The 57,671-nt window shown below is 38.5% G+C and carries 59 protein-coding genes (1 of these 59 running past the window's edge); 51 read left to right on the top strand and 8 right to left on the bottom strand.

Annotation, left to right across the window (positions count from 1 at the left end; genetic code table 11):
* Positions 1 to 553: the 5' portion of a Na+/H+ antiporter subunit A gene (locus BALCAV_RS04160; RefSeq protein ID WP_040323558.1), read on the bottom strand. 1,859 nt of this gene lie to the left of the window's left edge; the window shows 553 of its 2,412 coding nt (coding positions 1-553); the start codon lies at positions 551 to 553; the stop codon falls past the left edge of the window.
* 354 nt (positions 554 to 907) lie between these two features.
* Between BALCAV_RS04160 and BALCAV_RS04155 the strand changes: the two genes are divergently transcribed.
* Positions 908 to 1,135, top strand: a complete 228-nt coding sequence (locus BALCAV_RS04155; RefSeq protein WP_136445938.1) for a hypothetical protein — start codon at positions 908 to 910, stop codon at positions 1,133 to 1,135.
* A 48-nt stretch (positions 1,136 to 1,183) separates the two neighbouring features.
* On the opposite strand, the gene sda is transcribed toward BALCAV_RS04155, so the two are convergent.
* Positions 1,184 to 1,324, bottom strand: a complete 141-nt coding sequence (gene sda / locus BALCAV_RS04150) for a sporulation histidine kinase inhibitor Sda (RefSeq protein WP_003324007.1) — start codon at positions 1,322 to 1,324, stop codon at positions 1,184 to 1,186.
* Between the two features lie 1,472 nt (positions 1,325 to 2,796).
* Here sda and BALCAV_RS04145 point away from each other — a divergent pair.
* Genes BALCAV_RS04145 through BALCAV_RS04105 form a run of 9 tightly spaced genes read left to right on the top strand, consistent with a single transcriptional unit; the run spans position 2,797 to position 8,650 of the window.
* The gene (locus BALCAV_RS04145) at positions 2,797 to 3,315 is read left to right on the top strand and encodes a YqeG family HAD IIIA-type phosphatase (protein ID WP_003323274.1); all 519 of its coding nucleotides are present in this window, start codon (positions 2,797 to 2,799) and stop codon (positions 3,313 to 3,315) included.
* The gene (yqeH, locus tag BALCAV_RS04140; protein ID WP_003323275.1) at positions 3,315 to 4,430 is read left to right on the top strand and encodes a ribosome biogenesis GTPase YqeH; all 1,116 of its coding nucleotides are present in this window, start codon (positions 3,315 to 3,317) and stop codon (positions 4,428 to 4,430) included. Before BALCAV_RS04145 ends, yqeH begins: the two co-directional genes overlap by 1 nt.
* A gap of 18 nt (positions 4,431 to 4,448) precedes the next feature.
* Positions 4,449 to 5,297: a shikimate dehydrogenase gene (aroE, locus tag BALCAV_RS04135; RefSeq protein WP_003323276.1), complete on the top strand. Its 849-nt coding sequence runs from the start codon at positions 4,449 to 4,451 to the stop codon at positions 5,295 to 5,297.
* On the top strand, positions 5,284 to 5,574 hold the full coding sequence (yhbY, locus tag BALCAV_RS04130) for a ribosome assembly RNA-binding protein YhbY (protein ID WP_003323278.1): 291 nt from the start codon (positions 5,284 to 5,286) through the stop codon (positions 5,572 to 5,574). Before aroE ends, yhbY begins: the two co-directional genes overlap by 14 nt.
* Before the next feature lie 36 nt (positions 5,575 to 5,610).
* Positions 5,611 to 6,204 (top strand): nicotinate-nucleotide adenylyltransferase, encoded by a 594-nt coding sequence (locus tag BALCAV_RS04125; RefSeq protein WP_003323279.1) that lies wholly within the window; start codon positions 5,611 to 5,613, stop codon positions 6,202 to 6,204.
* A complete protein-coding gene (yqeK, locus tag BALCAV_RS04120) occupies positions 6,182 to 6,760 on the top strand; it encodes a bis(5'-nucleosyl)-tetraphosphatase (symmetrical) YqeK (RefSeq protein ID WP_003323280.1) in 579 nt (192 codons plus the stop codon). The genes BALCAV_RS04125 and yqeK overlap by 23 nt, the downstream gene beginning before the upstream one ends.
* 14 nt (positions 6,761 to 6,774) lie before the next feature.
* On the top strand, positions 6,775 to 7,113 hold the full coding sequence (gene rsfS / locus BALCAV_RS04115; RefSeq protein WP_407920858.1) for a ribosome silencing factor: 339 nt from the start codon (positions 6,775 to 6,777) through the stop codon (positions 7,111 to 7,113).
* On the top strand, positions 7,113 to 7,973 hold the full coding sequence (locus BALCAV_RS04110; RefSeq protein WP_003323282.1) for a CvfB family protein: 861 nt from the start codon (positions 7,113 to 7,115) through the stop codon (positions 7,971 to 7,973). Before rsfS ends, BALCAV_RS04110 begins: the two co-directional genes overlap by 1 nt.
* On the top strand, positions 7,970 to 8,650 hold the full coding sequence (locus BALCAV_RS04105) for a class I SAM-dependent DNA methyltransferase (RefSeq protein ID WP_326938286.1): 681 nt from the start codon (positions 7,970 to 7,972) through the stop codon (positions 8,648 to 8,650). The genes BALCAV_RS04110 and BALCAV_RS04105 overlap by 4 nt, the downstream gene beginning before the upstream one ends.
* A gap of 163 nt (positions 8,651 to 8,813) precedes the next feature.
* Here the strand turns inward: BALCAV_RS04105 and comER are convergent, their stop codons facing one another.
* On the bottom strand, positions 8,814 to 9,635 hold the full coding sequence (gene comER / locus BALCAV_RS04100; protein WP_003323284.1) for a late competence protein ComER: 822 nt from the start codon (positions 9,633 to 9,635) through the stop codon (positions 8,814 to 8,816).
* 290 nt (positions 9,636 to 9,925) lie between these two features.
* Here comER and BALCAV_RS04095 point away from each other — a divergent pair, with 290 nt between their 5' ends.
* From BALCAV_RS04095 to BALCAV_RS04080, 4 genes are all read left to right on the top strand, one after another.
* A complete protein-coding gene (locus tag BALCAV_RS04095) occupies positions 9,926 to 10,552 on the top strand; it encodes a helix-hairpin-helix domain-containing protein (protein WP_003323285.1) in 627 nt (208 codons plus the stop codon).
* Between the two features lie 99 nt (positions 10,553 to 10,651).
* Positions 10,652 to 11,224, top strand: a complete 573-nt coding sequence (locus tag BALCAV_RS04090; RefSeq protein WP_003323286.1) for a ComE operon protein 2 — start codon at positions 10,652 to 10,654, stop codon at positions 11,222 to 11,224.
* Between the two features lie 21 nt (positions 11,225 to 11,245).
* Complete coding sequence (locus tag BALCAV_RS04085) at positions 11,246 to 13,549, top strand: DNA internalization-related competence protein ComEC/Rec2 (RefSeq protein WP_235213069.1); 2,304 nt, start codon at positions 11,246 to 11,248, stop codon at positions 13,547 to 13,549.
* 76 nt (positions 13,550 to 13,625) lie between these two features.
* A complete protein-coding gene (locus BALCAV_RS04080; protein WP_003323289.1) occupies positions 13,626 to 14,042 on the top strand; it encodes a ClpX C4-type zinc finger protein in 417 nt (138 codons plus the stop codon).
* Positions 14,043 to 14,139: 97 nt separating this feature from the next.
* Here BALCAV_RS04080 and BALCAV_RS21500 read toward each other — a convergent pair whose 3' ends face one another.
* Entirely contained in the window at positions 14,140 to 14,277 is a 138-nt protein-coding gene (locus BALCAV_RS21500) for a YqzM family protein (RefSeq protein WP_003323290.1), read from the bottom strand.
* Between the two features lie 480 nt (positions 14,278 to 14,757).
* Between BALCAV_RS21500 and holA the strand changes: the two genes are divergently transcribed.
* Together holA and BALCAV_RS04065 are read left to right on the top strand one after the other, a co-directional pair.
* Complete coding sequence (gene holA / locus BALCAV_RS04070) at positions 14,758 to 15,786, top strand: DNA polymerase III subunit delta (RefSeq protein WP_003323291.1); 1,029 nt, start codon at positions 14,758 to 14,760, stop codon at positions 15,784 to 15,786.
* Positions 15,787 to 15,962: 176 nt separating this feature from the next.
* Complete coding sequence (locus tag BALCAV_RS04065; RefSeq protein WP_152563030.1) at positions 15,963 to 16,229, top strand: hypothetical protein; 267 nt, start codon at positions 15,963 to 15,965, stop codon at positions 16,227 to 16,229.
* A 164-nt stretch (positions 16,230 to 16,393) separates the two neighbouring features.
* On the opposite strand, the gene rpsT is transcribed toward BALCAV_RS04065, so the two are convergent.
* Positions 16,394 to 16,660 (bottom strand): 30S ribosomal protein S20, encoded by a 267-nt coding sequence (gene rpsT / locus BALCAV_RS04060; RefSeq protein WP_003323292.1) that lies wholly within the window; start codon positions 16,658 to 16,660, stop codon positions 16,394 to 16,396.
* Between the two features lie 225 nt (positions 16,661 to 16,885).
* Here rpsT and gpr point away from each other — a divergent pair, with 225 nt between their 5' ends.
* From gpr to BALCAV_RS03990, 14 genes are all read left to right on the top strand, one after another.
* Positions 16,886 to 18,016 (top strand): GPR endopeptidase, encoded by a 1,131-nt coding sequence (gene gpr / locus BALCAV_RS04055; RefSeq protein ID WP_003323293.1) that lies wholly within the window; start codon positions 16,886 to 16,888, stop codon positions 18,014 to 18,016.
* A gap of 244 nt (positions 18,017 to 18,260) precedes the next feature.
* Positions 18,261 to 19,424: a stage II sporulation protein P gene (locus BALCAV_RS04050; RefSeq protein ID WP_003323294.1), complete on the top strand. Its 1,164-nt coding sequence runs from the start codon at positions 18,261 to 18,263 to the stop codon at positions 19,422 to 19,424.
* A 15-nt stretch (positions 19,425 to 19,439) separates the two neighbouring features.
* Positions 19,440 to 19,814: a hypothetical protein gene (locus BALCAV_RS04045; RefSeq protein WP_003323295.1), complete on the top strand. Its 375-nt coding sequence runs from the start codon at positions 19,440 to 19,442 to the stop codon at positions 19,812 to 19,814.
* Positions 19,815 to 20,048: 234 nt separating this feature from the next.
* Positions 20,049 to 21,869 (top strand): translation elongation factor 4, encoded by a 1,821-nt coding sequence (lepA, locus tag BALCAV_RS04040; protein ID WP_003323296.1) that lies wholly within the window; start codon positions 20,049 to 20,051, stop codon positions 21,867 to 21,869.
* Positions 21,870 to 21,936: 67 nt separating this feature from the next.
* The gene (hemW, locus tag BALCAV_RS04035) at positions 21,937 to 23,091 is read left to right on the top strand and encodes a radical SAM family heme chaperone HemW (RefSeq protein ID WP_003323297.1); all 1,155 of its coding nucleotides are present in this window, start codon (positions 21,937 to 21,939) and stop codon (positions 23,089 to 23,091) included.
* A gap of 197 nt (positions 23,092 to 23,288) precedes the next feature.
* Positions 23,289 to 24,314, top strand: coding sequence for a heat-inducible transcriptional repressor HrcA (hrcA, locus tag BALCAV_RS04030; protein ID WP_003323298.1), 1,026 nt, complete (start codon positions 23,289 to 23,291; stop codon positions 24,312 to 24,314).
* Between the two features lie 165 nt (positions 24,315 to 24,479).
* Positions 24,480 to 25,061 carry a nucleotide exchange factor GrpE gene (gene grpE / locus BALCAV_RS04025; RefSeq protein WP_003323299.1) on the top strand — a complete coding sequence of 194 codons (582 nt, stop codon included), beginning with the start codon at positions 24,480 to 24,482 and terminating at the stop codon, positions 25,059 to 25,061.
* A gap of 36 nt (positions 25,062 to 25,097) precedes the next feature.
* The gene (dnaK, locus tag BALCAV_RS04020; protein ID WP_003323301.1) at positions 25,098 to 26,936 is read left to right on the top strand and encodes a molecular chaperone DnaK; all 1,839 of its coding nucleotides are present in this window, start codon (positions 25,098 to 25,100) and stop codon (positions 26,934 to 26,936) included.
* 369 nt (positions 26,937 to 27,305) lie between these two features.
* Positions 27,306 to 28,424, top strand: coding sequence for a molecular chaperone DnaJ (dnaJ, locus tag BALCAV_RS04015; protein ID WP_003323302.1), 1,119 nt, complete (start codon positions 27,306 to 27,308; stop codon positions 28,422 to 28,424).
* 131 nt (positions 28,425 to 28,555) lie between these two features.
* Positions 28,556 to 29,488 carry a 50S ribosomal protein L11 methyltransferase gene (gene prmA / locus BALCAV_RS04010; protein WP_003323303.1) on the top strand — a complete coding sequence of 311 codons (933 nt, stop codon included), beginning with the start codon at positions 28,556 to 28,558 and terminating at the stop codon, positions 29,486 to 29,488.
* A gap of 23 nt (positions 29,489 to 29,511) precedes the next feature.
* Entirely contained in the window at positions 29,512 to 30,258 is a 747-nt protein-coding gene (locus tag BALCAV_RS04005; protein WP_003323304.1) for a 16S rRNA (uracil(1498)-N(3))-methyltransferase, read from the top strand.
* Positions 30,259 to 30,263: 5 nt separating this feature from the next.
* Positions 30,264 to 31,616, top strand: coding sequence for a tRNA (N(6)-L-threonylcarbamoyladenosine(37)-C(2))-methylthiotransferase MtaB (gene mtaB, locus BALCAV_RS04000; RefSeq protein ID WP_003323305.1), 1,353 nt, complete (start codon positions 30,264 to 30,266; stop codon positions 31,614 to 31,616).
* A 158-nt stretch (positions 31,617 to 31,774) separates the two neighbouring features.
* The gene (gene deoC, locus BALCAV_RS03995) at positions 31,775 to 32,452 is read left to right on the top strand and encodes a deoxyribose-phosphate aldolase (protein ID WP_040323549.1); all 678 of its coding nucleotides are present in this window, start codon (positions 31,775 to 31,777) and stop codon (positions 32,450 to 32,452) included.
* A gap of 163 nt (positions 32,453 to 32,615) precedes the next feature.
* On the top strand, positions 32,616 to 33,590 hold the full coding sequence (locus BALCAV_RS03990) for a DMT family transporter (protein ID WP_003323307.1): 975 nt from the start codon (positions 32,616 to 32,618) through the stop codon (positions 33,588 to 33,590).
* Here the strand turns inward: BALCAV_RS03990 and BALCAV_RS03985 are convergent.
* Complete coding sequence (locus BALCAV_RS03985; RefSeq protein ID WP_003323308.1) at positions 33,583 to 34,524, bottom strand: Na/Pi symporter; 942 nt, start codon at positions 34,522 to 34,524, stop codon at positions 33,583 to 33,585. The two genes, BALCAV_RS03990 and BALCAV_RS03985, sit on opposite strands and share 8 nt — an antisense overlap.
* 226 nt (positions 34,525 to 34,750) lie before the next feature.
* Between BALCAV_RS03985 and rpsU the strand changes: the two genes are divergently transcribed.
* From rpsU to recO, 15 genes are all read left to right on the top strand, one after another.
* Positions 34,751 to 34,924: a 30S ribosomal protein S21 gene (rpsU, locus tag BALCAV_RS03980; protein WP_003323311.1), complete on the top strand. Its 174-nt coding sequence runs from the start codon at positions 34,751 to 34,753 to the stop codon at positions 34,922 to 34,924.
* A 17-nt stretch (positions 34,925 to 34,941) separates the two neighbouring features.
* Positions 34,942 to 35,385 (top strand): GatB/YqeY domain-containing protein, encoded by a 444-nt coding sequence (locus BALCAV_RS03975; RefSeq protein ID WP_003323312.1) that lies wholly within the window; start codon positions 34,942 to 34,944, stop codon positions 35,383 to 35,385.
* 148 nt (positions 35,386 to 35,533) lie between these two features.
* Entirely contained in the window at positions 35,534 to 36,874 is a 1,341-nt protein-coding gene (locus BALCAV_RS03970) for an NfeD family protein (RefSeq protein ID WP_081939209.1), read from the top strand.
* A 14-nt stretch (positions 36,875 to 36,888) separates the two neighbouring features.
* On the top strand, positions 36,889 to 37,893 hold the full coding sequence (gene floA, locus BALCAV_RS03965; RefSeq protein ID WP_003323314.1) for a flotillin-like protein FloA: 1,005 nt from the start codon (positions 36,889 to 36,891) through the stop codon (positions 37,891 to 37,893).
* Positions 37,894 to 37,938: 45 nt separating this feature from the next.
* On the top strand, positions 37,939 to 38,562 hold the full coding sequence (locus BALCAV_RS03960; protein ID WP_003323315.1) for a hypothetical protein: 624 nt from the start codon (positions 37,939 to 37,941) through the stop codon (positions 38,560 to 38,562).
* A 247-nt stretch (positions 38,563 to 38,809) separates the two neighbouring features.
* On the top strand, positions 38,810 to 39,091 hold the full coding sequence (yqfC, locus tag BALCAV_RS03955) for a sporulation protein YqfC (protein WP_003323316.1): 282 nt from the start codon (positions 38,810 to 38,812) through the stop codon (positions 39,089 to 39,091).
* 26 nt (positions 39,092 to 39,117) lie between these two features.
* Positions 39,118 to 40,305 (top strand): sporulation protein YqfD, encoded by a 1,188-nt coding sequence (gene yqfD / locus BALCAV_RS03950; RefSeq protein WP_003323317.1) that lies wholly within the window; start codon positions 39,118 to 39,120, stop codon positions 40,303 to 40,305.
* A gap of 5 nt (positions 40,306 to 40,310) precedes the next feature.
* Positions 40,311 to 41,297 carry a PhoH family protein gene (locus tag BALCAV_RS03945; protein WP_003323319.1) on the top strand — a complete coding sequence of 329 codons (987 nt, stop codon included), beginning with the start codon at positions 40,311 to 40,313 and terminating at the stop codon, positions 41,295 to 41,297.
* Between the two features lie 122 nt (positions 41,298 to 41,419).
* On the top strand, positions 41,420 to 43,612 hold the full coding sequence (locus tag BALCAV_RS03940; RefSeq protein ID WP_003323320.1) for an HD family phosphohydrolase: 2,193 nt from the start codon (positions 41,420 to 41,422) through the stop codon (positions 43,610 to 43,612).
* A gap of 6 nt (positions 43,613 to 43,618) precedes the next feature.
* Positions 43,619 to 44,089, top strand: coding sequence for an rRNA maturation RNase YbeY (gene ybeY / locus BALCAV_RS03935; RefSeq protein WP_003323321.1), 471 nt, complete (start codon positions 43,619 to 43,621; stop codon positions 44,087 to 44,089).
* Positions 44,067 to 44,468: a diacylglycerol kinase family protein gene (locus tag BALCAV_RS03930; RefSeq protein ID WP_003323322.1), complete on the top strand. Its 402-nt coding sequence runs from the start codon at positions 44,067 to 44,069 to the stop codon at positions 44,466 to 44,468. Before ybeY ends, BALCAV_RS03930 begins: the two co-directional genes overlap by 23 nt.
* Positions 44,469 to 44,558: 90 nt before the next feature.
* Positions 44,559 to 44,957, top strand: a complete 399-nt coding sequence (locus BALCAV_RS03925) for a cytidine deaminase (protein ID WP_003323323.1) — start codon at positions 44,559 to 44,561, stop codon at positions 44,955 to 44,957.
* Positions 44,950 to 45,864, top strand: a complete 915-nt coding sequence (gene era / locus BALCAV_RS03920; protein WP_003323324.1) for a GTPase Era — start codon at positions 44,950 to 44,952, stop codon at positions 45,862 to 45,864. Before BALCAV_RS03925 ends, era begins: the two co-directional genes overlap by 8 nt.
* A 278-nt stretch (positions 45,865 to 46,142) precedes the next feature.
* Complete coding sequence (locus BALCAV_RS21495; RefSeq protein ID WP_003323325.1) at positions 46,143 to 46,292, top strand: YqzL family protein; 150 nt, start codon at positions 46,143 to 46,145, stop codon at positions 46,290 to 46,292.
* 40 nt (positions 46,293 to 46,332) lie between these two features.
* A complete protein-coding gene (gene recO, locus BALCAV_RS03915) occupies positions 46,333 to 47,109 on the top strand; it encodes a DNA repair protein RecO (protein WP_003323326.1) in 777 nt (258 codons plus the stop codon).
* 58 nt (positions 47,110 to 47,167) lie between these two features.
* On the opposite strand, the gene BALCAV_RS03910 is transcribed toward recO, so the two are convergent.
* Both BALCAV_RS03910 and BALCAV_RS03905 read right to left on the bottom strand, forming a co-directional pair.
* A complete protein-coding gene (locus BALCAV_RS03910) occupies positions 47,168 to 48,058 on the bottom strand; it encodes a manganese catalase family protein (RefSeq protein ID WP_003323327.1) in 891 nt (296 codons plus the stop codon).
* A 60-nt stretch (positions 48,059 to 48,118) separates the two neighbouring features.
* The gene (locus BALCAV_RS03905; RefSeq protein WP_003323328.1) at positions 48,119 to 48,343 is read right to left on the bottom strand and encodes a YuzF family protein; all 225 of its coding nucleotides are present in this window, start codon (positions 48,341 to 48,343) and stop codon (positions 48,119 to 48,121) included.
* A gap of 483 nt (positions 48,344 to 48,826) precedes the next feature.
* Here BALCAV_RS03905 and glyQ point away from each other — a divergent pair, with 483 nt between their 5' ends.
* From glyQ to rpoD, 6 genes are all read left to right on the top strand, one after another.
* On the top strand, positions 48,827 to 49,708 hold the full coding sequence (glyQ, locus tag BALCAV_RS03900) for a glycine--tRNA ligase subunit alpha (protein WP_003323329.1): 882 nt from the start codon (positions 48,827 to 48,829) through the stop codon (positions 49,706 to 49,708).
* On the top strand, positions 49,708 to 51,789 hold the full coding sequence (glyS, locus tag BALCAV_RS03895; protein ID WP_003323330.1) for a glycine--tRNA ligase subunit beta: 2,082 nt from the start codon (positions 49,708 to 49,710) through the stop codon (positions 51,787 to 51,789). The genes glyQ and glyS overlap by 1 nt, the downstream gene beginning before the upstream one ends.
* Positions 51,790 to 52,409: 620 nt before the next feature.
* A complete protein-coding gene (locus tag BALCAV_RS03890; protein WP_040323546.1) occupies positions 52,410 to 53,234 on the top strand; it encodes a pyruvate, water dikinase regulatory protein in 825 nt (274 codons plus the stop codon).
* Positions 53,235 to 53,536: 302 nt separating this feature from the next.
* Entirely contained in the window at positions 53,537 to 54,004 is a 468-nt protein-coding gene (locus BALCAV_RS03885) for a YaiI/YqxD family protein (RefSeq protein WP_003323533.1), read from the top strand.
* Between the two features lie 72 nt (positions 54,005 to 54,076).
* Positions 54,077 to 55,888 (top strand): DNA primase, encoded by a 1,812-nt coding sequence (dnaG, locus tag BALCAV_RS03880; protein WP_003323532.1) that lies wholly within the window; start codon positions 54,077 to 54,079, stop codon positions 55,886 to 55,888.
* 39 nt (positions 55,889 to 55,927) lie between these two features.
* Positions 55,928 to 57,046 carry an RNA polymerase sigma factor RpoD gene (gene rpoD, locus BALCAV_RS03875; protein WP_003323531.1) on the top strand — a complete coding sequence of 373 codons (1,119 nt, stop codon included), beginning with the start codon at positions 55,928 to 55,930 and terminating at the stop codon, positions 57,044 to 57,046.
* The last annotated feature ends 625 nt before the right edge of the window (positions 57,047 to 57,671 follow it).

Genomic DNA, 57,671 nt, shown 5'->3' with positions numbered 1-57,671 from the left:
CGATACCTGCTAACATGGAGAATCCGCCCAAAACGGTAATAAGCATTGATTTTTGGGCTCCGTAACGAGATTTTTCTCGCGTATACCAATAACTAATTAACAAGGCAGAAGCCAAGCTTGTTAACTCCCAAAAAGCATACAAAACAATTAAGTTATCGGAGAGGACAACTCCAAGCATAGCCCCCATAAACATCAGTAAATATACATAGAAGTTGTGTAGCTGTTCTTTCTTTTTGGATAAATAAAAAATCGAATAAAGAACAACAAGTGCACCAATCCCTGTGATTAGTAAGGCAAATAGTAAGCTCAAACCATCCACATAAACATTAAAATGAATCCCAAGAGAAGGAACCCATGGAACTGATTGTTCTATCACTTCACCATTCGATACAGTTGGTAAGAAACGAATGAAATAAACGAATAAAACAACTGGTAGGACTAATACAAACCAACCCGTATGTATTTGACGAGCATATTTGTAAATAAACGGAATAATGATGGCTAACAATAAGGGTGAAATCGTAGCCCAGTGTAAAGCAGTAAACACATACATACCTCCTTAAAAAATTTATTGATAGTAAAATTGGGCCCTTTAGTAATACTCCCCTTTACGATTTTAAGAGAAACCTCTTTTCGCACTAGTGTAAATTATAACCTAAATTGTGTGATGACGCATTAAACATGCTTACTGTAGTGTTTCCAACAACTTCTGATTTTATTAATATAGGTAGAAAGACAATTGTAAATGAATGGATTCATAAATGATAAAGAGCCACAATTGCTTAAATAAAGGGGTTTAGATGCTCTTCATCCAAAAATGTGTATATTTATTGACGATTTGGGAAAGTTTAAGAAGAATATTTATTTTTTCAAAGTGAATCCTGATTTAAGAAAAGGTAGTGGCGGAATGAAAACGCAAATGAAATTCCTTATATGCCTCCTCGTGTTTTCGATCATGTTTATCGGGGCTTGGTATATGGACAATGAAAATCGTTATTTGGATGAAGCGGATGGTCGCTTTCAAATCCAGCAATTAAATGGTGAAAGGGTTAAAAAAGAACGTCTTCCACCTCGTCAATATATTAAAGTAGTGCCAAAGCAAGTGGAAGAATTAGAAAAAGAGAGTCGCGATTAAATCGGACTCTCTTTTTCTCCATACCGAGATGAGCTATAACGGTCAAAATTAAGAACTTAATTTAATCTTGTCCATTAAGGAACGATTAAGTAGCTCAAGTTTAATTAATTCAATGAAATCGTGATTCAAGTTCAGTTCAACTGCTTTATAATACGTTTCAATCAACAGTTCATCGGAAAGGTTATGCATGATCTCCTGTCAAGGGGGGTGACAGGTCACCTCCTTTAAGATGTTTATTTTAATCTACGTTCTCAGTTTCAGTTTTTATTTCAGAAAGTAAAAACTGAATTTATTTGTTAAAATAATCCTAACATGCAAATAAGGATAGAACAACCGTTCGTTTTATCCACAAATGACAGTGGATAACTTGTTAGTTAATTGTTGTTAATAGTTAGAAAGTGAGTTGTGTTAAAGGTTTAAGTCGTTAATAACTTTATCCACAGTTGTGAAAGGTGAGGATTTTGTCGAAAAATTTTTGGAATATACGGGAAAAAAAGCTTGTAAATCTCTACTAGCATTTAAGAACCAGGTTATAAAAAGGGAATAAAAAGGATATGCGAAAAAAGAAAAAATCTGACGTAAGAGCTAGAAAAGGAATGAAGAGATGGTGCGAACAGTTAGACAGGAATGTGCTTTCAGTTTTTTTCTATTATAAATAACTCAAATTTCGCAGAGTATGATTGACTCTTAACCGTTGATTGAGATTGATTTTAGGACGATACAATACTCAAATTGACTTTACATGATCGGTTCAATCGTTGACAGTCTGAACACATCTCTTCGTAGGCTGTTGAAGGAATCTGTTCACTAAAATGAAGCACTTCGGCTGTCGCTACCAAAACCATACTCCGCGTCCTGCGGGAACCTGGCGAGCCTCCTCGGCAAGCCTTGCGGGGTCTCGCTCCACGGTTTATTCCCGCGGGAGTCTCCGTATGGTTTTGTCCGCTAAGTGTCGTGGAGAGGCTTGATGATATGGCCATTCTCAATCAGCTATTTCTAACGCAGAAAAACCTTCTTCTTCACTTTGTTAGTTATGGAACTAAATAGGTCGTTGCCACCTATTTTTTTCCTAAGTCTGCAGACATGAAAAGACATGATTCAAATCGAAACCAGCTCAATAATCTAGCTAACGTACAAAGCATCAACACTAATTTGATTACAACTGTAACGGATTTAGTCATGGAAGGAGAAAAATCATTCTCAAGCTAATGTACTTTGAAGTAATGATTGTTTTTTATTTAATGAGAAAACCGAACCTAGATTCGATTCCATTATCTAGCGGACAAACAGACACGGAGACTCCCGCAGGAATAAACCGTCCAATGAGACCCCGCAAGCGTGAAACGCTGAGGAGGCTCATGAGGTTCTCGGCAAGGACGCGGAGTGTCTGTTTGGGGCGACCGCCGGAGGGCCTATTATTTTCTTCTTGATGAGTAGTTTATCCGTTTGGTGTAGATAGTGATAATACGTTCTCGCTTTTCAAACGTGTCAAGGGCATTTGTTTAAGAGCTTCTATTCGCTCTGCCAACTCGTTGAACGGATTTTCTCGATGCGAAAGTTGAGTAAATAAGTGATAATACATAGTTTTTGATTGAAATCTATAATAAACAACGGTATAGTTAAAGATTGGTTATAGATGAACGTGATAAGAGGTGCGTAAATTGTTTAAAAAGCTATTTCCTAATCAATATGTCAAAAGTATTTTTGAAATTAACTTAACAGAATTAAAAGAGTTAGGTATTAAAGGAATCATTACTGATTTGGATAATACATTAGTCGAATGGGATCGAGCATTAGCTACACCTGAAGTGAAGGAGTGGTTTAAGACGATCCAACAATTAGATATGAAAGTCACAATTGTATCTAATAATACGGAAAAGCGAGTGAAGGCCTTTTCGAACCCAGAAGAGGTTGTCTATATCCACAATGCGAAAAAGCCGATGCGTCGTGCTTTTCTAAAGGCGTTTCAAGATATGGGACTAGCTCCAGAGGAAGTTGTCGTTGTCGGCGACCAAATTTTTACCGATGTGTTAGGCGGAAATCGAGCTGGGTTACAAACGATCCTTGTGGTTCCGGTGACGAAAACAGACGGATTTTTTACTCGCTTTAATCGTCGAATGGAACGAATCGTTTTAAAGAAAATGCGTCAAAAAGGGTTAATTCAGTGGGAGGAAGATTGATGGATACGGAGCAAATTATTTGTGCTGGTTGTGGTGTCAAAGTACAGACAGAGGATAGGGAAGGTTTAGGGTATGCCCCTCCCTCTGCTTTAGAGCGCGATGTGGTTATTTGTCAACGTTGTTTTCGGCTAAAGCATTATAATGAGGTCCAAGACGTTTCATTAACGGATGATGATTTTTTGAAAATCCTTAATACGTTAGGGGAAAAAGATGCTTTAATCGTGAAAATTGTCGATGTTTTTGATTTTAATGGTAGTTGGCTCCAAGGCTTGCACCGTTTTGTCGGCAAAAACGATGTCTTATTAGTAGCAAATAAAGTTGATCTCTTACCAAAGTCGTTTAAACGTAATAAATTAATCAATTGGTTGAAAAAGTCAGCGAAAGAACTTGGTTTACGTCCTGTTGATGTCTGTTTGATGAGTGCTGCTAAAGGGGAAAGCGTCATTGAAATAGCGGCTACGATTGATAAGTTGCGTCAGGGGAAAGATGTTTATATTGTTGGGGCTACAAATGTTGGGAAGTCTACCTTTATTAATAAAATGATCCAAGCTTTTGATGGGGATGAAGAACAGCTAATCACAACTTCGCATTTCCCAGGAACAACACTTGATATGATTGATATTCCTTTAGATGATGGAAGAACACTTTATGATACGCCTGGAATAATAAATCATCATCAAATGGCTCATTATATTGATAAAAAGGAATTAAAATTGATTACTCCCAAAAAAGAGATTAAACCAATTGTGAATCAATTAAACGAAGGGCAAGCACTATTCTTTGGTGGGTTAGCCCGCTTGGATTTTAAGCAAGGTGAAAGAAGTTCATTTGTTTCTTACTTTTCAAATGAGCTACAAATCCATCGGACAAAGGTCGAAAAAGCGGATCAACTTTATGCAAACCATCTAGGTGAGCTTTTAGCACCGCCAGGACCAAAATCTAAAGAAGACTTCCCACCACTTGTCAAAAAAGATTTTCGCATTAAAGATAAAAAAGTCGATCTTGTTTTTTCTGGACTAGGTTTTGTTACAATCAATGGAACAAACTTGGATATCGCAGCACATGTTCCAAAAGGAGTAACGGTGTCAATTCGCGATTCAATTATTTCGTCATAAGAGGGGGAAAAACGATTTATGGGGAAAGTTTATGGATTATTTGGCTATCCAGTCGGTCATTCCATGTCACCAATTATGCATGAAGCGGCTTTTAAAGAGCTTGGTCAAAAGGCTAATTATCACGCCTTTAATGTGAAACCAGATAAAATTGAAGAAGCGGTTATGGCGATTCGAGCTCTTGAGCTTGGCGGATGTAATGTTACGATTCCTCATAAAGTGAATGTCATGAACTATCTGGATGAGATTGACCCAGAGGCCGCTGAAATCGGGGCGGTTAACACGATTGTGAATCAAGGTGGTAAGCTCAAAGGGTTTAATACAGATGGAAGAGGGTATTTACAATCATTGCTCGAAATTGCACACACACTTGAAGGAAAAAGCGTTGCGATTATTGGTGCTGGTGGAGCGGCGAGAGCGATAGTGACTGTTCTTGTTCATGAATCAGTTTCACGTTTAGTTGTGGCGAACCGGACGAAAATAAAGGCAGAACAATTAATTGAACGCCACAAATCAAAAGCAACAGAACTCGGGGTTATGGATATGAGGGAGCTTGAGTATGAGCTCGCTTCATTTGATATTATTATTAATACAACCTCAGTTGGGATGAGTCCAAATACAGACGAGTGCCCACTATCTTTAAATAACTTAAAAAAAGAAACGATTGTCAGCGATTTGATCTATAATCCGTTGAAGACAAAATTATTAATCGAAGCCGAATCACGCGGAGCCAAAGTGCTAAATGGTGTTGGAATGTTTGTGAATCAAGGCGCTTTATCATTCGAATATTGGACTGGATTGAAGCCGGATCGAAAAGTGATGACAAAAATCGTTTTAGAACAACTTGGAGGTACACATGTTAACAGGTAAACAAAAAAGATTTTTACGTTCAAAAGCCCATCATTTAAACCCTATTTTTCAAGTAGGTAAAGGTGGCGTCAACGAAAATATGGTGCAACAAATCTCAGAAGCTCTTGAAGTTCGTGAATTAATTAAAGTGAGCGTCTTGCAAAACTGTGAATATGATAAACAGGAAGTAGCAGACGACATCGCAACAGGAACAAAAGCAGATATTGTTCAAATTATTGGAAATACGATTGTTCTCTATCGTGAATCGGTCGAACAAAAACAGTTAGTCCTACCGTAAAAGCAGGTAGTGAACTCAAAAAGGGGTTCTTTTTTAATGAAACGAATCGGGTTGTTCGGTGGTAGCTTTGATCCACCACATCTTGGTCATATGTTAATGGCACAGTATGTATTAGAAGAATGCGAACTAGATGAAATTTGGTTTGTACCTGTGCATACACCTCCTCATAAGAAAAGGGAGTCGATGTCAACGAATGAAGAGAGACTCGAGATGCTTGAGCAAAGCACGGCATTGGAAGAAAAGTTTTTTATTTCAACAATTGAATTTGAAAGAAAAGGGATTTCTTATACGATTGATACAGTCAAGCAACTAAAAAAGCAACATCCAAATACTCATTTTTATTTTATCATCGGTGGCGATATGATTGAATCTTTGCATACGTGGAAAGATATAGAAGAGTTACTGGAGGACACGACATTTATTGGTGTTCAACGTCCGGGCGCCTCCTCTCAAGCGATCTATTCTGATCGGGTCATTCAAGTCGAAGCCATTCAAGTGGATTTATCCTCGACCTTAATTAGGGAAAGAGTGAAGCTGGGGAAATCGATTGCTTATATGGTGCCAAATGGCGTGGAATCGATTATAAGAAAGCGAGGATTATATGGAGATGGAGAGAGAGAAAGCACTTGAATTAGTTGAGCCACATTTGACAGAGCATCGTTATAAGCATACTTTAGGCGTTATGCATACAGCGATTGCCTTAGCGAAAAAGTATGGAGTCGACCAAAAAAAAGCCGAAATCGCTGCTATTTTTCACGATTATGCGAAGTTTCGTGATAAAAATGAAATGCGTGATTTGGTCAAAGAAAAACTCCATTGGCCGAGTCTCCTTCATTATGGGGATGAGCTTTTACATGCTCCATGTGGGGCTTATTATGTAAAGAGTGAAGTCGGGATCTGTGATCAAGAAATTCTTGATGCGATTGCCTACCATACAACTGGAAAACCTGAAATGACGGATTTAGAAAAAGTTGTTTTTTTAGCTGATTATATTGAACCAGGGCGACAATTTAAAGGGGTAGATGAAGTCCGGAAGATAGCGGAAACGGATTTGGATGAGGCGATTATTCAATCACTTGAAAACACTATCACTTTTTTGATGAAGCGAAGACAGCTAATTTTTCCAGATACATTGGCAACATATAATGATTTTATTTTAAAAAGAAAAAGGAGAAGTGATTGTTAGTGCTAGAAGATAAAATGCTTGAATTAGCAGTAAAGACAGTAGATGACAAAAAGGCGGAGAATATTGTTGCCTTAAATATGAAGGGGATTTCATTAATTGCCGATTATTTTTTGATTTGTCACGGTAATTCTGAAAAGCAAGTACAGGCGATTGCCCATGAGTTGAAAAAAGTAGCTCAAGAAAATGGTGTCGATATTAAACGTTTAGAAGGTTATGATACAGCTCGTTGGGTTTTAATTGATTTAGGCAATGTGGTCGTTCATATTTTCCATAAAGACGAACGTGTGTATTACAATTTAGAGAAGCTATGGGGCGATGCGTCAACCATTGAGCTTGAAGGGGTTTTAAGGTAATGGAATTAAAACCAGGTTATATGGTCGAACTGAAAGTGGACCGGAAAACGAATTTTGGTTATTTCCTTGAAGCTGGAGAAAAAGACATTTTACTCCATAACAACGATGTAGTAGGAGCAGTTCAAATTGGTAAAAATATCCATGTGTTTTTATATTTGGATCATCAGGAGCGTCTTGCAGCAACGATGAAAGAGCCGATTATATCGGTTGGAGAGTTTGCGTGGTTGGAAGCTGTATCTGTTAGAACAGGTCATGGTGTCTTTTTATATAATGGAATTTCAAGGGACTTATTTTTATCGATGGATGAATTACCAGAAGACCGTGGGTATTGGCCGCAAAAGGGCGATAAAGTTCCAGTGACGATTACGTGGGATAAACGGGGTCGAATGATGGCCAAACTTCTTAAGGGGAAGCCGATTGAAGAAACGGCTGAAAAAGCGCCAGAATCACTGAAAAATGAAGAAGTGTCTGGTCATGTCTATCATTATTTAGATGAAGGGGCTTTGTTTTTAACTGAACAAGGGTATTTAGCTTTTATTCACAATGATGAAATGGTGAGAGAACCTCGTTATGGAGAGTTTGTTACGGCTCGGGTTCAATTTGTTAGGCCGGATGGAAGAGTAAATGTCACGATGAAGGGGTCTCGAACAGAACAGCAATCCGAAGATTCCGAACGGATTTTTGCTTATTTAGTCGAACGTGGTGGAGCGATGCCTTATACGGATAAAACTGCACCAGATGACATTAAAGCAAGGTTTCAATTAAGTAAGGCCGCCTTTAAACGTGCTCTTGGCAAACTGATGAAAGAAGGCAAAATTGAACAACGTGATGGTTGGACTTATGAGAAGGGGAAAAAATGAATTATTTAGCTTTTTCCACTCTTTATGATGAGTTAATGGCAGATGCCCCTTATGAAAAGTGGTTTCAATTTGTATGTCGTTCTCTTGGACAAGAATCATTAAAAGATATGTCTATTTTAGATGTTGGCTGTGGAACAGGTGAGTTATTAATTCGCTTCTTAAAAGCAGGTGCTGTCGCAACGGGTGTGGATTTATCCACAGAAATGCTCATGGTCGCGAAAGAAAAAGCCGAAAAAATGAATTTGAACCCACTCTTAATTGAACAAGATATGTCAACAATGGATAAATTAGGAGAGTATCATGTCGTGACCGTTTTTTGTGACTCCCTTAACTATTTACAAGAGGAAGAAGAGGTCAAAAAAACGTTCGCTTCAATTTATCGGCAATTAAAAGCGGACGGGCTCTTCCTCTTTGATGTTCATTCTCCTTATAAAGTGAATCATGTTTATTTACAGCAAACTTTTGCTGATGCGGGTGAGGATATATCTTATATTTGGAACTCGTTTTCAGGTGAGGTTCAAAATAGTGTGGAGCATGAACTAACCTTTTTTGTATTGACGGAGGATGGGAAATACGACCGTTTTGAAGAATTACATAAACAAAGGACGTATGATTGGCAGACATATCAAAAAATGGCTCGTGCAAACAGGCTTTGTTGTCGAGCAAATAACTGCTGATTTTGACGAAAGTGCGCCAACCGATAAAAGCGAACGAATTTTTTTTAAAGCACGAAAAAAGTAGCAGGATTTTTGACAAATAACGCGTATTAATTGTTATGGACAAAAAAAGGAGCTGTCTCAAAAGGTTAAATAACCCTTAAATTCAGCTCCTTTTAATCTCTTAAGCTTTGAATAAAAATTTCAGTTTACTGCGTTCATCATCGTATTTTTTGTGAGTTTTTTGAAACAAATGGTCAAAAATAGGTCCTAACTCATTATCTAAAACCTTTAAACCTTCCCCTGTAATCCCACCTGGAACACAAACTCTCTCTTGTAAAGTAGATAAGGAATAATGTCTTTTTTCAAGTAACTTTCCCATTCCAACAAGCATATTTGTGGCTAAAATTGTCGCTTCTTCTTCACTTATTTCCGTCTGTCTTACCGAAGCATTAATAAATTCTTGTAATAAATAACTAAAAAAGGCAGGCCCACAACTGACAATGTCAGACGATACACGTGTAATATTTTCATCGATTAATAAAGGCTCTGAAATAGTCTTCATTAAATCGGTTAATGTCTTTTTGTCGGTTTCTGTACATCTTGTTCCGAAACTTAATAAAGTAGAACCAGCATGAACCCGATTAAGAATACTTGGAATGACCCTCGCGACTTTACAATTTAATTGTTCCTCTAATTGTATGACGCTAATTGGGCTCGTAATTGAGACAAAAAGGTCATTTCGGGCAACAACTGGTTGAATCTCATGAATGACATTCGGAAACTGAGGTGGTTTGACACATAAAAAAGTGATATCTGCTTGTTGAACGACTTGTGTCGGATTCTCGGCCAAATGGATTGAGGGAAATTGACGTTGGATCCGTTCTGCCTTTTCGCTCGTACGGTTGTAAATGATTAATTGTTCCGGACAAATGATTTCTGTATCAAGCCATGATTCAATTAAGATGGTCCCCATACTGCCAGTGCCTATGACTCCAATTTTCATTATACTCCCCCCTTTTCATCCTTGATCCTGAAAATTTCGTTCAACGTTATAAATAAATGTATGAAAGCATGAACGCACTTATGAATCAATTAAGTGAAATTTGAATTTTTTTCAAAAAAAAGCCAGCTTTTTTGGAGGGATATAGGAAAAGAAGAGTAGATGATTAGTGGAAGGGACTCAAGAAAAAAGTGTTCATTACTAGTCGAAAAAAATTGGGTAATTAAAAGAAGTAAATTTATAATAGAAAAAAGAGAATGGTCTGTTCGTCTTTTGTCGATGGAGGGGTAAAAATGAAGAAATTATCTTTAAGGGAATGGTTGGTGCTAATTGCTTCTAGTTTAATGGTTTTGTTTAGTTTAGGGTTGTTTGCTTTTGTATTCAACCGCGATAAGTCCACCACTACAGTTGAACAAAGTGAATGGGCCTTTTTGGAAGGACAGGATGAAGAGGAAACTACAGAGGAAGAGAGTTCTGTTGAGGAAATGGAGCTAGTTGTTGACATAAAGGGTGCTATTAAAAGACCTGGGATATACGTGATGGAAGAAGGTGAGCGTATTCATGATGTGATTAATAAAGCGGGGGGGCTTATAGATGAAGCAGATGATTTGCAAGTGAATTTAGCCTCGCTTGTTACCGATGAAATGGTCATTTATATCCCCTCGATTCATGATGAAGAAGCATATAGTGGTCCACTGCAGGTGTCAGCAACGAGTGAGGCAGATGGGTTAATCAATTTAAATACTGCTACTCAAGCTGAGTTGGAACAGCTTCCAGGTGTCGGTCCTTCAAAAGCAGCTCAAATTATCGCTTATCGTGAAGAACATGGTTCTTTTGTGGATATAGAAGATTTAAAAAAAGTATCTGGATTTGGGGAGAAGTCGTTTGAACAATTAAAAGCTTTAATTATAACAAAATGATCTTGTACTTGACGAAAAGGTTTTTTTTTCACTAAACTATCTAAGAGGACAAGCTAAAGGTTGAATGAGAGCTTGTTTCAGCTAGAGAGGTGGAACATAATGGAACGTATTTCATGGAATCAATATTTTATGGCACAAAGTCAGTTGTTGTCATTACGAAGCACATGCACACGTTTAATGGTCGGTGCGACAATTGTGCGAGATAAACGAATTATTGCTGGTGGATATAATGGCTCTGTTTCTGGTAGTGACCATTGTATCGATAAAGGCTGTTATGTCGTCGATAACCATTGTATTCGGACGATTCATGCTGAAGTGAATGCTTTATTACAATGTGCTAAATTTGGTGTACCAACAGAAGGAGCGGAAATTTATGTGACACATTTTCCTTGTGTGCATTGTTCCAAAGCGGTTATTCAAGCAGGGATTAAAAAGGTCTATTATGATGCAGATTATAAAAACCATCCGTATGCCTTAGAGTTGTTTGAACAAGCGGGTATTGAGGTGGAGCAAGTAGAACTTGATGAAGTTGTTTTAGACAGAAGGTATCAAGATAAGTTGCAATTAACGACCGATCTCCTTCACAAACTTGAAGAAACGGATATTGATAAAGAAGAATTAATGAAACTTATTGATCAAACACGTACACTTTATTCACCAACAAAATCATAGGGGGCTGATGCCTTGAATCATATGATTTTCATTTGTATTTTATCTACAATACTCGGTTTAACTTTTGTTATTAAAGGGCCGAGTCCTTTTTTATTTATGCTCCTCTTTTTTTACCTCCTCTATCTTTTTTGTTTAAAAGAACGTTGGACGAAAACGTATCTTCCTGCCTTTCTTAGTTTTTCGATGTATGTCCTTGTTGGCTATGCTTATGAATATCAAAATGAGTCAACCTTAGTGGAAGGAAGTTGGCAAGGGGTTGTTGAGATAAAAGAGCTCCTGAAAATCGACGGAAATCGAATGATGACAGTCGTGATGACCGAGCAAGGAGAAAAGCTGCAAGTTCGTAGTTATTTGCAACTAGAGGCAGAAAAGGAAAGGTTTAAAGCCATTTCTGCTGGTGATGTATGTTATATGGAAGGTCAGTTAGAAACTCCTCAAAATGCGACTAACTTCTTTGGTTTTAACTATGCTGAGTTCCTTTATTTCAATCAAATCCATTGGCTTTTTGATGTGGAATCTAGCTCGATTCTATGTCAAACAAATGAGGGAACATGGATACAAAGTTTACAAAATTTTCGGCAACAACAAATGTATCAACTAGAAGAAAAGCTTGAGCCGGAAATTGCCGGTATGATGATCGCCTTACTTTTTGGTGAACGAATGTTTTTTGAAGAAGAGATTCTGAACGCGTATCAACGCCTAGGTGTCTTTCATTTGCTAGCAATATCTGGTTTACATGTTGGGTTAATTGTATCAGCTCTTTTTTATTTAATGATACGCCTCGGTGTTTCAAGGGAACGAACACAAGAAATGTTAATATGCTTCCTTCCGATTTATGCCCTTTTAGCTGGGGCAGCTCCACCAGTTATGCGGGCTTGTGGGATGACAATGATTGTTCTTTTGTCACTACGATTGCAAAAAAGAATTCCATCTTTACTGGCGATAAGTACTGTTTTCTTTCTGTATTTGCTCGTTAATCCATACGCACTTTTTCAATTAGGTTTTCAACTTTCTTTCCTCATTTCCTTTGGGTTAATTTTATCCTCACAGACAATTTCAAGAAGGTATACGAGTTATTTTAGTCGTTTATTTAGCGTCTCCGCTTTAGCTCAGCTTCTATCTTTGCCGTTTTTACTTTATCACTTTTTTGAGCAATCTTGGCTGCAAATCCCCCTTAATTTAATTTATATCCCGTTTATTAGTTTAATCATTTTGCCACTTGTCTTTACTACTTATTTCTTATCCTTTGTTCTGCCTTTTTTGTCTGATTGGCTGCTTTTGTTTTTAGTTAATGTATTGTCAAATGTCCATGCTGGGTTACAAGTTATCGAGAATTGGAGTTTTCATTATTTTACTGTTGGTCGTCCGAATCCATTTGGACTGCTAGTGATAAGTGTCCTTTTGCTTTTTACTTTTTTAATGTGGGAGCGAGGCAAAAGAGGCTGGTGGAAACATGTTTTATATGGTTGGAGCCTGTTAGTTGTTTTTCATTTATGCAGCCCTTATTTAGACCCGACAACAAAAATCACGATGATCGATATTGGACAAGGGGATAGTTTTTTAATCGAACTCCCATTTAATCAGGCGACCTATTTATTAGATACAGGTGGGACGATTCGATTTCAAGAGGAAGATTGGCAAATACGCCGTTCACAGTTCGAGGTCGGTGAAGATGTGCTTGTGCCTTTTTTGAAGGCGAAAGGGATTAGAAAAATTGATAAGCTTATTTTATCCCATGGAGATTATGATCATGTTGGTGGAGTTCTTGCTGTGCTGAAGCATGTAAAGGTAAAAGAAATCCTTTATCCAAATGGCCCGTTGGATGAGGGGGAAATTTCCCTTTTTCAGCAATGGCAGCCATATGGGGCCGAGTTAACATTTGTTGAGAAAGGAGAAGATTGGTCGACTGGAAATGCTGAATTTTACGTATTGGCACCAACAGGAGTAGAAAGTGGGCGTAATGAACGTTCGATGGTGCTGTATGCTGTGTTAGACGGTGTGAGCTGGCTCTTTACAGGTGATCTTGAAGAGGAAGGAGAAAGAAGACTTGTACAAAACTTTCCTCGTCTGACAGTCGATGTGTTGAAAGTAGGTCATCATGGTAGTCGAACCTCAACGACTGACCTCTTACTTGACCATTTACAGCCGCAAATGGCCTTTATTTCAGCAGGTAGGAATAATCGTTTCGGTCATCCACATCCAGATGTCGTCCATCGTTTAAATGAGGCAGGAGTTGTTATTTACCGCACTGACATTGATGGAGCTGTGGTGATGCAGCTTAAAGGAAGTAAGCGAGAGATACAAACTAAATTAATTCAGGAGTAAAAGAAGGAAAAAAACGATTCTGGTGAATACTATATTTATGTATACAATTGTACACGAATGTTTGGAGGTGAGTACGATGGATCAAGATTTTCGAAAAAAGACTTTTAGAGGAGCAAAGATTGAAGACGTTATTTTAGAATTAAAAAAGTTAATCAACTTGTGCGAAACAAAAAGTAGCAAAGCCTGCGATAAAGAACAGCAACGTTTTTATGAAGGGATGGCAATTGCTTATACGACTGTTCAATTAAAGCTCCAAGGTGAATTTGATTATATTGAAGAGAAGGTGATTCATGAATTAGGCAATGTGATGAAACAAACAGTGTCTAATGAAAAAGTAGCTTCAAATAACGAGGCAATTGAAGAATGCTCCTTTTGTAGAAGAAGTAAAAAAGAAGTGGGAGAATTAGCTTTAGGTCCTGGCGTTTCGATTTGTCGGGAATGTTTACAATTTGGTGAAAAAGTGATTGAATCGCAGAAAGGTTCAGTAACTTAAGTGAGCAAGTTCAAAAAGCTCGGTAGGAAGAGTAGAATCTTCACACCGAGCTTTTTTGTTAAGGCTGGCCAGGAGCCTCGACGGTTGAGTATGTATATTAGAATAAACTAGCGACATCAACCGCTTGCGCAACAATAAATACTAATGCAAAAAAGATAAATGAAACGACGAAGCCAATACCGGAATCGATGGCGTCATTGCGTTTTTCTTGAACGTCTTCTTCAAAATGATTCATCTGGATCCCTCCTTATACAACCTATAGTATACGTGAAGCGCATTGAAAAATCTAGATAGATTATCCTTAAGTTTATCGAGTGAATGTCTTTTTTCGATAATGATTTTAGAAATGTTCACAAATCCGTGATATTCCTTACTCATTGTAGCTTAACACCTATCCTTTAAATTTCGTTGAACCGTAAAAAAATATACATTGGTTGATCTCCCTTCTTTGTTAAGAGTTGTCACCTATAAGTTAAGAATGCATAGGATATCATACAAGAGAAGGTTGATTATCGTCGTAGAGAAGAATGCCTAGGGTCTTCAATATGGCGTTTATCATAAATGGGGAATCCAGAATTTCGGAGCTGGGTTCCCTTCTTAATTTTGTGGAAAAAAGCTTGTGAATTTGTGAGGTTTTCACTAAGCTTAAGAAGAAGAGTTACTTTTTAATTGAAACCTTTTGTTGAAGGAATATACATAAAAGTTGGGGATTAAGATGACGTATTTAAAAGTAAAAAAAGCTGTGGAACAAGGGAAGTTAAGCCCTGTTTATTTTAGCTATGGTAGTCAAACTTTTTTAATGGAGGATTTCATTCAAGAGCTGACACGACAATTGCAAACAAAAAATGAGGAAGAATTAAATATTATTCCATTTCGGTTGCAGGAGACACCCATTGAGTTAATAGTAGAGGAAGCAGAAACGATTTCTTTTTTTGGTGGAAAAAAGTTGGTCATTATTAAAGATTTTTATGCTGTGACTAGTCAAAAGGTGGAGACAAAGCTTGAACATAATTTTGATGTGCTTGATCGCTACATCAAAAATCCAGTCGAGGAGACGATTGTTGTGATTCAAGCCCCGTATGAAAAGCTTGATGAACGTAAAAAAATAACCAAGCTTTTAAAAAAAGAAACGACTGTAGTCGAGGCTAATCCATTTGATGAGCGTACATTGTTTCAATGGATTCAAGAACAAGCTGAACAAAAAAGAGTTACGCTAAGCGATCAAACAAAGGGGCAATTATTAGAGCGGGTTGGTACTAATTTATTATTAATGGCCACAGAAATTGAAAAACTTAGCCTTTATGTTGGAGAAGGTGGTGTAATCGAGCAAGACCATATCGAATTACTTGTTGCAAGAACATTAGAACAAGATATTTTCGCCTTAATTGATTTAGCGATTCATCAAAAAACGGACAAGGCTTTAGTCATTTATCATGATTTATTGAGACAAAAAGAGGAGCCACTAAAAATTCTCGCTTTATTAACACGGCAATTTCGTATTTATTATCAAGTGAAGGAATTAAGCTCGCGCGGTTATTCGCAAAAAGAAATAGCTAGTCAAATGAAACTTCACCCGTATGTTGTAAAGTTGGCTACTCAAAGACTCCATCAATTTAATGAAAAAAGACTTTACGCCTTAATGGAGCTCGCTGCCGAAACAGATTATGCGATCAAAACAGGAAAAACAGAAAAAGTGCTCGCGGTGGAGTTGTTGATTTTACGATTGGCAACTGATGAAAAATGAAATTGAGAAGATAAAGTCTCATTAGGGAAACCTAGTGGGTCTTTTTTATTGTGGTTTTAGTGTGGTGAGAGTTTGATGACGAAAAAAGAGGAGGGAGAAATGGAAAAGAGGAGTCCACCGCGGTTTGGTGACACAAAAAGAGGAGGGAAAAAGGGAAAAGAAGTATCCATCGCGGTTTGGTGACGAAAAAAGAGGAGGGAGAAAGGAAAAAGAGGAGTCCATCGCGGTTTGGTGACAAAAAAGAGGAGGGAAAAAGGAAAAAAGAAGTATCCATCGCGTTTTTGGTGACACAAAAAGAGGAGGGAGAAAGGAAAAAGAAGTATCCATCGCGGTTTGGTGACAAAAAAGAGGAGGGAAAAAGGAAAAAGAAGTATCCATCGCGGTTTGGTGACACAAAAAGAGGAGGGAAAAAGGGAAAAGAGGAATCCACCGCGGTTTGGTGACAAGAAAAGCAGTCCCTATCATGGTTCGCGGACAACTAAGGAGGGGCGAGAGTAGATTACACCATTATAAAAAGAAAAGCCCTCTAAAGCCATTCAATGACTTTAAAGGACTGCTTCTTTTTGACTGTTGGTCTAGACTACAGGTGAACTGTAGTCTTGTTCAATTATGCAGATAAACCGTTTAATTGTTTCGCTAGGCGAGATTTTTGACGAGAAGCTGCATTTTTATGAATAAGACCTTTGTCCGCTGCTTTATCAAGCTTTTTAGTAGCTGTAACAAAAGCTGTTTTTGCATTTTCTGCATCGCCAGCTTCTACAGTCGCTTCAAAGTTTTTGATCGCTGTACGTAAAGCTGATTTGATCGCGATGTTGTGAGCACGTTTTTTGTCGTTAGTTTTCACACGTTTGATTGCTGATTTAATATTTGGCATACCTTTCACCTCCTGCATGAACAGTAGCTGTTTTGACTCGTCCATTTCAAAAAAAAAGACGATTTTTTTCCTTGATTCAAGGTCATGATAATATCACGAATACTATCAATACAACAAACAGCATTCTATCAAAAATAAGCAAGAATTGCAATAGAAGAATGAAAACAAACCGAGAAGGAAACGCTAACGTTAAACTTTTTAAAACGGAAAATGGAGGTAGACGTCGTGTCAAATGAACAAAATTTAGACTTATCTCAATATCAAATTCGTACCGATCTTGCACTAGAAGCCCATCAAATGGTTTTGGAGGAAGATAACAAACGTCCAGAACCAGTGCAGGAAAGCTCATCGGTTAGTGGCGTGACGGTAGATGAAACAGAAGATGAGGGGGTCAAGATTACAAGGGTTGAAATTACGACAGAAGGGGCAGAACGGTTAGGGAAAAAACCGGGAAAATATTTATCGTTTGAGTCACAGGCCATTCGGCAAAGAGATACAGAAAAACAAGAAGTGATGGAACGAGTATTTGCGGAGCACTTCCATCAATTTTTAACAGAGGTTGGTATTGAAGAACATCACACATGTTTAGTTGTTGGTCTTGGGAACTGGAATGTGACCCCAGATGCCCTTGGGCCCATTGCAGCCGAAAACTTGTTGATTACACGTCATTTATTCGAATTAGCACCAGAACAAGTACAGGACGGCTTTAGGCCTGTGAGTGCTGTAACACCTGGTGTGATGGGGTTAACGGGAATCGAAACGAGTGATGTGATCTTTGGCATTATCGAAAAGACGAAGCCTGACTTTGTGATCGCGATTGATGCTCTTGCTTCTCGTTCAATTGAACGGGTCAATGCTACGATTCAAGTGTCGGATACAGGAATTCACCCTGGAAGCGGGGTTGGGAATAAACGAAAGGATTTAAGCATGGATACATTAGGTATTCCAGTCATTGCTGTCGGGATTCCAACCGTTGTTGATGCTGTATCGATTACGAGTGATACGATTGATTTTGTGTTGAAACATTTTGGTAAAGAAATGCGGGAAGGGGGGGCACCTTCTCGAGGGTTAGTTCCAGCTGGGATGACTTTTGGTGAAAAAAGAACTCTAACTGACGAGGATTTACCGAATGAAGAAAAACGTCAAACGATTATGGGGATGATTGGGAATTTACCGGAGGAAGAAAAAAGACAGCTCATTCAAGAAGTGCTTTCTCCGTTAGGTCATAATTTAATGGTGACACCAAAGGAGGTCGATGTCTTTATTGATGATATGGCCAATGTCATTGCAGCCGGGTTAAATGCAGCTTTGCACAAGTCGATTAACCAAGACAATACAGGAGCATACACTCATTAAAATTGTTTTTTTGCTACTTTCCTGTGAGTGTACGGAGAGTTACTTGAAAAAGGACTTCCTAAACAGAAAATATCTTTTGATTAAAAGCTAGTGTGGACTCAACAATTCTCACTGGCTTTTTTTATTGCCCTTTTCTAAACATTCAACTAGTAGTTGTTCTATTTTTAGTGGACAAGCATATAATCGAGTATCACCATAAGCATGGACGAATGAGGGACAAGTTTATGAAAGGGTGTTAAAGGGGATGAGGCGAAGGCAAAGTTATTTTATGAGCGGACAAAAAAAGCGGACGAGCTTTAAACATATATTTTTAACAGTCTTTTTGGGGATTATCATAATTTTTTTAGTGACAGGGGTTTTAACAACTGTTGATAATAAACCAAGTTCAGTTACGTTTTATCAATGGTCGAGTGAAGTTAGTGGGGAAGATTTTTTATATTTTATGGGCTTAGAAAACCATTATTTTAAAACGAATTTACCTGTGAGTTATCAAGGTTTGAATGTTGGGGAAACGATTTTTAATACAGTTACAAGCATTAGCCTCGATGACCCTAGAAGTTTTTTAGGAAGAGAATTGCCTGGGATGAGCCACTATCAGGGCGAAATGTACATCTCGGGTGAAGGTTATGAACACACTGATTTATTAGCGGAGTCTGCACCGCCACTTGAAATCATATTAGCGGAAAGGGAAGCGACAAAAGAAAGTTTAGCTAAGTTAGAAGAGCTTGAAAAAGAAAAGCAAGCCCAAGCAAACCAGAATACAAATGGGCAACAAGTCGTTTATATCATCAATGCTCATAATCATGAGTCTTATTTACCAGAGCTTGAAACGACTGTACCAAACGAGGCTTATCATTCGCAAGTTAATATTACATTAGTGAGTGATAAATTAGCGATTGAGCTCGAGAAACATGGGATTGGGGCTTTAGTAGAAGAGCGAGATGTGCAAGGGATGTTGAAGGAACGTGGTTGGAATTACAATCAGTCTTATACAGGGGCAAGAGAGTTTATTACGGAAACGTTAGAGACAAATGATACAGTAGAATTTGTCTTTGATTTACATCGTGACAGCTTACCTAGAGAGAGAACAACCGTCAATATTAATGGTGTTGATTATGCGAAAGCGTTATTTGTTATCGGAGGAAATCATGATGACTATGGTCGGAGCCTGCAACTTGCAGAAGAACTTGTTGGGATAATGGAGGAATATTATCCAGGCTTAAGTCGCGTAGCCCCATTAAAAACGGGGACGAGAACGAATGGGGTTTTTAATCAAGATTTAAATACGAATTCGCTGTTAATCGAAATGGGTGGTTATGACAATACACTTGAAGAAGCGTATCGGACGGCAGAAGTGATTGCTAAAGTGTTTGCTGAGTATTATTTTGAGCATTATCACAATGATTAAAAGGAGATGTTGAGGGTGAAAAAGATGTTTGGGTTCGGGCTGGCCTTTTTATTTGTATTGTTATTTGGCGTGTTAGCCGGTGTGCAATATATGAATGAGCAAGCGGGGCGCTCGATTCCTGTTCCGCTAAATATTTCGACAGAAACAAACGTATCAAAAGAGTCCACTACCCAAACACCTTCAACCGTTGTGACCGAAAGCAGGCAAACCGTTAATGCAACTAATGATTTAATCGAAAAAAAAGAACGAGCGAAAGAAGTTGGCAATTTTAACTTCTTCTCCGATCTTGGAGGGTATCTCTCATCTAGTTTTCATAAAATGTGTCGGAGCACTTTGGAAGCAGTGATGGGGTTTGTTCATCATATGTTTACAGGTGAAACAGATGGGTAAAGTTTCTAAAGGTGAACCAGATGTTAAACGTCTCAAAGTAGTAAGGATTCCTTACTGCTTTTTTATGAGTTTATCGGGTATGATAAGAGGAACGTCAAAAGGCTCGTTCGAATACAATATCAAGATAAAATAAGAATAAACGTCATGCTTATCCAAACAAAAGATTGAACAGTAGTTCAACGCTTGCTATAATGAGGGTTAGTCTATGTTGTACGTTTACTAGGAGTGACGAGAATGAATAATGAACAACGTCGAGCAAGACAAGAGAAGATTCGTAATTTCTCTATCATTGCTCATATTGATCACGGGAAGTCAACTTTGGCCGACCGTATTTTAGAACAAACAGGTGCTTTAACGGAACGTGAAATGAAGGAACAAACGCTTGATGCCATGGATCTTGAGCGTGAACGAGGAATTACGATTAAATTAAATGCTGTACAGTTAACATACACCGCAAAAGATGGTGAGGAATACATTTTCCACTTAATTGATACACCTGGACATGTCGATTTTACATATGAGGTGTCTCGAAGCTTAGCGGCTTGTGAAGGGGCGCTTTTAATTGTCGATGCGGCTCAAGGGATTGAAGCCCAAACATTAGCTAATGTGTATTTAGCCCTTGATAATGATTTAGAAATTTTACCGGTTATTAATAAGATTGATTTGCCAAGTGCAGAGCCAGAACGTGTCAAAAAAGAAGTAGAAGATGTAATTGGTCTTGATGCTTCTGATGCTGTTCTTGCTTCTGCCAAAAATGGGATTGGAATTGGTGAAATCTTAGAACAAGTTGTTGAAAAGGTCCCAGCACCAACAGGAGATCCTGAAGGTCCGTTAAAGGCTCTTATTTTCGATTCGTTATATGATTCCTACCGTGGGGTTGTTGCGTATATTCGAATTGTTGAAGGAACGGTTAAACCAGGCCAAAAAATCCGGATGATGGCAACGGGTAAGGAATTTGAAGTAACGGAAATTGGGGTCTTTACCCCTAAAGCGGAAAAACGTGATGAATTAACGGTAGGCGATGTTGGGTTTTTATCGGCCTCCATTAAAAACGTTGGCGATACAAGAGTCGGGGATACAATTACGAGTGCAGGAAATCCTGCAAGTGAACCACTTCCAGGTTATCGTAAAATGAATCCGATGGTATATTGTGGACTTTATCCAGTTGATACGAATGAATATAACGATTTACGCGAAGCATTAGAACGACTAGAGTTAAACGATGCGTCCTTACAATATGAGCCAGAAACTTCACAGGCTCTTGGTTTTGGTTTCCGTTGTGGATTTTTAGGACTTTTGCATATGGAAATCATTCAAGAACGGATTGAGCGTGAGTTTGGAATTACATTAATTACAACGGCTCCAAGTGTTATCTACAATGTAACGCTGACAAATGGCGAGGAGTTAAAAGTCGATAACCCAGCCAATATGCCAGATGCTCAAAAGATTGAGCATGTAGAAGAGCCATATGTAAAAGCTAAGGTAATGGTTCCGAATGATTATGTAGGAGCCGTGATGGAGTTATGCCAAGGGAAACGTGGGATTTTTATTGATATGCAGTATTTGGATGAGAATCGGGTCCAAATCGTCTATGAAATTCCGCTTTCAGAAATTGTTTATGATTTCTTTGACCAGTTAAAATCAAGCACAAAAGGATATGCTTCTTTTGATTATGAACTAATTGGTTATAAACAATCTAAATTGGTGAAAATGGATATTTTATTAAATAGTGAAACAGTCGATGCTCTCTCGGTTATCGTGCACCGTGATTCGGCCTATGAGCGCGGGAAAATTATTGTAGAGAAATTAAAAGAATTAATTCCTCGCCAACAATTTGAAGTGCCAATTCAAGCGAGTATTGGTCAAAAGATTATCGCTCGTTCGACCATTAAAGCAATGCGAAAAAATGTATTAGCAAAATGTTACGGAGGAGACATCTCCCGTAAGCGGAAGCTATTAGAGAAACAAAAAGAAGGTAAAAAGCGAATGAAGTCTGTTGGTAGTGTTGAAGTGCCACAAGAGGCGTTCATGGCTGTGTTACGTATGGATGATTAATGTGACTGAAGAAAACCGCAGGGGCGTATCCTGCGGTTTTTCTATCAAAGGAAGAGGAGGGAGAGTTGTGATTCAAGCAGCGTATATTCACATCCCTTTTTGTGAACAAATTTGTTTTTATTGTGATTTTAATAAAGTTTTTTTGAAAAACCAGCCGGTAGAAGAATATATCGATTCGGTTTTAAAAGAACTCGATTTAACAAAAGGTGATAAGCAGAAGCCGTTTCAATTAAAAACGATTTATATCGGGGGCGGAACACCGACGGCTTTATCGGCAGGGCAGTTGGAGCGATTATTGCAAGGGATTCAAGAAAGAGTCGCCATGGAACAAGTCGAGGAGTTTACGGTTGAAGTCAACCCAGATAATGCGACGATGGACCGGCTTAATGTTTTGAAAAAATATGGAGTAAATCGCTTAAGTATAGGGGTTCAAACCTTTGATGAAGTTTTATTAAAAGCGATTGGGCGCACACATGTGGAAGAAAATATATATAAAGCGATCGAAAATAGTCGGAAAGCTGGCTTTGAGAATATATCGATCGATTTAATGTTTGGATTGCCACAACAAACACCAGAACAATTTAAAATAACGTTACAAAAAGCTTTTGAGCTTGGAGTCGAACATATTTCGGCTTATTCGTTAAAAATAGAAGAAAAGACGGTTTTCTTTAATCGGCAGCGTAAAGGCAAGCTTCAACTTCCACCAGAAGATGATGAAGTCAAGATGTATGAGCTTTTACGAGAACAAACGAGTAGCAATGGTTTTGTCCAGTACGAAATTAGTAATTTTGCCAAGCCAGGTTATGAAAGCAAGCATAATTTAGTTTATTGGAATAACGAAGAATACTACGCCTTTGGAGCGGGTGCGCATGGCTATGTCAGTGGCGTTAGACATCATAACCACGGACCTTTACCTAAGTATTTAAAGGCTGTAGCCTGTGGGGAATTGCCACGGTTACAAGAATCAAAGGTGTCCTTAGTGGAAAAAATTGAAGAAGAGATGTTTTTAGGATTAAGAAAACGGGAAGGGATTAACCGTTCTCTTTTTATCGAAAAGTACAACCTCGACTATGAACAACTATTTCAAGTACAACTGATGAAGTTGAAAAATCGAGGGTTGATTGAAGATACGACAAACGGAATTCGATTAACAGACGAAGGATTGCTACTCGGAAACGAAGTCTTTGAACAATTTTTAGCCGTATTGAATGATGTGGACTAAGTGAAGGTATATAAGCAGTCAACGTAAATGAGGGAAGAATTTCAATGAGGAGGTAAACTCCCCATGCTTATACAAATAGGATCTAATTTTATCTCGATCTCTTCAAGCTTTATATATTGACAAATCGAGCCCTTTTTGATAATTTATCAATAGATTTAGCACTCAGGTATATAGAGTGCTAACAGAGGTGATAGTAGATGCTAACAGAAAGGCAATTGTTAATTTTACATGCGATTGTGGACGATTACGTGCGCTCTGCTGAGCCAGTTGGTTCACGCAGTATTTCAAAACGTGATGATATTTCTTTTAGTTCGGCGACGATACGAAATGATATGGCTGATTTAGAGGAATTAGGTTTCCTAGAAAAGCCACATAGTTCAGCTGGTCGAATTCCTTCACAGAAGGGGTATCGCTATTATGTGGACCATCTATTAATGCCGCAACATTTAACGAAGCTTGAAAAAGAGGGAATTCGTTCCTTGTTTTCAGACCGTATGCAGGAAGTGGAGGATGTTATCCAGCTTTCGGCTCGGATTTTATCTAATATGACGAGTTATATCTCAATCGTGTTAGGTCCAGAAGTGTTTGAGACGAAGTTAAGAAATATTCAAATCATCCCATTGACCGATATCTCGGCGATCTTAATTCTTGTAACAGATACAGGTCATGTTGAAAATCAAACGATTGTCATTCCGCCTAATATGGCAGGAGAAGATATCCAAATTATCGTCAATATCTTAAATGATCGTTTAGTTGGAGTGCCTCTGTATCAACTTAGGAATAAGCTTAAAACAGAAATTGCAGGCGTTATGATGCGTCATGTGCAGAATTATCAACAAATGCTCGGTGCCATTGGTGAGTCTCTTGAGCTTGAAAAACATGAAAAAGTTATTTACAGTGGGAAAATGAATTTATTAAATCAACCCGAGTTTCGGGATATTGATAAAGTGCGTGTCTTGTTTGAAATGTTAGAGCAAGATAACATCATGAATCAAGTTTTACGGGCTAATGACGTTGGAGTTCAAGTGAAAATCGGGCACGAAAACAAACATGAAGCATTTGATAATATTAGTATGATTACAGCAAGCTATGAGGTAGCAGGTAAGCATATGGGGACAATTGGAATCATTGGGCCAACCCGGATGGAATATCGCCGTGTCATTGGAGTCGTTGATACGATTTCAAAGGATTTGACGAAAATATTAACAAAGCTACACAGATAAATGAAACATTGAATGAAAAGGAAACCTAATCTCCTTTTGTTTCGTAAGAAGATAAAAGGTGGTTAGGTTGTGCTTGTGTATCTTACCTCACCCTTTTATAGGGCTGAAAAAGCTCGTTTGTAGGGTGATTAAGAGCGATTTTTACATTATGAGGAGGTGAGTCAAATGAATAAGAATGAAGCCAAAGATATGGAAACAATGACTGAACAAGATGAAAATCAACCTGAAAAGCTCACAGAGGAAACAGAGAATGATGAATTTGTTGATGAAGTAGTAGAAGCAAATGAAGAGGAAGAAAATTCACGTGAAAATGAATTAGAAGCTCAATTAGCTGAAGCGAACCAACGGATTTTAAGAGTTCAAGCTGATTATGATAATTTCAGACGCCGTTCTCGCGAAGAAAAAGAAGCGGCTGCCAAATATAGATCGCAATCAATTATCGAAAGTCTACTTCCTGTATTAGATAATTTTGAGCGTGCTTTAGTTGTAGAACCTGAATCAGAAGAAACAAAATCTCTTCTAACAGGAATGGACATGGTTTATCGCCAATTACAAGATGCCCTTAAGAACGAAGGGGTTGAATTAATTCCAACTGTTGGTGAAACCTTCGATCCGCATCGTCATCAAGCGGTTATGCAAGTGGAAGAAGAGGGTTATGAATCAAATCAAATTGTGGAAGAATTACAAAAAGGCTATCAGTTGAAGGACCGCGTTATTCGTCCATCAATGGTCAAAGTTAACGCATAAACTACATAAATGATTAATTAGGAGGCACATCTTACTATGAGTAAAATTATTGGAATTGACTTAGGTACAACAAACTCTTGTGTGGCTGTAATGGAAGGTGGAGAAGCAACTGTTATCCCAAATCCAGAAGGAAACCGCACAACTCCATCGGTTGTCGCATTTAAAGATGGAGAGCGTTTAGTAGGAGAAGTCGCAAAACGCCAAGCGATTACGAACCCTAACACGATTATTTCAATCAAACGTTTTATGGGGACTGACCATAAAGAAACAGTTGAAGGGAAAGAATACACACCACAAGAACTTTCTGCAATCATTTTACAAAAGCTAAAATCTGATGCGGAAGCTTATCTAGGAGAAACCGTAACAAAAGCGGTTATTACCGTACCTGCCTATTTTAATGATTCGCAACGTCAAGCAACAAAAGATGCTGGTAAAATTGCTGGTCTTGAAGTAGAGCGTATTGTCAATGAACCAACGGCTGCAGCTCTTGCTTACGGTTTAGAAAAAGAAGAAGACCAAACGATTCTTGTTTATGACCTAGGTGGTGGTACGTTTGACGTTTCCATTCTTGAACTAGGCGACGGTTTCTTTGAAGTTAAAGCTACATCTGGTGATAATAAACTTGGTGGAGATGACTTTGACCAAGTGATCATCGACTATTTAGTAGAATCATTTAAAAAAGACAATGGCATTGACCTTGCTCAAGATAAAATGGCGATGCAGCGTCTTAAAGATGCCGCTGAAAAAGCGAAAAAAGATTTATCTGGTGTCACTCAAACACAAATTTCTTTACCATTTATTACAGCTGATCAAACAGGACCTAAGCATTTAGAAGTGAGCTTAAGCCGTGCTAAATTTGAAGAGCTTTCTACTGATTTAGTAGAGCGTACATTAGAGCCAACTCGCCGTGCTCTTGCCGATTCTGGTTTATCAGCTTCAGAAATTGATAAAGTCGTTCTTGTTGGTGGATCAACTCGAATTCCAGCTGTACAAGAAGCGATTAAGAAATTAACGGGTCAAGATCCTCATAAAGGAGTTAACCCAGATGAAGTAGTTGCTCTTGGTGCAGCTGTTCAAGCTGGTGTTCTAACTGGTGATGTAAAAGATGTCGTTTTACTTGATGTCACTCCACTTTCATTAGGTATTGAAACAATGGGTGGCGTATTTACGAAGTTGATTGAGCGTAACACAACGATCCCAACTTCTAAATCACAAGTATTCTCAACGGCTGCTGATAACCAACCATCTGTAGACATTCATGTCCTTCAAGGTGAGCGTGAAATGGCTGCAAACAATAAAACATTAGGTCGTTTCCAATTAGCGGATATTCCACCAGCACCACGCGGTGTTCCACAAATCGAAGTATCATTTGATATTGATGCAAACGGGATTGTAAATGTTAAAGCGAAGGACCTTGGTACAAATAAAGAACAATCGATTACGATTACTTCTTCTTCAGGTTTATCTGATGATGAGATTGATCAAATGGTTAAAGATGCCGAAGCAAATGCCGATGAAGATAAAAAGCGTCGTGAAGAAGTAGAACTTCGTAACGAAGCAGATCAACTTGTTTTCCAAACAGAAAAAACGTTAAAAGACCTCGGTGAAGGTGTGGAAGCGGCAGAAAAAGAAAAAGCGGAAGCGGCAAAAGATAAGCTAAAAGCAGCAATCGAAGCGAATAATCTTGATGAAATTCGCACAGCTAAAGATGAGTTACAAGAAGTTCTAACGGCTATTACAACGAAAATGTATGAGCAAGCAGCTCAAGCGGCTCAAGCACAACAAGGTGCAGAAGGTGCCGAAGGGCAACAAGCAAAAACAGATGATAATGTCGTAGATGCTGATTACGAAGAAGTAAACGACGACAAAAAATAAGCGTTATGAAAAAGTCAAAGTCAGATTTATGGCTTTGACTTTTTTCAAAGGAAACAATCTTGCTTAAAGCTTTGTCTAACCTTGAAAAATAGGAACAACTATCATTTTAAGGAATAGCTAAGATTGAGTGAATGAGTGTAATGAAGTGCGACCATAACAGACTTCTATTTTCTAAAAGGTATATAAAACATCCTAATTAGTGTAGGGATACGATTATCCCTCTTGCACACACTTTTGAGAAAATGGTAAGATGAACGTTATGGACTAATAGAGTTTTTTGATAATCACCGTAAATAAACGATTCATTTTGACTTGTTATTGAATACAAATAAAATGAATATCGATGAATAGATTCAGGGAGTGGATGGAATGAGTAAACGAGATTACTATGACGTCCTCGGTGTCGATAAAGGAGCTTCTGTTGATGAGATGAAAAAGGCGTATCGTAAATTGGCCCGCCAATATCATCCTGATGTCAATAAAGCTGCTGATGCAGAGACGAAATTTAAAGAAGTAAAAGAAGCCTATGATGTTTTAAGTGATCCGCAAAAGAAATCCCATTATGATCAATTTGGTCACACTGATCCAAACCAAGGTTTTGGAGGCGCAGGTGCTGGCGACTTTGGTGGTTTTGGTGATATTTTTGATATGTTCTTTGGTGGCGGCGGTGGTGGTAGAAGAAACCCTAATGCCCCACGTCAAGGTGCTGACCTTCAATATACGATGACTTTGGAATTTAAAGAGGCTGTCTTTGGGAAAGATACAGAAATTGAAATTCCGAGGGAGGAAGAATGTACAACTTGTGACGGTTCTGGTGCGAAACCAGGAACAAAACCGGAAACATGTTCGCATTGTTCGGGTACCGGTCAAATGAGTGTTGAGCAAAATACACCGTTTGGTCGTGTTGTTAACCGTCGCGTTTGTCATCATTGTGAGGGAACAGGCAAGCAAATCAAACATAAATGTTCCACTTGTGGCGGAAAAGGGAAAGTACGGAAACGCAAGAAAATTAGCGTAAAAGTTCCGGCTGGTATTGACCATGGGCAACAGTTACGTGTTTCCGGACAAGGTGAGCCAGGCACAAACGGAGGACCTCCAGGTGATTTATTCGTTGTCTTTAACGTAAAATCTCATGAATTTTTTGAACGTGAAGGGGACGACATTTATTGCGAGATGCCATTAACTTTTGCTCAAGTCGCTTTAGGTGATGAAATCGAAGTGCCAACGTTAAATGGGAAAGTAAAGTTAAAAATACCTGCAGGAACGCAAACGGGCACGAACTTTAGGCTTCGTGGAAAAGGGGTACCGAACGTACACGGCCGAGGTCAAGGTGACCAACATGTGAAAGTACGTGTCGTCGTTCCTAAAAACCTGTCTGAAAAAGAAAAGGATATCATTCGTGAATTTGCGACACTTTCTGGTGGCAAACCGGATGAACAAAATGATAGTTTCTTTGGAAAAGTGAGAAGAGCCTTTAAAGGGGAGTAATGAATGGATTGAAGGGCAGTGACAGTGACAAAGCTGCCAAAAGAAAGAGGCTTAGCTCACTTTGCTGTAGTAAAGAAGTACGGTTAGAAGATTTACCTATAAATTATATTTGGATGGAGTTGGAGATTTTTATGAAATGGACGGAATTTAGTATTCATACGACCCAGGACGCGGTAGAGCCTGTTTCAAATATTTTACATGAAGCAGGTGCAAGTGGTGTTGTCATTGAAGACCCAGCAGACCTTGTGAAAGATTGGGGTGTTCGTTTCGGTGAAATTTACCAACTCTCTCCAGATGATTACCCTGAAGATGGCGTCATCGTCAAAGCTTATTTTCCTGAGAATAGTTTTCTCGCCGAAACGATAGATGAAGTAAAACTTTCGATTAACGGATTATCGCAGTATAATATTGATCTCGGATTTAATAAAGTGAAGTTGACCGAAGTAAAGGAAGAGGAATGGGCAACCGCTTGGAAAAAGTACTATAAGCCAGTAAAAGTCTCTCAGCATGTAACGATTGTACCGACTTGGGAGGAGTACACTCCACACGAAGGCGAAATGATAATTGAGCTTGACCCAGGGATGGCTTTTGGAACAGGGACGCATCCAACAACGGTTTTATGTATTCAAGCATTAGAAAAGGTGTTAAAAGGCAATGAGAGCGTTATCGATGTCGGGACAGGTTCAGGTGTGTTAAGTATCGCTGCGGCAAAGCTTGGAGCGAGTCAAATTCTTAGTATGGATTTAGATGAGGTTGCCGTTCAAAGTGCCCAAGCGAACATTGAATTAAATCAGCTTTCAAATCAAATTGAAGTGAAACAAAATAATTTACTTGAGGGTGTTTCAGGGCCGTATGATGTTATAGTCGCCAATATTTTAGCTGAAATCATTGTTCGTTTTACTCAAGATGCGGCAGCGATTCTTAAACCGGGTGGTCGTTTTATTACATCAGGAATCATTAAACGTAAAAAACAAGAAGTGAAAGATGCTTTAGTAGAAGCAGGCTTTACGATTGAAGAAGTAGTGGAAATGGAAGATTGGGTCGCGATTATTGCAAGTATATAATTCAAAAAGTGAGGTAGTATCATTTGCAACGATATTTTGTTGAACAAATCAAACAGGAGCAGTTTTTAATAACGGGCGATGACGCGAAACATATATCCCGAGTGATGCGAATGGAAAGTGGAGATTCGATTATTTGTCTTTCTGAACGTGAAGGAGCTTATCTTTGCCAATTGCTAGAAGTAAGTAGTGATGAAGTGAGTGCTAAACCAATGGAAGCGATTGATTTAAAAACAGAGCTTCCTGTTCATGTGACGATTGCCCAAGGCTTACCAAAAGGGGACAAGCTTGATTATATTGTTCAAAAAGGGACAGAACTCGGAGCTTCTCGTTTTATTCCCATGCAAACTTCTAGAGCGATCGTAAAGTGGGATGAAAAAAAATCTCGTAAAAAGATTGAGCGACTTCAAAAGATTGCAAAAGAAGCGGCGGAACAGTCTTACCGAGCGAAAGTCCCAGTTGTTGAAAACTCAGTATCCTTTAAAGGGCTTATAGAACAAAGCAAACAATTTGATCAGATTTTAGTTGCTTATGAAGAAGTAGCGAAACAACATGAAACAAGCCAGCTAGCGAATGTGCTCCAAACGCTTGAAAACGAACATTCCATCTTAGTGGTGATTGGTCCTGAAGGGGGCTTATCTGAAGATGAAGTTTGTCAGCTTGAGCAAGTTGGAGCGAAAATATGTGGGTTAGGACCACGGATTTTAAGAACAGAAACAGCCTCTTTGTACGTATTGGCTGCTCTGTCCTATCAATTAGAGTTATTGAGGTGAAGAAGATGCCTTCAGTTGCATTTCAGACATTAGGATGTAAAGTAAACCATTATGAGACAGAAGCGATTTGGCAATTATTTAAAGCACGTGATTATGAAAAAGTCGACTTCGAAAAACATTCAGACGTTTATGTCATTAATACATGTACCGTGACAAATACGGGCGATAAAAAAAGCCGTCAAGTCATTCGTCGAGCGATTCGTAAAAACCCAGATGCGGTTATTTGTGTAACAGGGTGTTATGCTCAAACATCGCCTGCAGAAATTATGGCGATCCCTGGTGTCGACATTGTCGTTGGTACACAGGACCGAGTAAAGATGCTCGATTATATTGAGCAGTTTAAAAAAGAGCGTCAACCAATTAACGGTGTAGGTAACATTATGAAAAGCCGTGTGTATGAAGAATTAGATGTGCCATCATTTACGGATCGCACGCGTGCCTCATTAAAAATTCAAGAAGGTTGTAATAACTTTTGTACATTCTGTATTATCCCTTGGGCACGTGGGTTGATGCGTTCAAGGGATCCAAAAGAAGTCATTAGCCAGGCGAATCAACTTGTTGAAGCTGGCTATAAGGAAATTGTTTTAACGGGAATTCATACGGGTGGGTACGGAGAAGATTTAAAAGATTATAGTCTTGCCCGCTTGCTCGAAGATTTAGAACAAATTGAAGGGTTGAAACGTATTCGTATTTCTTCGATTGAAGCTAGTCAATTAACCGATGAAGTGATCGATGTCATTGATCGGTCTGAAAAAGTCGTTCGTCATTTGCATATTCCGATTCAATCGGGTTCGAATACAGTTTTAAAGAGAATGCGTCGTAAATATACGATGGAGTTTTTTGCGGAGCGAATTGAAAAATTAAAAGGAGTTCTTCCTGGTCTTGCGGTAACTTCGGATGTCATTGTCGGCTTTCCAGGGGAAACAGAAGAAGAATTTCAAGAGACCTATGATTTTATTGCTAAGCATAAATTTAGTGAACTTCATGTCTTCCCGTATTCAAAAAGGACGGGAACACCAGCAGCAAGAATGGATGACCAAGTTGATGAAGAAGTAAAAAATGAACGAGTGCACAAGCTTATTCAGCTTTCTGATCAACTAGCAAAAGAATATGCTTCTCATTTTGAAGGGGATGTTCTAGAGATGATTCCTGAAGAAGAGGATAAAGACAACCCAGACAGTGGTGTTCTTATTGGGTACACGGATAATTATTTAAAAGTAAAAGTAAATGTACCTGCTGAGATGATCGGAAAAATTATTAAAATTAAATTAACAAAAGCAGGTTATCCGTATAGTGAGGGAGAATTTGTTCGAGTTATGGATGAAGAAGCACCACTTAAACAAGTAGCAAATAGCTAAATAATTTAATGGAAAAAGACGAACCTGATGAAGTTCGTCTTTTTCGGTCTGTATGAACTACTTTGGGTTGGATGTCAACCGGAGCTAGAGTTCATATCAAGATTATGGTAATATAGTAGAGGTTCGTACAAGTTCAAGGGAAGAAAGGATACGATAAAATGACAATGAAGATGGCAAGATATATTGATCATACGGCTTTAAAAGCGGATACAACGAAAGAAGAAATTATTAAGTTATGTGAGGAAGCAAAAGAATATCGTTTTGCTTCTGTATGTGTGAATCCAACATGGGTAAAAGTTGCGGCCCAAAGCTTAGCTGAAGTAAAAGACGAAGTGAAAGTTTGTACAGTAATCGGTTTTCCATTGGGGGCATCTACTTCTGAAACGAAAGCATTTGAAACAGAGGATGCGATCCAAAAAGGAGCAACAGAGGTTGATATGGTCATCAATGTTGCGGCTTTAAAAGCGGGTGACCGTGATTATGTGGAACAAGATATTCGTGCTGTTGTTGAAGCGGCAAAAGGGAAAGCCTTAACAAAAGTGATTATTGAATCTTGTTTATTAACAGATGAGGAAAAAGTACTTGCTTGCCAATTAGCTGTAGCTGCAGGTGCCGATTTTGTTAAAACATCTACAGGCTTTTCAACAGGTGGTGCGACGGTAGAAGATATTTCACTAATGAGAAAAACAGTTGGACCAGACGTGGGTGTAAAGGCTTCAGGTGGAGTTAGAGATTTAGAAACAGCACAAGCGATGATTGAAGCAGGAGCAACAAGAATTGGAGCTAGTGCAGGAGTCTCGATTGTACAAGGACTAGAAGGTTCTTCTGATTATTAATAATGATGAGAGTGCATCGTAGCATGATTCCGATGCACTTTTTTCTATACATTTTGTTGTTGTTTTTTTGGATGTATATTAAGCTTAGTCCAAAGCAAATATTTAGATGAAGATAACCATGAACTAAGAGAGAAAAAACTGTGGATAGAAATGGGGAGAGTGGATGAAGGCGATTGTGATTGGCATCATTGCATCAATCTTTTTTTCTTCAACTTTTATTATTAATCGCTCGATTGATTTAGAAGGAGGCAGCTGGTATTATAGTGCTTCTTTACGCTTTTTATTTATGATTCCTTTTTTAGTGCTGATTGTTTCTTTGCGAGGTGGGTTAGGACCACTTTTCGCTGAATTGAAAAAAGCCCCTATTTATTGGCTCATTTGGAGCTTTGTCGGTTTTGTTTTATTTTATGCCCCAATTACTTATGCGGCTGCATACGGGCCAGGTTGGCTTATTGCAGGCACTTGGCAAATGACGATCGTTGCTGGATTGCTTTTATCACCTTTATTTTTTATGACGATTGAAAAAGGTGGAGAACAACTAAAAGTGAGGCAACGCATACCATTAAAAGCGCTTTGGCCCTCTTTAATTATTTTATTTGGAGTTTTAATGATTCAATTGCAACAAAGTGAGGCGATAACATTACAACTCTTTTTGTTAAGTGTGATCCCTGTAACGATTGCAGCATTCGCCTATCCTTTAGGTAATCGCAAAATGATGGAGAAATGCCAAGGGAGACTCGATAGTTTTCAAAGAGTGCTCGGTATGACGATAGCGAGTTTGCCTTGGTGGCTTTTGCTGTTTAGCTACGGTTTTGTGGTAGAAGGTCCACCACCGTCACATCAAGTGTTGCAAACTTTTTTAGTTGCTCTTTTCGCAGGAGTCATTGCCACGGTCTTATTCTTTTGGGCGACTGATTTAGTTCGCGGTGATGCTGAAAATTTAGCAGCAGTAGAAGCAACACAGTCTGGTGCCGTTTTATTTGCCTTAATTGGTGAAATCATTTTACTTTCAGGGAAGCTCCCATCTTTTGGAGCTTTGATTGGTCTAGGCTGTATTATGGCTGGGATGATCATCCATAGTTATGTGACAACCCGTAATAAAAAGCCGATACAAAAGTCATTGCCAAGAGCTAATTAGAAATCGTTTCTTTTTGGTGCATAAACGTAATAAACCGAGTGAATAACGGAACGAATGGCAGCATTAATAAAGAGCACACTAAATTGAAAATTAAACTGGAGTGTGCGAGTTGCATCATCGTATTGCTTGTTAGCATTTCGACAAATGAACTGAGCAGACCGATCATTGGAATAAATAAGAGAACTCCAAATACATTGAGCCAAATATTGGCGTAGGCTACTAATTTGGCACTTTGTCCAGCCCCAATACTTGCGATGTAGGCGGTCATACAAGTTCCAATATTCGCTCCTAACATAATGGCAATCGCTGCTGGTAATGACAAAATGTGATCGCCAATAAACCCCATGGCAATAGCGACTGTTGCGGTACTAGAATGGATAATCGCTGTTAAAACGCCACCGATCGCAATACCGAGTAGATGATGCTCATTTGTTACATTAAAAAAATTATGGACCCATGGAATTGATGCTAACGGATGGGCTAAATCTTGGAGCCCATTCATCGCAATAAAGATGCAAGCAAGTCCAAAAGTGAGGCAACCAAGGGCGTAGGCTAATTTGCCTGGGAACAAAAGAAAAATAAAGCCAAAAAATAAAAACGGCACAATAAAAGCCGAAAATTCATAGGCGATCAACTCAGTGGTGACCGTCGTCCCGATGTTGGCTCCTAATATAATTCCAATTGAGTGTTGAAATGTTAAAAGTTTAGCGGCTACTAAGGCGATCACGATCACCATGATCGCTGAACTGCTCTGAATAATCGCGGTGATGACCGTTCCGACGAGAAGTCCTTTCCAAGTGGAATCGGTTAATTTTAATATTAAATTTCGTAAACGTTCCTCACCGATTTGCGCAAACCCATTTCTTAACACGATCATTCCGAATAAAAAGAGACCGATAAACACGGCTAGTAAGGAAAACACTTCTTTAAACATAGGGTCACCTCCTTTTCTACTCTATGGTCAAAGCTGTCCAAGCATGTCTATTTTTTTTGAGAGAGGAAAATAGGCGTAAAAAAAGGAAAATACATATGGAATTGTGTTTAAATGTGGCAATTTTAAGTTGACTGATAACAATTGATATATTATAATTTATTGAGACGTGCATTTATTTTATTATTTTGTACGTATGAGTTGGTTGTTTCGGAGGGAGGGATATATTATGGCAGAAACTCGTGTTCGCAAAAACGAATCGATTGATGCTGCACTTCGTCGCTTCAAGAGATCACTCTCTAAAGAAGGTACGTTGGCTGAGGTTAAAAAGCGTAAGCACTATGAAAAGCCAAGTGTGAAACGTAAAAAGAAATCTGAAGCAGCAAGAAAACGTAAGTTCTAATTGAGAGGGTGGATTCATTGAGTCTTCTTGAACGCTTGAACACAGATATGAAGAATGCGATGAAAAATAAAGATAAGTTAAAGCTCTCTGTAATCCGGATGGTGAAGGCTTCGTTGCAAAATGAGCAAATTAAAGTTGGTCATGAGTTAACGGATGACGATAGCCTAACGGTTTTAAATCGCGAACTAAAGCAACGCAGGGATTCCCTCCATGAGTTTGAACAAGCAGACCGTGAAGACTTAGCTTCTAAGATCCGCGATGAGATTGCGGTTTTAGAGATTTATATGCCAGAACAGCTTTCCGAAGAAGACCTCAATCAAATTGTAGTTGATACAATTGCTGAAGTGGGTGCTTCATCAAAAGCAGACATGGGTAAGGTCATGGGTGCATTAATGCCTAAGGTTAAAGGAAAAGCTGATGGTGGATTAGTGAATCGTCTCGTGCAACAACACTTATCATAATGAATGAAAATAAAACGCTCTGTTTCTAATTTTGTTAGAAGCAGAGCGTTTTCTAGGTTTTGCTCTCTTTTTATGATAAAATTTAATAGAAATGAAACCTTTTTATTCTTCAATCGTATAAAAAGTAAGACTACATAGAAAGGAGGAAATGTATGTGCGGTATGTTAGGATGACAGGCTCGCTGCTTTGTATCCTATTTGCCTTTGTTCTCCTCCCACTCACATCTAGTGGAGAAACCCGTTCTCCAAATGACCCAGTTGTTTATTATATACCTGTGGAACAAACGGTAGAGCGAGGATTACTTGCTTTTTTAGAGCGAGGTTTTAGTGAGGCAATTGAAGAAGGGGCAGACCATATTATTCTCGATATTCATACACCAGGTGGTGCGGTGGATGCAGCTAACGACATCGCGAAGTTAATGGGTAATACAGACATCCCAATTACGGCTTATGTAAATACAGATGCGATTTCAGCTGGGGCTTATATCGCTTTAAATGCGGATAACATTGTGATGGCACCAACGGGAAGTATGGGTTCGGCAGGTGTCATTGATGGGGCTGGGAACGCGGCAGAAGAGAAAACGCAATCCTATTGGTTAAGCCGAATGCAGGCGGCAGCGGAATTAAATGACCGTGACCCATTATATGCACTCGCGATGGCTGATAACCGATATGATTTGCCTGAATTAGGCTCGGGTCCGGGCGAGTTCTTAACTTTAAACGCTCAGGAGGCAATGGATGTACGTTATGCAGAAGCGATTGTTAATGATCGCAGCGAAATTCTTGAGTTCTTAGGGTTAGAAGGGGCTCATGAAATTCAGATGGAAGTAACTGTAGCTGAACAAATTGCCCGAATCGTTACTCATCCAGTTGTGATTCCGATTTTACTGTCTATCGGTAGTTTAGGACTTGTTTTAGAGCTTTATTCACCTGGGTTTGGAATTCCAGGAATTATGGGTATTTCAGCATTATTATTATTTTTCTTTGGTCATATGATTGCAGGCTTTGCAGGAATGGAATCCATGCTTTTATTTATTGTCGGAGTCATTCTCATATTAATAGAAATCTTCCTCGTTGGTTTTGGCCTTTTTGGAATCCTAGGAATCATTGCGATTTTAGCTGGGATGCTATTAGGTTCTTATTCAACTGCTTGGATGCTCATTTCTATTGTGATAGCCATTATTGTAACAGGTGTTGCATCGGTTATTTTATTCCGTTATTTTGGTGATAAAGGACCATGGAAAAAAATTGTGCTCAATGCAGCGACAACATCAGAGGCAGGCTATATTACAAACGAAACTAGGAATGATTTAATTGGAGAAAAAGGTGAAGCGATTACACCACTTCGTCCGTCTGGAACGGCTGTGATCGGAAATGAATACCTTGACGTTGTTACCGAAGGAAGATATATTGGACAGGGTAGCAATGTTATAGTTGTGAAGACTGCTGGCTCACGTATTGTCGTACGCGAGCAAAAAGAAGATAATTAAAGGGAGGAATTTACATGGTTTTTGAACCAGCGACAATTACTTTATTAATTACACTTGCAATTATTATCGTACTATTGTCAGTATTATTTACGTTTGTTCCAGTAATGCTATGGATTTCAGCATTAGCGGCTGGAGTGAAAATTGGAATTTTTGAACTAGTTGGGATGAGGTTACGTCGAGTTATTCCAGCACGAGTTGTAAATCCATTAATTAAAGCAGTTAAAGCAGGGCTAGATTTAAGCTCGTCAAAATTAGAGGGACATTACTTAGCAGGTGGTAATGTTGACCGTGTTGTTAATGCGTTAATTGCGGCTCAACGTGCCAACATTGAACTTTCATTCGAACGTGCGGCTGCAATTGATTTAGCTGGTCGTGACGTATTAGAAGCGGTTCAAATGAGTGTTAACCCTAAAGTCATTGAAACACCATTTATTGCCGGTGTGGCAATGGACGGGATTGAAGTGAAAGCAAAAGCAAGAATTACTGTACGTGCTAACATCGACCGTTTAGTCGGGGGTGCTGGTGAAGAAACAATTATTGCTCGTGTTGGTGAAGGGATTGTCTCGACAATCGGTTCTCAGCATGACCACAAAAAAGTTCTTGAAAATCCAGATATGATTTCTCAAACCGTTTTATCAAAAGGGTTAGATTCTGGTACGGCTTTTGAAATTCTCTCCATTGATATTGCTGACATTGATATCGGTAAAAACATCGGTGCTGAATTACAAACAGACCAAGCGGAAGCAGATAAGAAAATTGCTCAAGCGAAAGCGGAAGAGCGTCGTGCAATGGCCGTAGCTCAAGAGCAAGAGATGAAAGCAAGAGTTGAGGAAATGCGTGCGAAGGTTGTCGAAGCTGAAGCAGAAGTTCCAATGGCTCTTTCTGAAGCGTTACGTAAAGGTCATATGGGTGTAATGGATTACATGAATTATCAAAATGTAATGGCTGACACAGATATGAGAGATTCAATCAGTAAAGCAACTGATGATGATTCAGACGATTATAAAAGTCAAAAGTAAAGAATAGAAACAATAGCTGATCTCTCTTGAAGGGAGGAAAAGTGCTTGTCCATTTTTGAATTTTTATTAGCAAATCCATTTTTGTTAATTATTATTATGGGGATTCTTTTTAGCTTCTTTAAGCGTCAGAATCCACCAAATGAAGAGCAACAAGGGCAGGGGCAAAGGCAACAACGGCCAGCAGGACAGCAAAGAGCTCCGCAAAGACAAGCGGGCAGACAACAAAGTCAAACGGCTGGAACCGAGCAGACCCAAAGAGCGGAGCAACGTGAAATTAAGGATTGGCGTGATCTTTTCTTTGAACCAGAACCGGTAGAAGAGCAAAGGCAAGAACCAAGAACACCGACCAAAATTGAACGTTATCCAACGCTTGATGGGAATGAACAAAACCCAAATGTTGCTGAAACAGAAATTAATACCCGCTCAAATGCAAGAGAAAGACTAGAAGAAACCTACGATCAATTAAGTAGAGCTCAAGAAGAGGCTGCGAGAAAATTTGAACATCAAACTCAACAAAAGAAGAGGAATAATAAATCTTCTGAGAGTTTAAACTTAAACTTCGATAATCTTTCAGGCAAAGAGGCGATGAGAGCTGTCGTGATGGCAGAAGTGATCGGACCTCCACGTGGCCGCAACTCAAGAGGTGCGTATCCACGTGCAAGAAGATAGTTTATTGTTCGATGAATTGAATGGAATTCAACTAGCAAAAGAAATAGTATGTCAAAAACAGTCAATGAGAAGTGTAAAAGCTTCTTGTTGGCTTTTTTTTGTTCTGAAAGTTTACGTATAGTAAACAACAAATAATTATAATTCGTTTTCTCATTCACCTTTAAAAACGAACTTTCCTTAATTTCCGTTGAATAAGAGTGATAACCGACTCCTTACGTACATAAAAATGAAAAGAAGGAGGGGGAGTATGAAGAAATTTAAAAATAAAATGAGAACATGGGTCACAAATAAGTGGCAGCTGCCTCCAGATATATTAATGGATTTACCGAGGATTACGATGGTAGGTCAACTTCATATTTATATAGAGAACCATAGAGGTGTCCTTCGTTTTTCGAATCAAGAATTACGCTTGAGGTTAAAGCAAGGACAACTATTAATCAAAGGGGATGCATTTGTGATAAAGACGATACTGCCTGAAGAGCTTTTATTAGAAGGACGGATTGACCAAGTCACTTATATTAATGAATAAAAGCATGGCAAGAAGGAGGTGCACTAGTGAAAAATTTCTTTTTGAAACGAATTCAAGGTTATGTCCGCGTTTATATTGATGCCCCGTTTCCTGAACATTTTTTAAATCGATGTTTGGAAGAAGGGATCGATGTTTGGAAGATTAAAAAAGTTGGGGATGAACGATTATCTTTTTTTATGGATTTAGAAGACGTGCATCGGATTAGACCGCTTATCAAAAAAACGGAAGCGAAAGTCCACTTTTCCACTAGGTATGGATTCCCTTTTTTCTATAAAAAAATGCTCAAACGGAGTGGGTTTGTACTCGGGATTTTTTTATGTTTGATTATGCTGTTTACCGGTTCAAATATGGTTTGGGGTATTGAGATAAAAGGAGCTTCTCCTCAAGTAGAAACACAGCTCGTGAAGTTAGTGAATGACATTGGTATAAAAAGAGGAAAGTTCCAGTTCCATTTACCAAGTGAGGAAGACATTCAAACTTATGTAACCGAACAATTAGATGGGGCGACATGGGTTGGTGTGAAGAAAAAAGGGACGACCTATCAATTTGAAGTTGTTGAACAAACTTTGCCAGAGCGGGCTGAGCTATTGGATCCGAGGCATCTTGTTTCCAAAAAGAAAGCGATCATTCATGATATTTTTGTTGAGCATGGCCAAGCGTTAGTGAAACCAAATGATTTTGTGCAAAAAGGGGATATTCTCATTTCTGGTTATATTGGAAAAGAAGGGAAGCAAGAGTTAGTTCCGGCTGTCGGAGTCGTTCGAGGGGAAGTTTGGTATAGAGCTGAAGTGGAGAAGTCAATTGAAAGTCTATTTACAACATTAACAGGCGAACAAAAGGACAAACACTATTTACAACTATTTGATTGGGAGATTCCAATCTGGGGATTTGGTCAGCCTGAGTTTTCTGATTTTGAAACGTTTGAAGATGTTACGCCTTTTCGTTTTTTGAAGTGGGAATTGCCGGTTTCATATAAAAAACAGAAACTTTATGAAACCTCTCCTTTTGAAAGGACGTATACAGATGAGGAAGCGATTGAAAAAGCGATTCAGTTTGCTTCTGATGAAATGAATAAGCAGTTCTCTGATGATACAGAAATTATAGAAGAAAAAGTTTTGCACGAAACGATTGAGAATGGTAAAGTTATACTAAAGATTCATTATAAAGTAGTTGAAGATATCATGAAAGAACAAGCGATTATTCAAGGAGACTGAGGCTATTGTCAGATGTGAAAGTGCTTAAGTTAGATGTGAAAAATACGAATGAAACACAAGCTTTGTTTGGACCGAATGATCGATTTTTGAAGCAGATTGAAATGCTGTTACAGGTGTCGATTGTTACTCGTGGTGAGGAAGTGACTGTAACGGGTGAGGACACGACAATTGAAACGGTTGAAAAAACTTTAACAGCTTTAATTCAATTAATTCGAAAAGGGGTTGCGATATCGGAGCGCGATGTCGTTTATACTGTTCAACTAGCGAAAAGTAATCAATTAGAGGAATTACATGATTTATACGAAGAGAAAATTGCGACTAATATTAAGGGGAAGTCGATTATCGCCAAAACATTAGGCCAACGCCATTATGTATCGGCGATTAACCAGAAGGATATGGTTTTTGGAATTGGTCCAGCTGGAACAGGAAAAACCTATTTAGCTGTTGTTATGGCTGTAACGGCTTTAAAAGACGGCCATGTTAAACGAATTGTTTTAACCCGACCAGCTGTTGAAGCAGGTGAAAGTTTAGGATTTTTACCAGGTGATTTAAAAGAGAAAGTCGATCCTTATTTACGACCGATTTATGATGCCCTTCATGATGTATTGGGGGTTGAGCATACAACAAGGTTAATGGAGCGAGGGACGATTGAAGTGGCACCGCTTGCTTATATGCGTGGGCGGACGTTAGAGGATGCTTTTGTGATTTTGGATGAAGCCCAGAATACAACGAGTGAACAAATTAAAATGTTCATTACAAGGTTAGGCTTCGGTTCAAAAATGGTGATCAATGGTGATTTAACTCAAATTGATTTACCGAGAGGGAAAAAGTCTGGTTTAAAGACCGCTTTAGAGACGTTAGCTGGTATTCAAGCGATTGGATTTATTTATTTACAACAAGTTGATGTGGTTAGACACTCACTCGTACAAAGAATTATTCAAGCTTATGAATCGACGGATAAAAAGGATGATGAGAGACCCCTTTTAACATAAGTTTGGTGGTTTTTATAAAAGAATTATTAGGAGTAGTCATGGGTTATATGCCCATGATTTTTACTCCTTAATGGCAAGCGAAACGCTGTGTTGAGCTGGATATGAAAAGAGGTGAGAATGCCTTGAGGAAAAGTAAAACGATTGATCAATATAATTGGTGGAAGCGTCTTCGGGATAGTCGTTATATTAGGATATCTCTTCTTGTTGCTATGGGTGTTTTACTTTACATATTAATGCTAGGAAATATAATACCAGACAAAATTGAGATTCGATTGTCTCAAGCCGTTGATCAAGATATTCGGTCCCCTATTTCTGTAGAAAATAAAACGGCTACAGAAGAGCGGCGTAAAGAAGCCGTTACAGCGATTGGACCTGTTTATGATTTAAAACAAGAATATGCCCAAAATCAAGTTGGAAAAGTGACGGATATTTTTGAACTTGTAAGGCAAGTAGCGGCGGATTATGAAGCGGAACAAGAAGCCCTGAAAGAACAATTAGAAGAGGGCGAAGAAGTTGAAATTGAAACACGCACAGATGAAGAAATTCGAGAAGAACAATTAGCTTATATTCATGAGGCATTGGCGATCGGGACAAGCAATGAACTTTCTGATGAAACGATCATTACACTATTAGAATCGTCGGACTCTCAATTACAAATTGCCCAAGAAGCAACGGCTAATGCTGTTTTTGATATTATGAACGAGCAAATTTCGATCCGAGATTTAACGGAGAAAAAAGAAGAGGTCGAAAACTCGATTGAAATGCCGACATTAAGTAATCGGTTAGTGAACGCGATGCAGGAAATTGCTTCATTTGCTATCATTCCAAATTATATTTATGATGCCCAAGAGACCGAGCGTTTACGTCAAGCTACGGCAGATAGTGTTGAGCCTGTCATGATTCGTGAAGGTCAGTTAATTGTAAAAGAAGGCGAAATTGTTAATCATGAGATCTATGAACAACTTAGGTTAGTAGGTTTGCTTGATGATGATTTAAATGTTTATCCCTATATAGGGTTGGCGATTCTCGTCATACTAATTATGTCAGTCATTGGATATCATATTAATGAGGCTAATACAAGTCTTCGTCATAATAACAGTCACCTTGTGATGTTTACTCTTATCTTTGTGCTTACAGTCGTCTTAATTAAGGTTTTTAGCTTACTAGAAGGTTTAGGGATTACAGGGTTAGGGTACGCTGTGCCAGTATCTGTTGGGGCGATGTTACTCACTCTCCTTTTAAGTAAACGAGTCGCTGTATTTATGAGCTTTATCTTTGCAGTGATTGGTAGTATTTTCTTTAACTATGATGCAGCTGGTGCTTTTAATTTTACGTATGGAATTTATTTATTTTTTAGTTCCATCTCTGCCGCATTCTTTTTAGGAGAATCGAATCGAGTATCCCGTATTTTAAGAGCTGGTTTATATGTTTCAGCTGCAAATATTTTAACCGTTCTTTCACTATTATTTATGAAGGTTGTTCCTAGCAGTTGGGTTGAAATTGGTCTACATGTTGGTTTTGTTTGGTTTTCAGGTTTTGTGGCCGCTGTTTTAACATTAGGTCTGCTTCCATTTTTTGAAGCTGGATTTGGAATTTTATCAACAACAAGATTAATTGAGTTATCAAACCCTAATCATCCATTATTAAGAAAGATATTAACGGAGGCACCGGGTACTTATCATCATAGTGTTGTGGTTGGAAACTTAGCAGAATCGGCCAGTGAGTCAATTGGTGAAAACGGGCTGCTTGCTCGTGTAGCATCTTATTATCATGATTTAGGGAAAACAAAAAGGCCTCATTTTTTTATTGAAAATCAAATGAGGATGGAGAATCCACATGATAAAATATCACCACAACTGAGCACGACCATTATAACGGCTCATCCTTATGATGGTGCTGATCTTCTTAGAAAACATAAGATGCCAAAAGAGATCATAGATATAGCAGAACAACATCATGGAACGACCCTTTTGAAATTCTTTTATCATAAGGCAAACCAAGATAGTGAGACTTCATTACCTGAATCACAATTTCGTTATCCAGGACCAAAATCACAAACAAAGGTTGGAGCCATTGTCCAAATTGCTGATAGTGTAGAAGCCGCTGTGCGTTCCATGCAAAAACCAACACCAGATAAAATTGAAAATCTCGTGCGAAAAATTATTAAAGATAAGCTAGAAGATGGTCAGTTTGATGAATCAGATTTAACATTACGTGAGCTTGATCAAGTGGCGATTTCGATTTGTGAGACACTCAAAGGTACATTCCATCAAAGAATTGAGTACCCAGAGGATGAGAAGAAAAAAGGAGACTAAAAAGGCATGAATATGACGATTGATATCGTTGATGAGACAAATACTATAAATCAAAAGCAACAAGAATTAGTTGAACAACTTTTGGAAAGTGCGGCAAAATCAGAAGGTCTAGTAGGTGAGATTGAGCTGTCTTTAACCTTTGTAACCGACGAAGAAATTCAAGAAATCAATCGAGAGTACCGAGATAAGGATCAACCGACTGATGTCATTTCTTTTGCTCTGAATGAACAAGGGGAAAACGAACAGGAAATTATCGCAGAAGGACTTCCAAATGTTTTAGGAGATATTATTATTTCCGTCCCACGAATTGGAGCTCAAGCGGAGGAGTATGGCCATTCTTTTGAAAGAGAATTAGGTTTTCTTGTTGTCCATGGCTTTTTGCATTTGCTCGGGTTTGATCATATGACTGATGCAGATGAAAAAGAGATGTTTGCTAAACAAGAAAACATTCTAAATGAATATGGCCTTACAAGATAGACAGAAAAGAGGGTTTAAGAGATTTCTTCGTTCCTTCGGTTATGCTTGTCAAGGGTTAAAACATGTAATACAGAATGAACAAAATATGCAAATTCACCTTTTTGTTGCCGCTGTGACGCTTATGGCGGCTTGGACTCTTTCATTTTCCCTTACATCATGGATGATATTATTACTCGTGATCGCTGGGATGTTTTCAATGGAAATTATGAATACAGCAGTGGAAAGAACGGTTGATATGATTACTGATGATTACCATCCATTAGCAAAGCGGGCCAAAGATATTGCAGCGGCGGCCGTATTTGTTTACTGTCTATTTGCTGCTATTATTGGCTTAATGCTTTTTTTACCACCGTTGTTAGAGTTATGGGTGTTGCTGTAAAGAACATATTAAATATGAATGTGTCTCCGCTCATCTTTACACGAGTGGAGACACTAAAAAACTAGGGTTTTATGACTAAAGGAGAATGTTATGCAAAAGGACAAGCTAATAAAAGAAGCCATTAAAGCGAGGGAGAATGCGTATGTTCCCTATTCTAAATTTCCGGTAGGAGCCGCATTGCTAATGGATGATGGTCAAATCTATCATGGGGCTAATATCGAAAATGCTTCTTTTGGTTTAACAAATTGTGCAGAAAGAACGGCCTTGTTTAAAGCTTATTCAGACGGGAATAGAAAAGTAAAGGCAGTCGCCATTGTGGCTGATACAGAAGGTCCGTGCTCACCATGTGGAGCTTGTCGCCAAGTCATGGTCGAGCTATGTGAGCAAACAACGCCGGTTTATTTATCGAATTTAGCGGGTAAGATTCAAGAAACAACTGTTATTGAGTTATTACCAGGAGCATTTACATCGGAGGATTTACATGAATAACGAACAAAAAAGTTTTAAATCAGGGTTTGTCTCGATTATTGGCCGCCCTAATGTTGGAAAGTCTACATTAATTAATCAAGTAATCGGTCAAAAAATAGCGATTATGTCAGATAAGCCGCAAACGACACGTAACAAAGTACAAGGGGTCTACACGACTAATGAAGCTCAAATTGTTTTTATTGATACACCGGGTATTCATAAGCCAAAGCATAAATTAGGGGACTTTATGATGAAGGTCGCCCAAAATACATTAAGAGAAGTAGACCTTGTTTTATATGTTGTTGATGCAACGGAATCTTTTGGTCCAGGAGAAGAATTTATTATTGAACGTTTAAAAGAAACCGAAGCGAAAACATTCCTTGTAATTAATAAAATTGACCAAGTTCATCCTGAGAAGTTATTAGGTGTGATTGAAACATATCGGACAAAATATGACTTTGATGAAGTTGTGCCGATATCGGCTTTACAAGGAAATAATGTGACGACCTTACTCGAACAAATTGTTGGTTATTTAGATGAAGGACCACAATATTATCCGAGTGACCAAGTTACGGACCATCCAGAACGATTTATTATTGCCGAATTAGTTCGTGAAAAAGTCTTACATATGACGAGAGAAGAAGTACCTCATTCGATTGCAGTTGTGATTGAGCAGATTAAGCGTAGGGAAGGTAGCGAAACCGTCTATGTTGGGGCGACGGTTATTGTCGAACGTGATTCTCAAAAAGGGATTGTCATTGGGAAACAAGGGAAGGTTTTACGAGAAGTTGGAAAACAAGCACGTGCTGATATTGAAGCCCTTTTAGGTTCAAAAGTCTTTTTAGAATTATGGGTAAAAGTTCAAAAAGATTGGCGTAATAAATCGACTCATTTACGGGATTATGGTTTTAGAGAAGACGAATATTAATCATGATCTGGCATGTTTGAGATCAAAATGGGCTAGGTTAAAGTGAAGAAAAAAGCAGTGGCTGTGCGAATGGCCATTGTTTTTTGATCTTGTATCCACGTATAATAAACATACATGATCATAAATATCAAAAGACAAGATAAAATAATAAAACAAATTTTTGATTTGTCAAGGATAATAAATTAGTAATTATTCCATAACATGATTCGTGCAAACAAGGTCATGATAGTGATAAGACGTGTTTAAGTGTAATCTTCAAAGAAAGGTGGAATCTGATGATGCTCGATTTTTCTTGGAAGGTCTTTTCAATGACAGGAAACGTTGACATGTATTTGTTAATTAAAGAGTTAGAACGAGACTCAGATCAACAATTCGAACAAGAGACAGCAGTTGTAAGTGAAGATTTAGACGCACCTACTAATCATTAATCACGTTTGTGCACCATGTTTATTAAAAGTGGTGAAGTAGATGTTACAAAAGGTAGAAGGAATTATTATTCGTTCATCTGATTATGGAGAAACTAATAAAGTAATCACTTTATACACGCGAGAATTAGGGAAAGTCGGTGTAATGGCAAGAGGGGCTAAAAAGCCTAAAAGCCGATTAGCTTCTGTATCTCAACTATTTATATACGGAACTTTTTTAATCCAAAAGCACCAAGGTCTAGGAACGTTAAATCAAGGAGAAATCATCGACTCGTTTAAAGAGGTCCGTAATGATCTTTATTTAGCGTCGTATGCAAGTTATGTGGTTGAGTTGTTGGACCGATTAACCGAAGAAAAAGAGGTCAATCCGTATTTATTTGAATTGGTTTATCAAATGCTCCATTATTTAGATGAAGGTATTGATCCAGAAGTCCTTTTACGTATTTATGAAATGAAGATGTTAGCAGTAGCGGGAGCAAAGCCACAATTGGATCATTGTGCAAGCTGTCAAGGAACGTTTATCCCTGTTGCTTTTTCGATCCGAGAAGCAGGATTTCTGTGCGGACAATGTGTTTATAAGGATGATCATGCTCTGCGAATAAGTGAGCGAACGGCAAGGTTACTACGTTTATTCTTTTATATGGATTTAAACCGATTAGGGAAAATTTCGTTAAAAGACGATACAAAAAAAGAACTGAAACGGATTATTTCGACGTACTATGACGAATATGTTGGACTGACATTAAAGTCTAAACGGTTTATAGAGCAATTGGAGAAAATGGATGTACAATTGGATATTACAAAAGAAAAAGAGAAATAAATAAGGTTGTCCTAAGCACTTAGGTGAGAATAACGTGAATTCTCACCTATTTTTATTGCTACAAGCCAGCTTTTAGTCTTTTTAATATCTTTTCATAATCATCTTGATCAATCCCAGGGACAAACATTTCTGGTTTATCCTCTAAATCTGGAATAGGGGCACCCTCTGGAGTTCCATCGATTACTCTTAATGGTTCGCCTGTTTCAGGGTTAGGTCCTTTCCAAATTTGATTAATGTCACGATATTCTTTTTCTCCCCAAGTGTATAGAACATTAGAAAGTCCTTGTTCGATATATTTTTTTGCATGGTCAAAGGCATTATTATCTGGTCTTGGTACAGGGAGCATTTTGCCAATCTCCACTCCTGTAGCGACTTCAATTGCTTTTGCATAAGCGATAATATGAGTACCACCACGTACTAATAAATACCCACATAATTCTCTTGCTGTTGGGTTTGTCGTCATTTCATAAACACGCATCTTGTGTAATCTTGCTCCGATTTCGAGTGTGTAATTGTGCAAGAGATCTTCCACTAAAGCCCCACTTCCGTGTACATAACTACCATTCCAAGGGTTGCCCATGCTATCACCAGGAACAGCGGTTTGGGCCGTTGTTGTAAAGTGGTAAGAATATCTTTTATCTTTGCCAATTTGTAAAGGGGCTGTATCAGGAGCGCCAGGATGTGTATTACCATAGGACATTAAATTAATTGTATTCGCTACTAGTTCGACGTGCCCAAATTCCTCTGCGGTAATACTAGCGATGAGATCATAAAAAGGTTTGAATTTTTTTTTGCCTCGAAAATTAAAGGATTGAAACATATAATTGTTCAAGGTCGACATTTCTCCAAACTCTCCACCTAATAATTCTTGGACAATAGAAGCCCCGTTTATATCCCCATGTTCAGGAACAGGGAGAGCGATTGCGAGTTTATTAATTCGCTTCATCATAATTTTGTTCCCACCTTTCATATAAATCATCCTTATTAGAAACGTTTGTATGAAGGTGATTTATGTTTTGGTTGAGCGTGCTGGGAAAAACCAGACAATTTCCTGTGTTCGAATATGGAAGGGGGTCCCGCCCATCTCAACGATGATATGATCGGGATAAACATGTTTTAACACACCTCTTACGGAACCTTGTGTCGTTTGTACACCAATGACTTGTTGTTCAAGATTAGATAAGTTTTGATACGTATAAGGGTCATGTATGGTCCACTCTAAATGTTCACTCATTTTTTCACTCCTCCTAGCTTTAAGTAGATTTTTCACTTTGTAACTTTGCCATCATTTCATTTTTATTTGTAAGGCTAATCCGATATTCGTTTATTTTTCTTAAATGAGATGAGTTGTTTAAAAATGAAACTTTCCGTATAGAATATTAAGGATTGACAGAGGAGTTTTTTTTTTATAAAATATGAATACTAGATAGGCTGCAAAGAAGGAGAATAGTACTTATAGAGCTGAATGAAAGCGAACCTAGGATAGTGTAAGCTAGGGCATTTACCTATAACGAAGGCACTCTGGAGCAGAACGGAAAAAAGTGATTTGTGAGGAAAGAATCATTACTTACAAATAAGTAGGGTGGAACCGCGGGAAACTCTCGTCCCTATGCTGGAAGACAGCATAGGGACGAGAGTTTCCTTTTTTGTCTTTGCTGTTTTCAAAATGAACTCAATTTTATATCAAAAAATGGATCAAGTAATGGAGGAATTAGAAATGAATGTGCAAACGATGATTTTGACTTTGCAAGAATTTTGGTCTAAACAAAATTGTATGATCATGCAAGCGTACGATACAGAAAAAGGGGCAGGGACGATGAGCCCATTTACTTTACTACGGACGATTGGTCCAGAACCGTGGAATGTCGCTTATGTAGAACCGTCAAGACGTCCAGCAGATGGTCGGTACGGTGAGAACCCTAACCGTTTATATCAACATCATCAATTTCAGGTGATTATGAAACCATCACCAATTAATATTCAAGAACTTTATTTAGATAGTTTAAAGGCTTTAGGGATTAACCCATTAGAACACGATATTCGTTTTGTTGAAGACAATTGGGAAAACCCGACATTAGGCTGTGCTGGACTTGGTTGGGAAGTTTGGTTAGACGGGATGGAAATTACTCAATTTACGTATTTTCAACAAGTAGGTGGTATTGAAGCGAATCCTGTGTCAGCAGAAATTACTTATGGTTTAGAGCGCTTAGCTTCTTATATTCAAGACAAAGAGAATGTTTTTGATCTTGAGTGGGTAGAAGGATTTACGTATGGTGATATTTTTAAACAGCCAGAGTACGAACATTCTAAATATACGTTCGAAGTTTCTGATACAGAGATGCTGTTTGGTTTATTTAACACTTACGAAGGAGAAGCGAAACGAGCTTTAGATGAAAACCTCGTCTTTCCTGCCTATGATTATATTTTGAAATGTTCGCACACATTTAATTTACTGGATGCACGAGGAGCGATCTCTGTTACGGAGCGTACAGGCTATATTGGAAGGGTTAGACAGTTAGCCCGTTTGGCAGCAAAACTTTATTATGATGAGAGAGAAAGATTAGGGTTCCCTATGCTCAAAAAGGAGGAGGCAGAATAATGAGTGCTCATGATTTTTTATTAGAGATTGGATTAGAGGAATTACCAGCTCGTTTTATTACAGATGCAATGAATCAGCTTGAGCAAAAAATGAGCAGCTGGTTAAACGAACAAAAGCTTGAGTATCAGTCTGTTTGTGCCTTTTCAACTCCAAGGAGATTGGCAGTTTTAGTAACAGGTCTTGCTGATAGACAGCCTGATATTACAGGGGAAGCAAAAGGTCCAGCGAAAAAAATCGCTTTAGATAATGAAGGGAATTGGTCAAAAGCAGCACAAGGATTTGCCCGTGGGCAAGGTGTGAGTGTTGATGACTTGTTTTTTAAAGAATTAAAAGGTGTTGAGTATGTGTATGCAAACACCTTTACAGCAGGGAAAGAAACGGTTGAGCTTTTAGAAGCAGTAAAAGAACTTATCTTATCCCTTCACTTCCCGAAAAATATGCGTTGGAACTCTTATCAGCTTCGTTATGCAAGACCGATTCAATGGTTAATCGCTTTGTACGGAGAAAAAGTAATTCCATTTTCAATTGAAGGAATCGCAACAGGGACTATTTCTAAAGGGCATCGTTTTTTAGGAGAGGAAGTATCGATAGTTGCACCCGCTAATTATGTAACGACGCTTAGTGAGCAAAATGTAGTCGTTGAACCACAAAGAAGAAAGGAAATGATTATTTCACAAATTCAGGAATTAAGTCATGAACAAGATTGGCTGATTCCGATTGATGAGGATTTATTAGAAGAAGTGAATAATCTAGTTGAATATCCAACTGCTTTATTTGGGAAGTTTGATGATGAATTTTTAGAAATTCCTAAGGATGTGCTCATAACTTCAATGAGAGAGCATCAACGTTATTTTCCCGTTGAAAACAGTGAAGGAGAGCTCCTCCCTTATTTTGTTACTGTCCGTAATGGGAACGCGGAACATTTAAATAATGTTGCACGTGGTAATGAGAAAGTTTTAAGAGCTCGTTTATCAGATGCGGCTTTCTTTTATGAAGAGGATCAAAAGCTCAAAATTGACGATGCAGTTGTTAAGCTTGAAAACATCGTTTACCATGAAGAGCTTGGATCGATTGCTGATAAAGTGAGAAGAGTTCAGTATTTAACAAATGAGCTCTCGGATAAGCTAGCTTTAAGTACAGAACAAAAGAAAAAAGCGAGCCGGGTTGCTGAAATCGCTAAGTTTGATTTAGTGACGCAAATGGTCTATGAGTTTACGGAATTACAAGGGAAGATGGGGCAAGTGTATGCGGAGCTAGCAGGTGAAGATAAAGAAGTAGCCGAAGCGATTAACGAACACTATAAACCACGTTTTGCTGGTGATAGCAGTCCATCGTCACTAGTAGGGGTGGTCGTTAGTGTAGCGGAGAAAATCGATACGATTACAACTTGTTTTGCTATTGGGCTTATCCCGTCAGGTTCACAAGATCCGTATGCTCTACGTCGGCAAGCGACAGGTATTGTTCAAATGCTATTAGATAATGATTTATCGTTGTCATTAGAGACATTAATTGATATTAGCCTAAGTCTTAACGAAGAGCGTCAGTTGTTAAAACGAGATAAAGCAGAGATCAAAGCGGATTTATTATCATTCTTTCGTTTAAGAGTGAAACATATGCTTCAAGAAAAATCGATTCGATATGATGTGATTGATGCAGTTATTGCCAATGGTTTCACTGAAGTATCGACGACGGTTGCAAAAGCGAATGTTTTGATGCATCAAGTTGAACAACCTCAATTTAAACAAGTTATGGAAGCACTCAGTCGAGTTACTAACATCTCGAAAAAGCATACCGGAGATATGGAAATTAATACAAGCTTATTCCAAAAAGAAGAGGAAGAAAACCTTTATCAAACATATATGAAGGTACAAGAACAAGTCGCCGAAGCAACAGCAGCAAAAGATTTTGATTCAGCCTTTCATGCTCTAGCTCAAACAACAGAAGTCATTGATCAATACTTCGATCATATTATGGTTATGGATGAAAATGAAGAGGTGAAACAAAATCGTCTTTCCCAAATGAAAGCTTTTGCAAGTGTCATTTATTCATTTGCTGATTTTCAGGCAATTGTTTTTAGTTAATTACTCAACTTTCGCATCGAGAAAATCCGTTCAACTAGTTGGCAGAGCGAATAGGGAAGCTCTTAAACAAATGCCCTTGACACGTTTGAAAAGCGAGAACGCAAATCACACCAAACGGATAAACTGTGCATTAAGAAAATTTTATAGACCCTCCGGCTGTCGCTCCCAAAACCATACTCCGCGTCCTGCGGGAACCTTGCGAGCCTCCTCGGCAAGCCTTGCGGGGTCTCGCTCCACGGTTTATTCCCGCGGGAGTCTCCGTATGGTTTTGTTCGCTAAGTGTCGTGGAGAGGCTTGATGATATCGCCATTCTCAATCTGCTATTTCTAACGCAGAAGAACCTTCTTCTTCACTTCATTTTACTGAACAGTTTCCTTCAACAGCCTACGAAGAGATGTGTTCAGACTGTCAACGATTGAACCGTTCATGTAAAGTCCATTTGAGTATTGTATCGCCCTAAAGTCAATCTCTATCAACGGTTAAGGGTCAATCATACGCTGAGAAAGTTGAGTTAATTAAATGAGGGAATGTAAAGATGAACAGTAGGAGAATTCTTACTGTTCATTGCTTGCCTTAAGTAATAAAATGTCTCGATAAAAATTATGATATAAAGGGTGATGATGTTGGAGGAGATTCAGAAGCAGCGCTCAGTGGTTTATATCGTTTCGGATTCAGTAGGAGAAACGGCTGAATTAGTCGTCAAAGCGGCCGCGAGTCAATTTCGTGATGCGGGGTTAGAGTTAAGAAGAGTACCTTATGTGGAAGATAAACAAACGATCGAAGAGATTGTCAGACTTGCCGCTAATGCCAATGCTTTGATTGCCTTTACATTGGTTGTTCCAGAGATGAAGCAATTTTTAATGGAGCAAGCTAAACAAGTTGGGGTAGAAACGGTTGATATAATTGGTCCGATGTTAACTCAAATTGGAAATCTTGTTCAAGTAAAACCGAGATATGAACCAGGTCTCATTTATCGTCTTGATGAAGATTATTTTCGAAAAGTAGAGGCGATTGAATTTGCGGTTAAATATGATGATGGGCGCGATGCTAGGGGAGTGGTGCGAGCAGATATTGTTCTAGTAGGTGTTTCAAGAACGTCTAAAACCCCTTTATCTCAATATTTGGCTCATAAGCGCTTAAAAGTTGCTAATGTCCCTCTTGTACCAGAAGTTAAACCACCAGATGAATTATTTAAAGTATCCGCCAAAAAATGTATAGGCTTGACGATTAGCCCTGAGAAACTAATCGATATACGAGCTGAACGCCTCAAAGCATTAGGTTTACAAGCGGAAGCGACATATGCAAACATCAATCGTATTAAAGAAGAGTTGGTCTATGCCCAAAAGATTATGGAACGAATTGGCTGTCCGGTGATTGATGTTTCGAATAAAGCGGTAGAAGAGACAGCTAATCAAATTTACAATATGTTTCAAAAAAGACGGTAAATAGACGGTTTTGTCTTAAAGATGATCGGTAAAAGAAAGAATAAGAGGTTTTACTGGTCAAATGAACCATTTTTACGTATAATAAAGAATTGTGTTGCTTGTTATTTAATATGATTTCTAAGGAATATTTTTGGGAAGAACAAATAAATTTAAAAAGTCAAGGTTTTTTCTTAAGTTTTTGGCAATGATAGTAAAGGTAACCAAGGAAATGGTAGAACGTATTCTTGATCAATTGACAAGACCTATTTTTTCGACAATTATCAACTAAATTCTTTTCGTGAAAAGCAGGATATTGGAAGGGAATGTTGAATTTATTTACTATGGATAAAGAAAAAAGAACGATTTATGTGGATGCTGATTCTTGTCCTGTAAAGGAAGAAGTCTTGTTATTAGCTGCTCAGTATAAGGTGCCAACTACATTTGTCTCATCCTATGCTCATCAATTAACATTGCCAGCATTTGTGGAACAGGTCACAGTTGACACAGATAAAGAAGCAGTTGACTTATATGTCATGAATCAAGTGAAAAAGGGTGATATTTGCGTTACACAAGACCATGCATTGGCATCATTACTTTTAGCCAAAGGGACGTTGGTCCTTTCGCCTAAAGGGTATCTTTTTAAAGAGGAGACGATTCAACAACTTTTGGACTTCCGTTTTCTCTCGCAAAAAGAACGACGAATGGGAGGGAGAACAAAGGGACCAAAGGCCTTTACGAAGAAGGATCGACAATTTTTCTTAGAAAACCTTGAAAAAATCATAAAAAAATAGCAGGAATATAAGAAAAAAGCTCGAAAAATATTAAGACTTAATAACGATTATAATGAATTGGTGATCACTGTTATGAATGGTCGAATTCCTGAAGAGACTGTCGAACAAATCAGACAGACAGCAGATATAGTAGAAGTCATTAGTGATTATGTTCAATTGAAAAAGCAAGGAAAGCAGTATATTGGGTTATGCCCGTTTCACGGGGAAAAATCACCTTCTTTTTCTGTCTCACCTGATAAACAGTTATACTATTGTTTTGGCTGTGGAGCTAGTGGTAATGTATTTTCATTTTTGATGAATCATGAAAATTTTACATTTATTGAAACAGTTCAACATTTAGCGAAACGTACAGATATCGATTTGCCAGAACATGTGTTGACCACTAATGAACAAACATCAAAACCACAGGATGAAATGATTCAAGGCCATGAATTAGCGGCCAAATTATATCATCATATTTTGACCTTAACAGAAGAAGGGAAAATAGGTTTAGAGTACGCCAAAAAAAGGGGTTTTACGAAAGAACAGATTGAACACTTTCAAATTGGTGTTGTCCCAGACCGTTGGGATACATTAGTAACGATCTTTAAAAAGAGAAACTATACGCTTACTCAAATGGTCAAAGCTGGTTTGTTAGGTAGGCGTGAATCTGATGGTGAATACTATGATCGATTTAGAAATCGATTAATGTTTCCGATTTGGAATTCACAAGGAAAAACAATTGGGTTTAATGCTAGAAGTTTAGGTGATGAAAACCCCAAATATTTAAATAGTTCAGAGACCCCGATATTTCAAAAGGGGCAAACCTTATATGCTTTTCATTTGGCGAGAAGTTCAATTCGTAAGGCCAACTCCGCTTTACTTTTTGAGGGGGCCGTCGATGTTATCGCTGCTTGGGGAGCAGGGATTCATCATGCCATCGCAACGCTTGGCACAGCTTTAACAGATGAACAAGCTAGGCGAATAAGGCGAAACGCAGAAACGGTTACGATTTGCTATGACTCAGACCGAGCCGGAATTGATGCAGCTTTTAGGGCGGCTACCATCTTGGAAAATGCGGGTTGTATTGTCAAAGTAGCCGTGATGCCTGAAGGGTTAGACCCCGATGACTTCATCAAGAAATTTGGAGCTGAGCGCTTTAAAAATGATGTAATAGGGGCAAGCTTAACAGTAATGGCATTCAAGATGCGTTTTTTACGAAAAGGTCGGAATCTGAATGATGAAAATGAACGGATTCAGTATATTGAAGACGTTTTGAAAGAAGTTTCCACCTTGCCTCGTGCAATTGAACGCGATCATTATGTAAGGCAATTAGCAGATGAATTTTCTTTATCATTGGATGCGTTAAAACAAGAGCAATTTCGAATTTATCGTGAGAAAAAAAATCAATCAACGTATCAAAAATCAGCAGACCCGTTTCCGAAAAAGAATGAAGGAAAAAAAAGTTTCGAACAAAAGAAGCTATTACCAGCTTATCATAATGCAGAGCGATTTTTACTCTCTCATATGATCCGAAATGTTGAAATCGCTGAAAAAGTTCAAGAGCGAATTGGTGGCCAATTTAATGTTGATGAACACCATGCGATTGCTGCGTACTTGTACGCATTTTACGGAGAAGGAAATGAACCAGACCCAGGTTCTTTTGTGCAAAGGATTAATGACGAGGGGGTTAAAAGGTTAGCATCGGAAATTGCGATGCAAGCCGTAGAGGAAGACTGCTCCCCACAAGTCATTGATGATTATATTAAACAGATTGAAAACTATCCAAAATGGGTAGAGATTCATAAAAAACAATTAGAATTAAAACGTGAACAGGATCCAATCGTGTTCGCCCAGCTACAAATGGAATTAATTAAGATGAAAAAAGAACTACAGTCGTCTTAATCATTAGTATCGTTTTGAACAATGGAAGGAGGGGATCGAATGGCAGAGAAACCACTACGTCCGTTAACGGAAGGTGAGTTGTCGATCGATCAGGTGAAAGAACAATTGGTGGAGCTAGGTAAAAAAAGAGGTACTCTCACATATGTTGAGATTACAGACAAGTTAGCTAGCTTTGATCAAGATTCGGATCAGATGGATGAGTTTTTTGAATACCTTGGAGAACAAGGTGTTGAAATCATAAATGAAGGTGAAGAAGGACCATCAGTTCAGCAAGTATCTAAAGAGGAAGAAGAATTTGATTTAAATGACTTAAGTGTACCTCCAGGAATCAAAATCAATGACCCTGTTCGTATGTATTTAAAAGAAATCGGTCGTGTTCCTCTTTTATCGGCTGATGAAGAAATTGAACTCGCTAAACGAATTGAACAAGGTGATGAAGAAGCCAAAAGGCGTCTAGCGGAAGCGAACTTACGACTTGTTGTTTCGATCGCAAAACGTTATGTTGGTCGTGGGATGTTATTCCTTGATCTTATTCAAGAAGGTAATATGGGTTTAATCAAAGCGGTTGAAAAGTTCGACTATGATAAAGGATTTAAGTTTAGTACGTATGCTACTTGGTGGATACGTCAAGCGATTACTCGTGCGATTGCTGACCAAGCTCGTACGATTCGTATTCCTGTTCATATGGTTGAGACAATCAATAAGTTAATTCGTGTTCAACGTCAATTACTTCAAGATTTTGGTCGTGAACCAACACCTGAAGAAGTGGCAGAAGAAATGGAATTGACACCTGAGAAGGTCCGTGAGATTTTAAAAATTGCTCAAGAGCCTGTCTCTCTTGAAACGCCAATTGGCGAAGAAGATGACTCTCATTTAGGTGATTTTATTGAAGACCAAGATGCATTAGCTCCATCTGATGCTGCTGCCTATGAATTATTAAAAGAGCAACTTGAAGATGTTTTAGATACTTTAACTGATCGTGAAGAAAATGTTCTTCGTCTTCGTTTCGGTTTAGATGACGGTCGTACTCGTACACTTGAAGAAGTAGGTAAGGTCTTTGGTGTTACTCGCGAACGTATTCGTCAAATTGAAGCAAAAGCGTTAAGGAAGCTGCGTCACCCAAGTCGTAGCAAACGATTAAAAGACTTCTTAGAGTAAAAATGATACTCGTACCTTTTTAGGTTGGTGAATAGGTGGTTTACTTCTAGTAATGAAGTAAACCACTTTTTTTATTTTTGTTAATATATGGTTGTATTTTCCAATAATAGTTATTTACATTTGATTAAAGCTTCTTTCCATTTATTTTACTGATATTTTATAGCTAATGCAAATTGATCAGGAATTTTTCTGTCATTTTTAAACAGTTTCTTTCTTTGTATGTGAAAAAAAAGAGTAATTTACTTGAAAAGACCGGATCTTTTTGGAAGTCACTGAAAAAGTCTCCCCTCACCTTTTGGGAGAAGATCAAAGGCCTTTAGTTCTCTCAGAAAGATGGTCGGTAAAGGTTTCAAACTGTCTTTTCAATAACAAAAACTGAGCCAGCACAATACCTGGTTCACCCGCGGAACGCGTAGGGTATGGAGCTGGCGGAGTATAGCTAACTAACTCGACTTTCGCAGAGTATGATTGACCCTTAACCGTTGATCGAGATTGATTTTAGGGCGATACCATACTCAAATTGACTTTACAGGAACGGTTCAATCGTTGACAGTCTGAACACATCTCTTCGTAGGCTGTTGAAGGAAACTGTTCACTAAAATGAAGAGCTTGGGTGGTCGCTCCC

The sequence above is a fragment of the Alkalihalobacillus alcalophilus ATCC 27647 = CGMCC 1.3604 genome (assembly GCF_000292245.2).
Classification (GTDB): Bacteria; Bacillota; Bacilli; order Bacillales; family Bacillaceae_D; genus Alkalihalobacillus; species Alkalihalobacillus alcalophilus.
The sequence above is the reverse complement of the archived record's forward strand: the minus strand, read 5'-3'. Positions and strand labels throughout refer to the sequence as shown.

Coding starts and splice junctions, on each gene's coding strand:
- BALCAV_RS04080 (WP_003323289.1), top strand. CDS start 13,626: ATGGATCAAGATTTTCGAAAAAAGACTTTTAGAGGAGCAAAGATTGAA.
- recO (WP_003323326.1), top strand. CDS start 46,333: ATGTTACAAAAGGTAGAAGGAATTATTATTCGTTCATCTGATTATGGA.
- BALCAV_RS03985 (WP_003323308.1), bottom strand. CDS start 34,524: ATGTTTAAAGAAGTGTTTTCCTTACTAGCCGTGTTTATCGGTCTCTTT.
- yqeK (WP_003323280.1), top strand. CDS start 6,182: ATGGAGAGAGAGAAAGCACTTGAATTAGTTGAGCCACATTTGACAGAG.
- BALCAV_RS03890 (WP_040323546.1), top strand. CDS start 52,410: ATGTTGGAGGAGATTCAGAAGCAGCGCTCAGTGGTTTATATCGTTTCG.
- BALCAV_RS03930 (WP_003323322.1), top strand. CDS start 44,067: ATGAATATGGCCTTACAAGATAGACAGAAAAGAGGGTTTAAGAGATTT.
- BALCAV_RS04085 (WP_235213069.1), top strand. CDS start 11,246: ATGATTTTCATTTGTATTTTATCTACAATACTCGGTTTAACTTTTGTT.
- sda (WP_003324007.1), bottom strand. CDS start 1,324: ATGCATAACCTTTCCGATGAACTGTTGATTGAAACGTATTATAAAGCA.
- glyQ (WP_003323329.1), top strand. CDS start 48,827: ATGAATGTGCAAACGATGATTTTGACTTTGCAAGAATTTTGGTCTAAA.
- yqeH (WP_003323275.1), top strand. CDS start 3,315: ATGGATACGGAGCAAATTATTTGTGCTGGTTGTGGTGTCAAAGTACAG.
- BALCAV_RS03970 (WP_081939209.1), top strand. CDS start 35,534: ATGTATGTGCGGTATGTTAGGATGACAGGCTCGCTGCTTTGTATCCTA.
- BALCAV_RS04125 (WP_003323279.1), top strand. CDS start 5,611: ATGAAACGAATCGGGTTGTTCGGTGGTAGCTTTGATCCACCACATCTT.
- BALCAV_RS04105 (WP_326938286.1), top strand. CDS start 7,970: ATGAATTATTTAGCTTTTTCCACTCTTTATGATGAGTTAATGGCAGAT.
- BALCAV_RS21495 (WP_003323325.1), top strand. CDS start 46,143: ATGCTCGATTTTTCTTGGAAGGTCTTTTCAATGACAGGAAACGTTGAC.
- BALCAV_RS04090 (WP_003323286.1), top strand. CDS start 10,652: ATGGAACGTATTTCATGGAATCAATATTTTATGGCACAAAGTCAGTTG.
- deoC (WP_040323549.1), top strand. CDS start 31,775: ATGACAATGAAGATGGCAAGATATATTGATCATACGGCTTTAAAAGCG.
- ybeY (WP_003323321.1), top strand. CDS start 43,619: ATGAATATGACGATTGATATCGTTGATGAGACAAATACTATAAATCAA.
- BALCAV_RS04110 (WP_003323282.1), top strand. CDS start 7,113: ATGGAATTAAAACCAGGTTATATGGTCGAACTGAAAGTGGACCGGAAA.
- hrcA (WP_003323298.1), top strand. CDS start 23,289: ATGCTAACAGAAAGGCAATTGTTAATTTTACATGCGATTGTGGACGAT.
- BALCAV_RS03905 (WP_003323328.1), bottom strand. CDS start 48,343: ATGAGTGAACATTTAGAGTGGACCATACATGACCCTTATACGTATCAA.
- BALCAV_RS03990 (WP_003323307.1), top strand. CDS start 32,616: ATGAAGGCGATTGTGATTGGCATCATTGCATCAATCTTTTTTTCTTCA.
- aroE (WP_003323276.1), top strand. CDS start 4,449: ATGGGGAAAGTTTATGGATTATTTGGCTATCCAGTCGGTCATTCCATG.
- BALCAV_RS04050 (WP_003323294.1), top strand. CDS start 18,261: ATGAGGCGAAGGCAAAGTTATTTTATGAGCGGACAAAAAAAGCGGACG.
- yhbY (WP_003323278.1), top strand. CDS start 5,284: ATGTTAACAGGTAAACAAAAAAGATTTTTACGTTCAAAAGCCCATCAT.
- yqfC (WP_003323316.1), top strand. CDS start 38,810: ATGAAGAAATTTAAAAATAAAATGAGAACATGGGTCACAAATAAGTGG.
- BALCAV_RS21500 (WP_003323290.1), bottom strand. CDS start 14,277: ATGAATCATTTTGAAGAAGACGTTCAAGAAAAACGCAATGACGCCATC.
- floA (WP_003323314.1), top strand. CDS start 36,889: ATGGTTTTTGAACCAGCGACAATTACTTTATTAATTACACTTGCAATT.
- BALCAV_RS03925 (WP_003323323.1), top strand. CDS start 44,559: ATGCAAAAGGACAAGCTAATAAAAGAAGCCATTAAAGCGAGGGAGAAT.
- rpsT (WP_003323292.1), bottom strand. CDS start 16,660: ATGCCAAATATTAAATCAGCAATCAAACGTGTGAAAACTAACGACAAA.
- BALCAV_RS04095 (WP_003323285.1), top strand. CDS start 9,926: ATGAAGAAATTATCTTTAAGGGAATGGTTGGTGCTAATTGCTTCTAGT.
- glyS (WP_003323330.1), top strand. CDS start 49,708: ATGAGTGCTCATGATTTTTTATTAGAGATTGGATTAGAGGAATTACCA.
- grpE (WP_003323299.1), top strand. CDS start 24,480: ATGAATAAGAATGAAGCCAAAGATATGGAAACAATGACTGAACAAGAT.
- dnaK (WP_003323301.1), top strand. CDS start 25,098: ATGAGTAAAATTATTGGAATTGACTTAGGTACAACAAACTCTTGTGTG.
- comER (WP_003323284.1), bottom strand. CDS start 9,635: ATGAAAATTGGAGTCATAGGCACTGGCAGTATGGGGACCATCTTAATT.
- rpoD (WP_003323531.1), top strand. CDS start 55,928: ATGGCAGAGAAACCACTACGTCCGTTAACGGAAGGTGAGTTGTCGATC.
- rsfS (WP_407920858.1), top strand. CDS start 6,775: ATGCTTGAATTAGCAGTAAAGACAGTAGATGACAAAAAGGCGGAGAAT.
- BALCAV_RS04155 (WP_136445938.1), top strand. CDS start 908: ATGAAAACGCAAATGAAATTCCTTATATGCCTCCTCGTGTTTTCGATC.
- era (WP_003323324.1), top strand. CDS start 44,950: ATGAATAACGAACAAAAAAGTTTTAAATCAGGGTTTGTCTCGATTATT.
- BALCAV_RS03910 (WP_003323327.1), bottom strand. CDS start 48,058: ATGATGAAGCGAATTAATAAACTCGCAATCGCTCTCCCTGTTCCTGAA.
- prmA (WP_003323303.1), top strand. CDS start 28,556: ATGAAATGGACGGAATTTAGTATTCATACGACCCAGGACGCGGTAGAG.
- dnaJ (WP_003323302.1), top strand. CDS start 27,306: ATGAGTAAACGAGATTACTATGACGTCCTCGGTGTCGATAAAGGAGCT.
- dnaG (WP_003323532.1), top strand. CDS start 54,077: ATGAATGGTCGAATTCCTGAAGAGACTGTCGAACAAATCAGACAGACA.
- holA (WP_003323291.1), top strand. CDS start 14,758: ATGACGTATTTAAAAGTAAAAAAAGCTGTGGAACAAGGGAAGTTAAGC.
- rpsU (WP_003323311.1), top strand. CDS start 34,751: ATGGCAGAAACTCGTGTTCGCAAAAACGAATCGATTGATGCTGCACTT.
- lepA (WP_003323296.1), top strand. CDS start 20,049: ATGAATAATGAACAACGTCGAGCAAGACAAGAGAAGATTCGTAATTTC.
- BALCAV_RS03885 (WP_003323533.1), top strand. CDS start 53,537: ATGTTGAATTTATTTACTATGGATAAAGAAAAAAGAACGATTTATGTG.
- mtaB (WP_003323305.1), top strand. CDS start 30,264: ATGCCTTCAGTTGCATTTCAGACATTAGGATGTAAAGTAAACCATTAT.